Origin of the sequence: Candidatus Sysuiplasma jiujiangense (assembly GCA_019721075.1) — an archaeon.
Classification (GTDB): Archaea; Thermoplasmatota; Thermoplasmata; order Sysuiplasmatales; family Sysuiplasmataceae; genus Sysuiplasma; species Sysuiplasma jiujiangense.
The window spans coordinates 230,686-288,356 of record JAHEAD010000001.1 but is presented as its reverse complement, the minus strand read 5'-3'; the positions used below and the strand labels follow the sequence as shown (position 1 = coordinate 288,356).

62 protein-coding genes (2 of these 62 only partly in view) are annotated in these 57,671 nt (G+C 47.0%); 31 read left to right on the top strand and 31 right to left on the bottom strand.

What is annotated here, in order from left to right:
• The 4 genes from KIS29_01430 to KIS29_01415 form a co-directional block, all read right to left on the bottom strand.
• Window positions 1-227 carry the start of a hypothetical protein gene (locus KIS29_01430; GenBank protein MBX8638986.1) on the bottom strand. The gene continues 1,060 nt to the left of window position 1, outside the view, so only the first 227 of its 1,287 coding nucleotides appear in the window; its start codon is at window positions 225-227; the stop codon falls past the left edge of the window.
• 284 nt (window positions 228-511) lie between these two features.
• Window positions 512-2,188 (bottom strand): AAA family ATPase, encoded by a 1,677-nt coding sequence (locus KIS29_01425; GenBank protein MBX8638985.1) that lies wholly within the window; start codon window positions 2,186-2,188, stop codon window positions 512-514.
• Between the two features lie 488 nt (window positions 2,189-2,676).
• On the bottom strand, window positions 2,677-3,825 hold the full coding sequence (locus tag KIS29_01420) for an MFS transporter (GenBank protein MBX8638984.1): 1,149 nt from the start codon (window positions 3,823-3,825) through the stop codon (window positions 2,677-2,679).
• Window positions 3,826-5,179: 1,354 nt separating this feature from the next.
• Window positions 5,180-5,383, bottom strand: coding sequence for a CDGSH iron-sulfur domain-containing protein (locus KIS29_01415; protein ID MBX8638983.1), 204 nt, complete (start codon window positions 5,381-5,383; stop codon window positions 5,180-5,182).
• Between the two features lie 74 nt (window positions 5,384-5,457).
• On the opposite strand from KIS29_01415, the gene KIS29_01410 reads away from it, so the two are divergent.
• On the top strand, window positions 5,458-5,841 hold the full coding sequence (locus KIS29_01410; GenBank protein MBX8638982.1) for a helix-turn-helix transcriptional regulator: 384 nt from the start codon (window positions 5,458-5,460) through the stop codon (window positions 5,839-5,841).
• A gap of 627 nt (window positions 5,842-6,468) precedes the next feature.
• On the opposite strand, the gene KIS29_01405 is transcribed toward KIS29_01410, so the two are convergent.
• The gene (locus KIS29_01405; protein MBX8638981.1) at window positions 6,469-6,930 is read right to left on the bottom strand and encodes a DUF2203 family protein; all 462 of its coding nucleotides are present in this window, start codon (window positions 6,928-6,930) and stop codon (window positions 6,469-6,471) included.
• A gap of 249 nt (window positions 6,931-7,179) precedes the next feature.
• Here KIS29_01405 and KIS29_01400 point away from each other — a divergent pair, with 249 nt between their 5' ends.
• Window positions 7,180-7,701 (top strand): rhodanese-like domain-containing protein, encoded by a 522-nt coding sequence (locus KIS29_01400; protein ID MBX8638980.1) that lies wholly within the window; start codon window positions 7,180-7,182, stop codon window positions 7,699-7,701.
• A gap of 2 nt (window positions 7,702-7,703) precedes the next feature.
• Here KIS29_01400 and serB read toward each other — a convergent pair whose 3' ends face one another.
• Entirely contained in the window at window positions 7,704-8,858 is a 1,155-nt protein-coding gene (gene serB / locus KIS29_01395) for a phosphoserine phosphatase SerB (protein MBX8638979.1), read from the bottom strand.
• A 182-nt stretch (window positions 8,859-9,040) separates the two neighbouring features.
• On the opposite strand from serB, the gene KIS29_01390 reads away from it, so the two are divergent.
• Window positions 9,041-10,522 carry a DNA-directed DNA polymerase II small subunit gene (locus KIS29_01390; GenBank protein MBX8638978.1) on the top strand — a complete coding sequence of 494 codons (1,482 nt, stop codon included), beginning with the start codon at window positions 9,041-9,043 and terminating at the stop codon, window positions 10,520-10,522.
• A 36-nt stretch (window positions 10,523-10,558) separates the two neighbouring features.
• On the opposite strand, the gene KIS29_01385 is transcribed toward KIS29_01390, so the two are convergent.
• Window positions 10,559-11,086: a GNAT family N-acetyltransferase gene (locus KIS29_01385; GenBank protein ID MBX8638977.1), complete on the bottom strand. Its 528-nt coding sequence runs from the start codon at window positions 11,084-11,086 to the stop codon at window positions 10,559-10,561.
• A gap of 137 nt (window positions 11,087-11,223) precedes the next feature.
• Between KIS29_01385 and KIS29_01380 the strand changes: the two genes are divergently transcribed.
• From KIS29_01380 to KIS29_01330, 11 genes are all read left to right on the top strand, one after another.
• Window positions 11,224-11,454 (top strand): ATPase, encoded by a 231-nt coding sequence (locus KIS29_01380; protein MBX8638976.1) that lies wholly within the window; start codon window positions 11,224-11,226, stop codon window positions 11,452-11,454.
• Between the two features lie 9 nt (window positions 11,455-11,463).
• The gene (locus tag KIS29_01375) at window positions 11,464-12,024 is read left to right on the top strand and encodes a hypothetical protein (protein MBX8638975.1); all 561 of its coding nucleotides are present in this window, start codon (window positions 11,464-11,466) and stop codon (window positions 12,022-12,024) included.
• 1 nt (window position 12,025) lies between these two features.
• Window positions 12,026-13,087, top strand: a complete 1,062-nt coding sequence (locus KIS29_01370) for a V-type ATPase subunit (protein ID MBX8638974.1) — start codon at window positions 12,026-12,028, stop codon at window positions 13,085-13,087.
• 28 nt (window positions 13,088-13,115) lie between these two features.
• Window positions 13,116-13,415, top strand: coding sequence for a V-type ATP synthase subunit F (locus KIS29_01365; GenBank protein ID MBX8638973.1), 300 nt, complete (start codon window positions 13,116-13,118; stop codon window positions 13,413-13,415).
• 4 nt (window positions 13,416-13,419) lie between these two features.
• On the top strand, window positions 13,420-15,168 hold the full coding sequence (locus tag KIS29_01360) for a V-type ATP synthase subunit A (protein MBX8638972.1): 1,749 nt from the start codon (window positions 13,420-13,422) through the stop codon (window positions 15,166-15,168).
• Between the two features lie 2 nt (window positions 15,169-15,170).
• Entirely contained in the window at window positions 15,171-16,553 is a 1,383-nt protein-coding gene (locus tag KIS29_01355) for a V-type ATP synthase subunit B (protein MBX8638971.1), read from the top strand.
• Window positions 16,554-17,201, top strand: a complete 648-nt coding sequence (locus KIS29_01350; GenBank protein MBX8638970.1) for a V-type ATP synthase subunit D — start codon at window positions 16,554-16,556, stop codon at window positions 17,199-17,201. It abuts the gene before it with no gap.
• Window positions 17,202-17,375, top strand: a complete 174-nt coding sequence (locus KIS29_01345; GenBank protein MBX8638969.1) for a hypothetical protein — start codon at window positions 17,202-17,204, stop codon at window positions 17,373-17,375.
• A 129-nt stretch (window positions 17,376-17,504) separates the two neighbouring features.
• Entirely contained in the window at window positions 17,505-17,699 is a 195-nt protein-coding gene (locus tag KIS29_01340) for a hypothetical protein (GenBank protein MBX8638968.1), read from the top strand.
• A 19-nt stretch (window positions 17,700-17,718) separates the two neighbouring features.
• On the top strand, window positions 17,719-19,641 hold the full coding sequence (locus KIS29_01335) for a V-type ATP synthase subunit I (GenBank protein ID MBX8638967.1): 1,923 nt from the start codon (window positions 17,719-17,721) through the stop codon (window positions 19,639-19,641).
• Window positions 19,642-19,720: 79 nt separating this feature from the next.
• Complete coding sequence (locus KIS29_01330) at window positions 19,721-20,971, top strand: MFS transporter (GenBank protein ID MBX8638966.1); 1,251 nt, start codon at window positions 19,721-19,723, stop codon at window positions 20,969-20,971.
• Between the two features lie 25 nt (window positions 20,972-20,996).
• On the opposite strand, the gene KIS29_01325 is transcribed toward KIS29_01330, so the two are convergent.
• Complete coding sequence (locus tag KIS29_01325) at window positions 20,997-22,298, bottom strand: MFS transporter (GenBank protein MBX8638965.1); 1,302 nt, start codon at window positions 22,296-22,298, stop codon at window positions 20,997-20,999.
• 90 nt (window positions 22,299-22,388) lie between these two features.
• On the opposite strand from KIS29_01325, the gene KIS29_01320 reads away from it, so the two are divergent.
• Window positions 22,389-22,952 (top strand): HPP family protein, encoded by a 564-nt coding sequence (locus KIS29_01320; GenBank protein ID MBX8638964.1) that lies wholly within the window; start codon window positions 22,389-22,391, stop codon window positions 22,950-22,952.
• Window positions 22,953-22,992: 40 nt separating this feature from the next.
• Here KIS29_01320 and coaA read toward each other — a convergent pair whose 3' ends face one another.
• A complete protein-coding gene (coaA, locus tag KIS29_01315) occupies window positions 22,993-23,955 on the bottom strand; it encodes a type I pantothenate kinase (protein MBX8638963.1) in 963 nt (320 codons plus the stop codon).
• Between the two features lie 159 nt (window positions 23,956-24,114).
• On the opposite strand from coaA, the gene KIS29_01310 reads away from it, so the two are divergent.
• Entirely contained in the window at window positions 24,115-24,744 is a 630-nt protein-coding gene (locus tag KIS29_01310; GenBank protein ID MBX8638962.1) for a hypothetical protein, read from the top strand.
• 1 nt (window position 24,745) lies between these two features.
• Window positions 24,746-26,233: a glycosyltransferase gene (locus KIS29_01305; GenBank protein MBX8638961.1), complete on the top strand. Its 1,488-nt coding sequence runs from the start codon at window positions 24,746-24,748 to the stop codon at window positions 26,231-26,233.
• A gap of 87 nt (window positions 26,234-26,320) precedes the next feature.
• On the opposite strand, the gene KIS29_01300 is transcribed toward KIS29_01305, so the two are convergent.
• The 3 genes from KIS29_01300 to KIS29_01290 are packed head-to-tail and all read right to left on the bottom strand — an operon-like array spanning window position 26,321 to window position 29,816.
• Entirely contained in the window at window positions 26,321-27,130 is an 810-nt protein-coding gene (locus KIS29_01300) for a 3-hydroxybutyryl-CoA dehydrogenase (GenBank protein MBX8638960.1), read from the bottom strand.
• 34 nt (window positions 27,131-27,164) lie between these two features.
• Window positions 27,165-28,364, bottom strand: coding sequence for a thiolase family protein (locus KIS29_01295; GenBank protein MBX8638959.1), 1,200 nt, complete (start codon window positions 28,362-28,364; stop codon window positions 27,165-27,167).
• Window positions 28,365-28,421: 57 nt separating this feature from the next.
• Window positions 28,422-29,816, bottom strand: coding sequence for a tRNA(Ile)(2)-agmatinylcytidine synthase (locus KIS29_01290; GenBank protein MBX8638958.1), 1,395 nt, complete (start codon window positions 29,814-29,816; stop codon window positions 28,422-28,424).
• A 132-nt stretch (window positions 29,817-29,948) separates the two neighbouring features.
• Between KIS29_01290 and KIS29_01285 the strand changes: the two genes are divergently transcribed.
• Window positions 29,949-30,329, top strand: a complete 381-nt coding sequence (locus KIS29_01285) for a DUF3198 domain-containing protein (protein ID MBX8638957.1) — start codon at window positions 29,949-29,951, stop codon at window positions 30,327-30,329.
• Between the two features lie 398 nt (window positions 30,330-30,727).
• Complete coding sequence (locus KIS29_01280; GenBank protein MBX8638956.1) at window positions 30,728-31,990, top strand: ORC1-type DNA replication protein; 1,263 nt, start codon at window positions 30,728-30,730, stop codon at window positions 31,988-31,990.
• Here the strand turns inward: KIS29_01280 and KIS29_01275 are convergent, their stop codons facing one another.
• Window positions 31,991-32,860, bottom strand: coding sequence for a S26 family signal peptidase (locus tag KIS29_01275; protein ID MBX8638955.1), 870 nt, complete (start codon window positions 32,858-32,860; stop codon window positions 31,991-31,993). It abuts the gene before it with no gap.
• Window positions 32,861-33,016: 156 nt separating this feature from the next.
• Between KIS29_01275 and KIS29_01270 the strand changes: the two genes are divergently transcribed.
• The 6 genes from KIS29_01270 to KIS29_01245 all read left to right on the top strand — a co-directional run bounded on the left by KIS29_01270 (window position 33,017) and on the right by KIS29_01245 (window position 38,861).
• The gene (locus tag KIS29_01270; protein MBX8638954.1) at window positions 33,017-34,489 is read left to right on the top strand and encodes an AMP-binding protein; all 1,473 of its coding nucleotides are present in this window, start codon (window positions 33,017-33,019) and stop codon (window positions 34,487-34,489) included.
• Between the two features lie 11 nt (window positions 34,490-34,500).
• Window positions 34,501-34,935, top strand: coding sequence for a MaoC family dehydratase N-terminal domain-containing protein (locus KIS29_01265; GenBank protein MBX8638953.1), 435 nt, complete (start codon window positions 34,501-34,503; stop codon window positions 34,933-34,935).
• A complete protein-coding gene (locus KIS29_01260) occupies window positions 34,932-36,185 on the top strand; it encodes a thiolase family protein (GenBank protein MBX8638952.1) in 1,254 nt (417 codons plus the stop codon). Before KIS29_01265 ends, KIS29_01260 begins: the two co-directional genes overlap by 4 nt.
• Before the next feature lies 1 nt (window position 36,186).
• Window positions 36,187-36,753 carry a Zn-ribbon domain-containing OB-fold protein gene (locus KIS29_01255; protein MBX8638951.1) on the top strand — a complete coding sequence of 189 codons (567 nt, stop codon included), beginning with the start codon at window positions 36,187-36,189 and terminating at the stop codon, window positions 36,751-36,753.
• A gap of 274 nt (window positions 36,754-37,027) precedes the next feature.
• Window positions 37,028-37,519, top strand: coding sequence for a dCMP deaminase family protein (locus KIS29_01250; GenBank protein MBX8638950.1), 492 nt, complete (start codon window positions 37,028-37,030; stop codon window positions 37,517-37,519).
• A 163-nt stretch (window positions 37,520-37,682) separates the two neighbouring features.
• Entirely contained in the window at window positions 37,683-38,861 is a 1,179-nt protein-coding gene (locus KIS29_01245) for a M20 family metallo-hydrolase (protein MBX8638949.1), read from the top strand.
• A gap of 6 nt (window positions 38,862-38,867) precedes the next feature.
• Here the strand turns inward: KIS29_01245 and KIS29_01240 are convergent, their stop codons facing one another.
• From KIS29_01240 to KIS29_01190, 11 genes are all read right to left on the bottom strand, one after another.
• Window positions 38,868-40,136: an FAD-binding oxidoreductase gene (locus tag KIS29_01240; GenBank protein MBX8638948.1), complete on the bottom strand. Its 1,269-nt coding sequence runs from the start codon at window positions 40,134-40,136 to the stop codon at window positions 38,868-38,870.
• Between the two features lie 27 nt (window positions 40,137-40,163).
• Window positions 40,164-41,090, bottom strand: coding sequence for a signal recognition particle-docking protein FtsY (gene ftsY, locus KIS29_01235; GenBank protein ID MBX8638947.1), 927 nt, complete (start codon window positions 41,088-41,090; stop codon window positions 40,164-40,166).
• Between the two features lie 4 nt (window positions 41,091-41,094).
• Complete coding sequence (pfdA, locus tag KIS29_01230; protein MBX8638946.1) at window positions 41,095-41,523, bottom strand: prefoldin subunit alpha; 429 nt, start codon at window positions 41,521-41,523, stop codon at window positions 41,095-41,097.
• Window positions 41,520-41,753, bottom strand: a complete 234-nt coding sequence (locus tag KIS29_01225; protein ID MBX8638945.1) for a 50S ribosomal protein L18a — start codon at window positions 41,751-41,753, stop codon at window positions 41,520-41,522. The genes pfdA and KIS29_01225 overlap by 4 nt, the downstream gene beginning before the upstream one ends.
• 87 nt (window positions 41,754-41,840) lie before the next feature.
• The gene (locus KIS29_01220; protein ID MBX8638944.1) at window positions 41,841-42,668 is read right to left on the bottom strand and encodes a hypothetical protein; all 828 of its coding nucleotides are present in this window, start codon (window positions 42,666-42,668) and stop codon (window positions 41,841-41,843) included.
• A 78-nt stretch (window positions 42,669-42,746) separates the two neighbouring features.
• The gene (gene priS, locus KIS29_01215) at window positions 42,747-43,961 is read right to left on the bottom strand and encodes a DNA primase catalytic subunit PriS (GenBank protein ID MBX8638943.1); all 1,215 of its coding nucleotides are present in this window, start codon (window positions 43,959-43,961) and stop codon (window positions 42,747-42,749) included.
• A gap of 55 nt (window positions 43,962-44,016) precedes the next feature.
• Complete coding sequence (locus tag KIS29_01210; protein MBX8638942.1) at window positions 44,017-44,985, bottom strand: SDR family oxidoreductase; 969 nt, start codon at window positions 44,983-44,985, stop codon at window positions 44,017-44,019.
• Window positions 44,973-45,827, bottom strand: coding sequence for a UTP--glucose-1-phosphate uridylyltransferase GalU (galU, locus tag KIS29_01205; GenBank protein MBX8638941.1), 855 nt, complete (start codon window positions 45,825-45,827; stop codon window positions 44,973-44,975). Before galU ends, KIS29_01210 begins: the two co-directional genes overlap by 13 nt.
• A gap of 4 nt (window positions 45,828-45,831) precedes the next feature.
• Window positions 45,832-47,097 (bottom strand): UDP-glucose/GDP-mannose dehydrogenase family protein, encoded by a 1,266-nt coding sequence (locus tag KIS29_01200; protein ID MBX8638940.1) that lies wholly within the window; start codon window positions 47,095-47,097, stop codon window positions 45,832-45,834.
• A gap of 57 nt (window positions 47,098-47,154) precedes the next feature.
• Window positions 47,155-48,315, bottom strand: coding sequence for a methyltransferase domain-containing protein (locus KIS29_01195; GenBank protein MBX8638939.1), 1,161 nt, complete (start codon window positions 48,313-48,315; stop codon window positions 47,155-47,157).
• A gap of 50 nt (window positions 48,316-48,365) precedes the next feature.
• Window positions 48,366-49,181 (bottom strand): glycosyltransferase family 2 protein, encoded by an 816-nt coding sequence (locus tag KIS29_01190; GenBank protein MBX8638938.1) that lies wholly within the window; start codon window positions 49,179-49,181, stop codon window positions 48,366-48,368.
• A gap of 77 nt (window positions 49,182-49,258) precedes the next feature.
• Between KIS29_01190 and KIS29_01185 the strand changes: the two genes are divergently transcribed.
• The 3 genes from KIS29_01185 (at window position 49,259) to dph2 (ending at window position 51,715) form a co-directional block, all read left to right on the top strand.
• Complete coding sequence (locus KIS29_01185; protein ID MBX8638937.1) at window positions 49,259-49,480, top strand: hypothetical protein; 222 nt, start codon at window positions 49,259-49,261, stop codon at window positions 49,478-49,480.
• A 50-nt stretch (window positions 49,481-49,530) separates the two neighbouring features.
• Complete coding sequence (locus tag KIS29_01180; GenBank protein ID MBX8638936.1) at window positions 49,531-50,526, top strand: methyltransferase domain-containing protein; 996 nt, start codon at window positions 49,531-49,533, stop codon at window positions 50,524-50,526.
• A gap of 166 nt (window positions 50,527-50,692) precedes the next feature.
• A complete protein-coding gene (gene dph2, locus KIS29_01175; protein MBX8638935.1) occupies window positions 50,693-51,715 on the top strand; it encodes a diphthamide biosynthesis enzyme Dph2 in 1,023 nt (340 codons plus the stop codon).
• Window positions 51,716-51,744: 29 nt separating this feature from the next.
• Here dph2 and KIS29_01170 read toward each other — a convergent pair whose 3' ends face one another.
• The 7 genes from KIS29_01170 to KIS29_01140 all read right to left on the bottom strand — a co-directional run bounded on the left by KIS29_01170 (window position 51,745) and on the right by KIS29_01140 (window position 56,155).
• On the bottom strand, window positions 51,745-52,383 hold the full coding sequence (locus tag KIS29_01170) for a radical SAM protein (protein MBX8638934.1): 639 nt from the start codon (window positions 52,381-52,383) through the stop codon (window positions 51,745-51,747).
• Window positions 52,370-53,038: a 7-cyano-7-deazaguanine synthase QueC gene (gene queC / locus KIS29_01165; protein ID MBX8638933.1), complete on the bottom strand. Its 669-nt coding sequence runs from the start codon at window positions 53,036-53,038 to the stop codon at window positions 52,370-52,372. The genes KIS29_01170 and queC overlap by 14 nt, the downstream gene beginning before the upstream one ends.
• The gene (locus tag KIS29_01160; GenBank protein ID MBX8638932.1) at window positions 53,035-53,511 is read right to left on the bottom strand and encodes a 6-carboxytetrahydropterin synthase; all 477 of its coding nucleotides are present in this window, start codon (window positions 53,509-53,511) and stop codon (window positions 53,035-53,037) included. The genes queC and KIS29_01160 overlap by 4 nt, the downstream gene beginning before the upstream one ends.
• Before the next feature lie 68 nt (window positions 53,512-53,579).
• Window positions 53,580-54,131, bottom strand: coding sequence for an ArsR family transcriptional regulator (locus KIS29_01155; GenBank protein MBX8638931.1), 552 nt, complete (start codon window positions 54,129-54,131; stop codon window positions 53,580-53,582).
• A 12-nt stretch (window positions 54,132-54,143) separates the two neighbouring features.
• Window positions 54,144-54,425 carry a hypothetical protein gene (locus KIS29_01150; protein MBX8638930.1) on the bottom strand — a complete coding sequence of 94 codons (282 nt, stop codon included), beginning with the start codon at window positions 54,423-54,425 and terminating at the stop codon, window positions 54,144-54,146.
• Window positions 54,426-54,445: 20 nt separating this feature from the next.
• Window positions 54,446-55,450: a hypothetical protein gene (locus KIS29_01145; GenBank protein ID MBX8638929.1), complete on the bottom strand. Its 1,005-nt coding sequence runs from the start codon at window positions 55,448-55,450 to the stop codon at window positions 54,446-54,448.
• A gap of 72 nt (window positions 55,451-55,522) precedes the next feature.
• The gene (locus tag KIS29_01140) at window positions 55,523-56,155 is read right to left on the bottom strand and encodes an HTH domain-containing protein (GenBank protein ID MBX8638928.1); all 633 of its coding nucleotides are present in this window, start codon (window positions 56,153-56,155) and stop codon (window positions 55,523-55,525) included.
• A 133-nt stretch (window positions 56,156-56,288) separates the two neighbouring features.
• Here KIS29_01140 and sufC point away from each other — a divergent pair, with 133 nt between their 5' ends.
• The 3 genes in view from sufC to KIS29_01125 are tightly spaced (at most 13 nt apart) and all read left to right on the top strand, a layout consistent with a single transcriptional unit that may run on beyond the window.
• Window positions 56,289-57,044: a Fe-S cluster assembly ATPase SufC gene (gene sufC / locus KIS29_01135; GenBank protein ID MBX8638927.1), complete on the top strand. Its 756-nt coding sequence runs from the start codon at window positions 56,289-56,291 to the stop codon at window positions 57,042-57,044.
• Window positions 57,045-57,057: 13 nt separating this feature from the next.
• Window positions 57,058-57,441: an SUF system NifU family Fe-S cluster assembly protein gene (locus KIS29_01130; protein MBX8638926.1), complete on the top strand. Its 384-nt coding sequence runs from the start codon at window positions 57,058-57,060 to the stop codon at window positions 57,439-57,441.
• A protein-coding gene (locus tag KIS29_01125) for a cysteine synthase family protein (protein ID MBX8638925.1) crosses the window boundary here: on the top strand, window positions 57,438-57,671 show its beginning. 699 nt of this gene lie beyond the right edge of the window; the window shows 234 of its 933 coding nt (coding positions 1-234); it begins with the start codon at window positions 57,438-57,440; the stop codon falls past the right edge of the window. The genes KIS29_01130 and KIS29_01125 overlap by 4 nt, the downstream gene beginning before the upstream one ends.

Genomic DNA, 57,671 nt, shown 5'->3' with positions numbered 1-57,671 from the left:
ACAAGATGGAATGGAAAGCCCTCTTCAGTCTCTTCGGTTTCCTGGAGAATGCTCTGTCTGTCCCCGAAAAGGACGAATGCTTTGCCGGTGTAGAGCACCACATCCCTGGGATCCTCCACGCCATAGGTTCTGGTCGTGAACTTTCTTTCAGTAAGCCGTATGAGCGTCTCAGTTGATTTATCGTAATACTGAAAGTTATGCTCTTCGGGCTTGTCTTTTTTTATCACACTATCCCTCCTTTTTGCCCATACATGGGGGGTATTATTGTGTTCCAAGTGCTCCAAAAATTGCAAGCGAGTTGGAACACATACTTCAGTACCCCCCTATATAGGGAAACGGGCAAAAAACGGCGTCTTGTTCCAAAAGTTCCAAGTGTTCCAACTTTCAAAAATAATTTCTCGTTACGCTTCGCTAAAAACATTGGAACATTTGGAACATTGGAACATTTACGATGGAAATGCACACTTCTGTTCAATGGAACATCTCCTGATTTCTGGAACATTTGGAACACTCAAAATGACCACACCCCCTCACCAATGCCGAGTGAAATTTCGACGTGATAGCTTTTCGCCCTGCTCCTGGCAACATACAGCAGCCTGCGGACGCCGTCGGGATTGGAGGTCTGCTGCTCCATCCATTTCCTGCCAATATCGAGCACAAGGCCCACAGTGTCAGCCTCCAGCCCTTTGGCAGCATGGTAGGTCCCGATGTAAACAAAACAATCATCGGTGATCTCCCTGCCTATCCACCTGAGCATTACTTCCTTCTTCTTTCCCCTGTAGTCCAGTTCCCTCACCAGCTGCTCCTTCGTAGGGGTGCCCTCAAATGCGCTCAGTATCTCGGCCTCATCAGCACTTCCCGAATCAAGCCTCTGCTGCACCGCAGCATCTGCTGAGAAGAATCTGTTCTCCCTGACCCTGGTCTTGACGCCCCTCTTCAGCAACCCGGACGCAGGAAGACATGATGCAAGGAATCTGAACTCCTCTCTGCTCAGGTTGGGAAACCTGGATATTATACGCACGAGTTCTATCATTTTCTGCGACCAGAGCAGCCTTCCCTGGTGCTTCGGATTCGAGGCCAGCAGTATCACGTCGGGATACCGTGCATCCACGATGGATGATATTTCCTGCATCAGCCATCCGGAGGAGCACAGCACCATCCTCTTCCCTTTTGACTTCACCACATTATCGAGCGAGCGCGCATACTCGACGATGCCGCCGGCAACAGCCGGTTCTATGTCCTTGCTGATCCTGTTCGAGACGCCGTCGATTGTCTTTCCGGCATGGATCAGTATCTCACTCGATAGCCTGTAGCTCCTTTTCAGGATGAAAAGCCGGCCTGAGTTGAGAGCTGTAATTCTTCCGAGGTAGTCATGCACGTCCACACCTCGAAAAGAGTATATGCTCTGGTCATCGTCCCCCGCAATCACTACGGTTTCCGCCTTCCTGGACCACAAGTCACAGAGTTTCCACATAAGGGGGGTAAGGTCTTGCGCCTCGTCTATGAGCAGCAAATCGCAACGCGGCAACGGGCCGTCGACACCATACTGTTCCTCCAGCCTGACAGTCTCCTCCAGGACATCATCATAGTCCTTTTTGTCGCCGAGTTCGTGCTTGTACTGCCTGTAGTGATGCAGGAGGAGTTCCAGATCCCTGTTTTCGTCACCCCTCCAGTTATTCGGCGAGTCCTCAGGAACCTGATTCCTCGCCACGCTCCACGCCATCATAATCTGGCTGAGCTCATCATGATGCTCTATGTCCGAATCTTCCTCCCACGGGCGCGTGACGCCTTTCTTTTCGATATTATATCTAGCGGCAAAATCGGAAATCTGCGCGTCCGTGAGGAAATCACCATCGATTCCCGATTTGCCCTTTCCGACTTTCCATCCCAGCAATCTCGTGCAAATTGAATGAAACGTCCCGATTGTCCTTTTGTCTCCGCCCAGGCGCTCCCTCGCTTCTTTTCCCATGGACCTGTTGTAGGTCACATAGTATCTGACTGAGTGCTCATCAAACTGTTTCCATATTGCGCCCAACGCTGTTGTCTTTCCAGTGCCAGGTGCACCCATGATGAAATTCATGTGGGCGAGCATATCCTTTTCAATGCCGAGCGAATCCACATACATGCCGGCCGAGGAGCCCCTGTCAAACAGACTGCCAGTGACGCCGGTTCCTTCTGCAGAGGTCATCAGCAGAACACCCCGTGTATCAGCTCGCCGAAGCTGGTCGGCGGCTCAAAATGCTCGAGGAACCACGTGTCGAGGAGTTCCGCGAGCTCAGTTTCTCCAATTCCGTGCCTGGTGGCCTGTTCTCTTAGATCTTTTGCTTCATTCGGAAACTCTGAACGGGTAGCTACATGAGCAGAGAGTGAACTCATGAAAATACCCCCGGTCCTGCCAGTGCATATACATTGAGGATGTCAGAATGGGATACACGGTAAAAATCCCCAATCCCGACACCTGCATCCTTACGGAGATGTTCGTTTCGTTCATACCCCTTCCTTCTCTTCTGTTCCCTCTATGAAATGCCCTTCTCCTCCATGATTTGCCGACAACATACCTTATCGTTGGATGTATGAAAAATTATATTCAACCAGACGAATCCGATAATATAAAAGCACCACAGATAATGCCGCAGATTCCTTACCGCCTGAAGAACGATAAGAGGGTACGATCAATCAAATCATGATGTGCCTGAATCGAAGATAAAGGACAATGTCATAAACCGCCTTGATTGATCCGGCAATAGAGGGCAGCGGTTCAGGACTGCTCCCGATTATTAATCCGCCCAGGGCGGGCGATGGAACGGAAGACAGGTTTCTTATCGCAAGGAACTGGGAATTTGTCTTCAGTCTACTTTCTGATTCAAACACGGTGTTTATGAGACTGTCCCTTGGTGTCAAATCCATCTGGCTTGTGGCCTGCCTCAAAAAGAGGAATAATTCACCAAGCAGCAAAATACGCGAGAAAGACATGAGAATGAGGAAAAAATTGCTTATCAGATGAGTGAATACCATAGTCCTTATGATACCATATTTTACTGACATTCTTCCTGATATTACAACAGACAATGCAGTGAGTATGTTTACAACTACAAAAATAAAACCAGTCTGAGTGAGGGAAGCAGAAAATACAACGAGAAACCACAGGGATAGAAGTGACGTACTAACCAGCCCTCCCCCAAACGCATCGACGGCAAAGAGGGTTCCAAGCTGATTTCTCAGCGTCCTGTCCTTCCTGTCAAGAACGATTTTGTTCTTTGCAGGCATATTTTGATGCGGGAATTTAACCAGGAAATAAGGAATCCCGGACGCAAATGACAAAATCGCACAAATGTAAAAGATTGAAGCGAAGGAAATGCGAGGATAAACGAGGACTGACAGGGCTCCGAAGGTATTCCCAGCATATGATAGAAGATTATAGGAGGAGAATTGATGGTACTTTTCCTTCTGATTCGAAGAAAAAGTGCTTATTGCGTATTGCTCTATGGGCTGGTTCGGTGACATGTCCTTTCCAGAAAGTGAAATACCACAGACAATAGCTGCCACCAGATAACCTGCGAGATTATCTGTCAGAGCAATGACCGCAGTTCCCGTGAAAAATATGGCCCATGACAGGAAGACCTTAAACGAAATACCGACGCGAATCACGGGAAGCGTGTAGATTAATACGGCGGATGATATCGAACTCAAAAGGATTACAATGCCCACCTGAAAGTATCCAATTCCTTCCGAAAGAAGGAAAAATGGAGAAGAAAATGAGAGTAAGGTGAATACGAAGGATCTCATTGATCTCGAAAGGGACAACAGCAGCGCATCCGTCTTCACTAAACTGATGATGATTACAGAATTAATGTAGTTTTCCGCTGTGCAAATATGGTAGGTTACCAACGTCCAAGGGAATCAGAGTAAATTATCAAAGCGATAATTTGAAGGCGCATATCCCGAGCTCGAAAGGTGGTGATCCCAGGCAGGTCAGCTGACTTTCCAGGTGCAATACTTTGACATGCCGCCAAGAACATTGCGCATCTTCCAAGGAGCCTGTGAGATTGAACACCCACCGGGATATGACTTACCCCACTGCTGTCTTACACTCACGAGCCGCACCCTTGCTCTCATATTCTACTGCTACAACCGCAGCATATCCACCAGTTTTGACAACAGATGCTGTTCGAGCTGATTGTTGCAAGTAACAACAACTCTGCGCTCTATTCCATATTCCTGCGTTCTGCCGGAAAGTGAATGCTGCAATCTCACTTCCACCGTAAAAGTGCCTGCATGAAGAGATGGAAACTGTGAGAAGTTCACGAACATATGAGAAGGGTGAATCTGCGTAATGCCGCCTGCTGTTTTCGAACATGTTCGGATTGCTGATGCAGCTATTCCCACGTAGAATGTAAGCGTCGCATCTGCAGCGGTCCTGTCCAGTACATACAGCCGCCAGCGTATGCGCCCGATCTCCTACCTGAACGGCAGATTGCCGCTCCCGTTGCCTAGATGTGTCACGCACAGTAGTGGAACGCCATGTTCGGGCTGCGCAGAAGTGCTTGCCTTAACTGATGCAAGGGCATTCTGTAATCTTTTGCTTTCACCTCTGCCTGTTGCATTTTGCAGTGTCGCAGAGGAGAAAAAAAGGCGACAAGCCGAATCGTTCAACAGCACTGTGTGAGATTTCAGTCCTTGCTGAACAGTTTCTCAATCTTTCAGGGAACCTATGATGAACGTGACAATCAGTATGTGCTTGCCGACAGAGTGGTCCTGCTTCCTCTCGGGCACAAACGGCTCGACCAATTTGGGCTATCTTCAGTTCCTGTGCGAGTACGGGGAGCTGGAATGCGTCGAAGTTGACAACATCCACCGTCTTCGGACCTCATGCCCCTTCATTCGGATGATGAGTTACAGTACCCTGTCTTCTGCGCTTCGATCCTTCTGCCGGATGATACTCTGCATCCCGTTTTTACGTTTGAATTAGAGTGCAGATACCGGTACGTCCGGGCGCACCACCTTTTTCTTCATCAGGGAGGGCATGCATATGTGGCATAGTACGTTGGTTTGAATACGGGCCTTCACTTGAAACGAGTTTGAATGTGGCCGAGAATCTTTATGGCTGAGATGGCAGCTTGAGAACTCCAGTACTCAAATTAGTTAAGAGGTTTGATGGCGAAAGTTCGGCATCATGCTGTCAGTAGAGATTTTCTATCTTTATGCGCTTGCTTCCGTCATATACGTAGAGCTGGTTAGGCTCTTCGTCCGCAGTCGCCTTGTGGCTTCCGTCACAGAATGGCTTGTTCTTTGAGAGGCCACATGCGCACATGTATAGCGTTTCTCCGTCTTTTGTGGTTACCGGGAATGGTTTGTTTCTTTCATGCTTTACTAATCTTGCCATTACATCACTTCCATTATGATATCTGGTAGAATAAGTAAAGTATAAAAACAAGTAACTTTACAACTGGAAACCAGATGAACAGTACTTCATATGAAGCACCAGATACCGATCTTTGCCCGATAGCCGCCACAATCAGGAAGATCGGAAGCGAGCCAAAATTGGTTGTCGTGCGTTATCTGTCCGAAGGAGAGCATGGATTTAACAGCCTTATGAAAGTTTCAAGGCTTAGCCCGAAGACGCTTTCTTCAACCCTTAAAGCTCTGGAAAAAGAGGATGTCGTGACTAGGGCAGTTCTGAGCACGCGCCCCTTTAAGGTAAAATATTCCCTCACGGAAAAGGGAAGGGATCTGGGTCCGGTACTGGAAAAAATGGGGGAATGGGGGAAAAGATGGTTGAATCAGAACAACTCTGCAGATACTGAAGCATTCTCAAATGTTAGTGCCGGAGACGCAAGATGAATGAGAAGACCGGGCTCCACGTCCAACAGGGAACTAAATTATACTACATATAGAACAAAAACCAACAGCACCCATTTTAATCACAAACTTGCTTGTATCTAAAAAATAACTTGTTAATCAAGATCGGTCAGAAAGCCATAACCCGAAGGCAAATGATGCCAATTTGTTTTGCGTGAATTTTGCGTGAAGAGCGAGAGGATGATTTGAAATCACCGTCAAAGTTTCGGGGAAAGAAAAACATATCCCACACACTATGTATTCCGTATTCCGATTTCGAGAAAACAGGCGTAGCAATCGGAATAGGAAACGCACAGATGATATCTATGAGTAAACTGTAAGTTGATGCTCTTCGGCCGTCGAACTTCAAGAAGAAGGAATGGACCGTCTGGAATTTTCGTGAAGGAGGAAACTGAACCATCCACAATGAAAACCGCCAGGAATCCGGAACCATTACATTCCAAGGAACCTTAGGGAAATAAATAAAGCCGGTCCATATTGCCCCTGAACGAATGATTGAAATCGTTACGACAAATGTATAGCGCAGGCTTGCTTGAAGGAATAGCATCGCCCTATACATCAATCTGTATTCGGCACAAAAATGTGGAAGCTTCAAAATAAGCCAGGCGATCATTCAAGGGGTCGTCTTCCATTGTAACCACCCTCGAGCGTGTGCCAGTACCTGACTTCAGGTTCCCCCCTCTGCCAGCATAGAAAAACGACTTGATTGTCTCTCACACTGTAGAAATCTATGAGACCCATGTCCGGATTTTTAATCTCCACACCCAGTTTACCAATCTCCCTGATAGCCTCATTCCATCTGTCAATCCTGGAACTCTTCTCCTTTTCGAGTTTCAGATATTCCTGTCTGTCGGGATTGGCATCATCCCTGATTGATTCACCCCAGTACCACTCAAGATCCTCGGTGAGTTCGGCAACTGCTCTTATATCCAGCAATATCCTGTCACATTCTTTGAGACGGCCCTCGAGTACAGGAATGAGATCGTTCGCTTCATCGACCGTGAAAAATTTGGAGGGGCGCCCCTCACTGCCGCTGAATCCCTCACTTTCATCTTTCATTTTCTTTTCCATCCGGCCCCTGTCGTCAGTATATAATTTTTCTGTAACTATATATGGATTAGTTTGAAAAGACTGCAAATTACGAGAATTGCATAGGAATTAATCCCTGACATTGTGCTGTGTTAAATAATGTATGCCGGCAAATTTTCAGCGCGAAAATTTCATATCGAAGGAATCAGCTGGCTCAGAATCGGAAAAGTTCAAAACCTGATTTATTCAATACGGCACTGAAACTCACAAATTACAAATATCGCCGACAGAATGACAAAAATACCTGAAATGCGAACTCTTCCTCTAATTTTGACGATACTGGCCCTTTCCGCAATGTTCATGGTTGCGGTTTATTCGGCCTATGCCTTTTCACTACCTTCAGCAATATTTCTTGTTGCACTAATAATAGGCCTCATGGTATCGCTTCTGTCTTTCAGGTATTTTGGATGGCCATACGCAGACAGAGGAAAATACATCGATATCACTCCAGCGAGACTTTACTCGCTTATTGAAGAGAAAAAGAACATCAGCATCATGGATGTCAGAACAAAACGGGAATATGCCAAATCACACATTCCTGGCGCCATTAACCGCCCGCTTCTTTCACTAAAAAAGGGAGAGAAATTCAACCAGCCCACCGTGTTCATCTGCGCTACCGGCCACAGATCTAGAATGGCTCTGAGGAAGGTTGAAGGAAGAGATCTCTACAACCTGGAGTCAGGATTTAAAAAGTGGCAAGAGGCCAATCTGCCTGTGAGTGGCATAGGCGGAGCAGGAAAGGAGACCGGATAAGTTCAATCTGAGTAGTGTCCGAGGCAAAATAGAACGGTCGTCAGATCGCTATCAGAAATGGTACCATCAGCCACTTTACGAAGCACTTCCTTGCCACGGAAGGCTATCCCCAGTCCTGCGTTCTTTACCATAACAGTGTCGTTTGCCCCATCCCCTATCACAACGACTTCTCTTGAAGAGATGCCTTCATTCATCATTATTTCTTCAATCACCCTCTGCTTGCCATTGGCATCGAGAATGGGTTCTTCGAGATTTCCTGTCAGAACACCGTTGCGAACTTCGAGTCTGTTGCCAAATGCATAATCAAGACCAAGCTCCTCTTTCATTTTCTCTGTGAATACTGTAAATCCTCCACTCACAAGCGCTATCCTGTACTTCATTGAACGCAGCGATGAAATGAGTTCACGCGCACCAGGGTTCAGTACAAGGGATTTACTCAGCTCTGTCAATGTTGAAAGAGGCATTCCGCTGAGGAGGCGCACTCTTTCTTTTATAGCCTGGGAATAGTCTATTTCACCCCTCATGGCCTTTTCGGTTATTGCTGCAATCTTTTCCTTGAGTCCGGCCTGAGCAGCTATTTCATCAATTGTCTCATTACTCACAAGCGTTGAGTCCATGTCAAAGACGATGAGCTTCTTTCCCATACGAAAAGTGGATTCCGGCTCAAAAATTATATCCGCCTTTCGTCCTGAAAGTGCATCCTGAATATGTTTCATGGCACTTCCCGGGTCGACTTTGTTCATGTCTACAATAAACTGCATGGCTGAGATGTCACCCCTGCTCAGCATGTTGATGCGTATATTATTCAGCCCGAGGTGTGCAGTTGCTCTTGAAAATGAACATATCATTTCAGTGGAATCTTCACCGACGATTGTCACCACGTAACGCTCTCCAGCCCTATCTCTCGTATAATCCTGGACCTCTTCGATATGAAGGGAAAGGCTGAGACCGGAAATTGCTTCCGAGAGCTTTTCAGGCAGAATCGTCGCGTATTCGCTGCTGTTCCTGTCAACGAGTATGAAAAGACTCAGTATTCCATGAATAACACTCTGTTGTATATCAAGTATCTTTGCACCCGATTCGGCTATACTGCCGACAACTCTGGAAAGTATACCCTCGCTGTCTTTACCGAGGATAGTTATTGCAACATAGTTCATTTGCGTCACCGAACCATCAAACATGTTTATTTTAATTATTACAGCGCATTGAATTATGCAACATCAGAATCGTGCAAAATGGTCTTATTTTCGCACTCATCTACCAATATGCACAGTTAGTCATTGTTGCTTGATGCAGTACTGTAACTATTTTTAGTAGGTCACATGCTATTAAGGTCGGGATGAATTCTTTACGAGAGCAGTTGCTAAAACTTGCTGCGGATAAGGGAGTTTTGCTGGATCCCGAGGCGCTGAGCAGACTCAGTATGCGGAACGACGGCGTTCTTAAACTCGGCAGACTTCTTGACGCCAGTGAGACGCCTCCTCTTGTCATCACAGCAGAAATGCTCCTGGATAGTCATCCAGCTGTGCAGCAGAAGAAGTCGCCGGAAACAGTCGGAAGGATAAACTCGAAGCAGCCGTCTCCCAATGTGCTAAGGGACATTACCGGAAACAGCACAACGACCGGCAATGTAAAGGATTTTGGCAAATATTTTACGGATCGTTTTCGGTCGCTGAGAAAGCTTCTCCTTAGGCGAACAGATATGGCAGGAGCAATTCCAATCTCCAGAATTCTGCATGTAAACAGGGACGCGAGGACCATAGGAATTGTAAACTCCGTAAAAACGACAAGGAACGGACACAGACTTCTTGAAATTGAAGACGAAGAAGAGAGATGCACAGTCCTACTGATGAAAGAGAAGGGTTTCGACACAGTCCTTAAGGATGAGGTTATCGGCATACACGGCAGGTTGAGCAGAGACAGAAAAATGATCATTGCAACTGCGGTGATACGACCGGACGTTCCATTCAACAGGGAAAGAGATGATTTAGACACGACATCCAGGGTAGCGGTGCTTTCAGATACGCATGTGGGCAGTAAGACATTTTTACGCACAGAGTGGACAGATCTGCTGAAGTGGCTGAAGCATTCTCCAGAGGCGAGAGAAATAAACTATCTGATTGTTTCAGGCGATCTGGCCGATGGGATTGGTGTATATCCCGACCAGGAAGATGATCTTGAAATAAGCGATGTCTACGAACAATATCAGCGTGTTTCAGAATACTTTATGGAGTTGCCTGACTGGATTAGGATAATACTCATGCCTGGCAATCATGACGCCGTAAGACCGGCTGAACCTCAGCCGACGTTTCATTCCGATATCAGAAAACTTTTCGGAAATGATGTTACCTTTGTAGGAAATCCATCGACCATAGATATCGAAGGAAGGAAAGTCCTTTCCTATCACGGACGGAGTTTCGATGACATAATAAGCAGCATTCCCGGCCTCACATGGGAAAAACCGATCGAAACCATGGTTGAGCTTTTAAAAAGGAGGCACCTGGCACCCGTATATGGCGAAAAGACGCCGCTTGCACCTGAGCACAAGGACTACCTTGTGATTGACGAGGTGCCAGACATTTTCGTGACAGGGCACATACACTCCTATGGTCTCTCGGATTACAGGGGGGTCAAGCTTATAAGCGGAAGCACCTGGCAGTCACAGACATCATACCAGAAGATGAAAAACATAACGCCAATACCTGCAAAAATGCCTGTGATTGAACTTTCAAGCCTTAACATGGGTGTTGTCAATTTCAGCGATTTCCACAGAGCTGAAAGAAGGATGGAAAGCGGGCAGGAAATCCGCTCTTCAGGTTAAAACCCTGCGATCTTTATATGTTGGTTTTTAACGTTTTTAACTCAGTCTCTTCATCATAATCAGCTCATATTCCTTGTATCCGAGATGGGAATACAGGCTGTGGGCCCTGCCGTTTCCCGACAGAACGTTGAGAAATGACAGTTGGCAATAATTCGATTTAAGCCAACGTTCCGCCTCCTCGATAAGCCGGATTGCCACTCCTTTTCCCCTGTAATCCGCTTCAACAAATAGCTCAGTTATGACTCCCCGCTTTATGCTGGCCATTTCAATAACTTCCAATGCTGACGGATTATGCACAGATGCTGATATCATTCCCACATTTTTTCCTTGAATTTCGGCAATAAGGATGCAGCCGCCTTCCCGCAGGCCTGATATCAGCATCTCCATCATGTTCTCGCCGTACCGTTTCCTGAGAATGCACAGGGAAAAATTGTCAATTGAGGAAATGTATTGCTGCGATTCTACAAGACAGTGGACGACAAAAGGTCGATCTTCAATACGATAATGTCTTATCCTGATGCCGGAGACAGCCCTTTTAGGGGCATACTGTCTTCTTTCATTCATGACAGGACTAATGGAGTGCCTGCTTCAAAATTTTTGCATCCAACCGAATTCCAGCGCATTGCATACGATTGGCAATGGAACGACGACATAGGCAAGTTTTTTATAAGACGCGCAAATTGGCAAATGGTGAATAATAGATGGTTCTAACCACCCAGGACGCTTTGCTTGCAATCGCAGCTTCAATTTCCATTGCCGGAGGGCTGATCGGTACTGGCATGGCACAACAGGGCATCGGTGCCGCCGGCATGGGAATTATTGCTGAAAAGCCGGAGAAGTTTGGGCAGGTTCTGTTTTTCTTTGTGATACCTGAAACTCTTTGGATACTGGGATTTGTACTTGGTTTGATCCTGCTGCTGCATATTCTGTGAAGTGGTACCATGCCACTAGACAACATACTGCAGTCGATTGAGCGGCGCAAGTCTGACGAAGCAGCTTCCATCATTGCAAAGTATCAGTCCCAGAAAGAAGCCATCGAGAAAGAAACTGAAAGGAAAATAAAGGAAATAGAGCAAAGCGCTAAAAAGAAGGAAGACGAAGATTCACGAGCGCTTGAAAACAGGGAGCTTTCCAACGCGGAAATAGAGGCCAGGAAACTCATATGGGAGAAGAGATCGACGCTGATTGAGGAATACCTTACGACTGCGTTTGAGTCAATGAAGGATGTGCGTTCGTCTTCATCATACAAGAAAATACTAGCGGCCATGGTCGATGCAGCTCAACGGAAACTTGGCAAAGACTGTAGAATTATGATAAGCCCAAAGGATTCAAAACTGATGAAAGGTCTAAAGACAATAGAGAAAGATATAGATCCTTACGGCGGAATAATTGCAGAGTCTGCGGATGGAAGCATGGAAATGGATCTGACCGTGACAACGCTGATAAAAGATCTCAGGGAAAGACTGTCTCTGGTACTTTATGAAAGAATCGGTGCAAATTGACATGGACTCGACATATTCAGGGAGCTACGGGAGAATCAAAGCCTCGCAAACGGAATTTCTGAATGAAAGTTTTATCAAATCACTGTACGACATGGATATCGAAGGTATAACAAGGTCGTTATCGTCAAGGTCATACAAGGAGGACATAGACCAGCTTTACTCCGGCTACAGGAATCCGGAGCTGCTCGAAATGGCGATAAACCGACGTCTTGCGATAAGGAACAGGATTGCACAGTTTGCCCCTCCTCCCAACGCAACTGACATACTCAGAGCATATCTTTCAAAGTGGGACATACAGAATATTAAATCTGTACTGACGGCAAAATTCCTGGGGTATTCGCTGAAGGAGACAGAGGCTTTTCTGGTAACCTTCAGGGATGTTGCTCTCGGTGTCTTTGCCGGCAATATGAAAAAAGAGGATTTCAATCTGCTTCTCTCCCTGCCGGATATCGAATCTATCGTTGAAACGCTTTCCAGATACGGCTATGGCTCAACCCTGCTACAGGAAATAGACAGTTACAGGAAGGGAGGAGATGTCTCTCCAATGCTCAGAGCGCTCGATCGTTTTTACTACAGGAGGCTCTTTGCTAGCCTCAGGTTCTACCTCGGGAGTGAGGGACCGCTTATCAGGTATTTCAGGGAGGAGGTAGACATTCGAAACATAATGATGCTTGTTACTGCAAAAGACTTGGCAGTATCTTTTGAAAGCATGAAAGAGGATGTCATACCGTACGGAACACTACAGTCAGACACACTGAGACAGGTTTATGATGAGAACAGCGTAGGCTCTGTCATGAGCAGGTTTGCCGAACGGACGGGGCTTTCAAAATCTTCCATACAGGAAAAGGAGGTAGCCGATCTGAAGAGATTCGAGGCGTCTATGAGACTCTCCCTCTATCAGAAATATTCTACGATTCTTTCATCCCAGTCAATTTCAATAGGTTCTGTTTTCGCATTCATACTCAAGGCAGAAAGAGAAAGGGAAGTGCTGCATGCGATTGTCACGGGCAAGGTATACGGGGTAAACGAGGCTGAAATCAGGGAACTCACAGGAGGCTACTGAATTGCCGGGAAGCGGTTTCACAGGCAGCATAGCTGCGGTAGGCGAAAGGGAGCTTGTCTTGGGATTCAGACTGCTCGGGGTAGCGGATGCCTATGTTGCCGAAGGACCTGAGGCGGTTGATAAGTTCAGGGAATTGCTTGCGGCGGGGAAACATTCATTTATCATGCTTTCCGAAAATATAAGGAAGTCGATGGATGCACGGACAATCGGCATTGTGAACACGTCCACTTCTCCACTTATTGTTTTCATTCCACTTCCAGGCGGAAGGGAAGAGGAGTCAATAGAAAAATTTGCCAAGAGGGTTCTTGGCGTTGAGATTGGCAGGTGATTAAATGGGAAAAGTTACTAGAGTATCAGGACCGGTTGTTATCGCTGAAGACCTTTCAGACGCCAGAATGTACGACGTTGTAAGGGTAGGCGATCTGGGCCTGGTAGGCGAAGTTATCAGAATTACCGGAAACAAAGTGACTATCCAGGTGTATGAAGACACCAGCGGCATGCGACCCGGAGAGAAGGTCGAGAATGTGGGAAAACCCCTTTCAGTTGAGCTTGGACCCGGTCTTCTCAAATCCATATATGACGGTATCCAGAGACCGCTTGATATAATCAGGGAGAAGAGCGGTGATTTTATCAGAAGAGGATTCTCCGCCAGTCCCCTTGATGAGACAAAAAAGTGGGCATTCAAACCACTTGTAAAGAGGGGAGACAGAGTAAGCGAAGGGCAGGTTATCGGGGAAGTCCAGGAGACAAGCCTGATAAATCACAAAATAATGGTACCATTTGGGATTAGCGGTGTCATAGACGAGCTGAAAGAAGGAGACTACGCAGTATCAGACGAACTTACATCAGTCAGGACCGAAAAGGGCCCGGTAGCGGTCAGACTGAAGCAGGACTGGCCTGTAAGAGTTGCAAGGAAGGTGGTGAATAAACTTCCCCCCTCTGTTCCGCTTGTTACCGGACAGAGAGTAATAGATGCCCTTTTCCCTGTAGCAAAAGGAGGGACTGTTGCCGTGCCAGGACCGTTCGGATCTGGAAAGACGGTCGTACAACACCAGCTTTCGAAGTGGTCAGACAGTGATGTTGTCGTTTATGTCGGATGCGGGGAACGCGGCAATGAGATGACGGAAATACTAACAACCTTTCCTGAGCTGCTTGACCCAAAGAGCGGGAAACCGCTTATGGAGAGGACTGTGCTGATAGCCAATACGTCCAACATGCCCGTCGCAGCCCGGGAGGCGAGTATCTACACAGGCATTACAATCGCCGAGTATTACAGGGACATGGGCTATGACGTTGCACTCATGGCCGACAGCACATCCAGATGGGCCGAAGCGCTGAGGGAGATCTCAGGGAGACTTGAAGAGATGCCGGGTGAAGAGGGTTATCCGGCATACTTGGGCAGAAGAGTTTCGGAATTTTATGAACGCTCAGGGAGTTCCAGAGTTGTTTCACCTGACGAGAGATACGGCTCAGTGACGATAGTCGGAGCGGTTTCTCCACCCGGAGGCGACGTATCTGAGCCTGTATCACAAAACACTTTACGCGTCACAAGGGTCTTCTGGGCGCTTGATTCCTCTCTGGCCTCACGGAGACACTTTCCTTCGATCAACTGGCTGAACAGCTACTCTCTTTACCAGCTGGAGCTGTCCAGATGGTATGAAGAAAATGTGTCCAGGGACTGGCAATCAGTATACTCTGACACGATGGGGATACTTCAGAAAGAGGCGGAATTGCAGGAAGTCGTACAGCTCGTGGGATATGATGCACTGCCGGAGAAGGAAAAAGCAATACTTGATGTTGCGAGAATGATTCGTGAGGATTTCCTTCAGCAGAGTGCTTTCGATGAAGTCGACTCCTTCTGTTCAACAAGCAAGCAGTACGGTATGCTGAAGACTATTATTGAGATGTCAAAAAGACAGAACGAGGCTATTGACAGAGGCGTGACAATGGAGAAACTTTCATCTCTTCCAGTGAGGGAAAAGATATCGAGGATGAAGGAAATCAGGGACAGCGAATTCAAGCAGTACTACGAGGGTTTGATAGAGGAAATCAGGAATTCTGTTGCTGGACTGGAGGTTTGAATATGCCCGGAGTTAGCTACAAGTCAATATCACAGATATCGGGACCTCTCCTTTTTGTCGAAAATGTACAGAATGCCGCATACAATGAACTTGTCGAGATCACCACGGCAGACGGTACAACGAGGACCGGACAGGTCCTGGATACAGGCAAAGGACTTGCCGTAGTCCAGGTGTTCGGTGCCACTTCGGGTCTTGATATAGGCAGAACCAAGGTGAAATTCTCCGGCAGCACGGCACGGATTAATGTCTCCGATGAAATGCTAGGACGGATATTCAACGGTCTTGGGGCACCAGTAGACGGTGGGCCGCAGATAGTCAGCAAAGAAAATATCGAGATCGTTGGTAACGCGATCAACCCCTACTCGCGTGAAGAACCGTCAGAGTTCATTGAGACCGGCGTTTCCACAATAGACGGAATGAACACGCTTGTAAGAGGACAGAAACTCCCAATCTTCTCGGGATCAGGGCTTTCACACAACATGGTTGCCGCACAAATTGCCAGACAGGCAAAGGTAATAGGAAAGGGGGAGAGCTTTGCCGTGATATTCGGCGCAATGGGAATAACAAGTGAGGAGGCAAATTACTTCATAAATGAGTTCAGGAACACAGGGGCGCTTTCCAGAGCTGTACTGTTCCTCAATCTCTCATCGGATCCTTCAATGGAGCGGATAATCCTTCCCAAGGTCGCTCTGACTACAGCCGAGTACCTTGCTTATGAGAGAGAAATGCACATACTCGTCATCCTTACGGACATGACAAACTATTGTGAAGCTCTGAGAGAAATTTCGGCTGCCCGGGAAGAAGTGCCCGGGAGGAGAGGCTACCCCGGCTACATGTACACTGATCTGAGCACCATATATGAACGCGCCGGCAAGATAAGAGGGAAAAATGGCTCAATAACACAGTTACCGATACTGACGATGCCCGGAGACGACATTACGCACCCGATACCGGACCTGACAGGATACATAACCGAAGGTCAGACCGTTCTAAGCAGAGACCTGCAGAGGAAGGGGATATATCCCGCTATCGACGTCCTGCCCTCGCTGTCCAGACTGATGAACCAGGGAATAGGCTCCAGGAGAACGAGAGAAGATCACAGGGGAGTGGCAGATCAGCTTTATTCAGCCTATGCAAACGGAAAGGACCTGCGTTCTCTGAGTGCGATAGTCGGTGAAGAGGCACTGGGGGCCAACGACAGGCTATACCTGAAATTCGCCGATGAATTCGAAGACAGATTCGTCCGGCAGGGTGTTTATGAAGACAGATCCATTGAGACAACACTGGATCTGGGTTGGGAACTGCTCAGCGTGCTTCCAGAAACGGAAATGAAGAGAGTAAAGAAGGAATTCATAGGCAAATACGGAAAATGGAGGGGGTCATGATTGCCTGCACAGCAGATCAAGCCCACAAGGATTGAGCTCATTCGAACAAACAGGAGAATCAGGCTTGCAAAGAGAGGTCTGGATCTGCTCAAAATGAAGAGGAACGCACTCGTAATGGAGTTTTTCAATATCAGCAGGACGATCAGAGGACTGAGAGAAAACCTTAGAGACGATGTCGGAAGAGCCATCGCTTCGGTCAGGGAGGCTGAACTGATCAACGGTGCGATGGAAATTGAAAGAGTTGCGCAGATGTCCGCAAATTTCAACGTCGGAGTGGGAGCAAAGAATGTCATGGGTGTAAGGGTGCCGCAAGTTTCCTTCAAAGCTGGAACAACTGTGCTTACCCCACTCTACAGAGCGACATCTGTTCCTTCGGCAGTCAACGATGCGATCAAACAGTTCGAAAAGGTTTTTTCATCCATGATCGAAATTGCGGAAAAGGAGAATGCAATGAGAAGACTTCTTCAGGAGATAGACAAGACAAAAAGACGGTCGAACGCAATTGAGAACATGCTCATTCCACAGCTGAGCGCAGCGGCAAAGATGATTAGAATGAGACTCGATGAGATCGAGAGAGACACATTCACGACACTCAAAGTAATTAAGAAGAAACTGGTAATGAGGGAAGAGACTGCGGAGGCTGCTTGAATGCAACTGAAATACAAAGCAAGACATTTCTATCCAGAAGTCAGAATCACGACTGAAATGCTCAGGAAGAACAGAAGACTCAGGACATTCGTCCGGATAAGGACTGCGACCTTCGTGCTCAATCCGGTAATTGCGATTGCAATAACTTTGTTTATCATGGCAAGGGTGTTTTAAATTACGGGCGACATAGAGATACTGAAAACCATCAGGGAAAGGGAAACAGCAGTTGAAAAGGAACTGCAGGAACTGCAGCGACAGAAAGAGGAGGAGTTAGAGATTCTAAAGAAGTCGCTCCAGTCAAAAGTGGACGAAGTCATACTGAAGACAAGAAACGAATACAAAGATGCAATCGAGAAGAAGAGACGCGAGGTGCTGGAGAAATGCAATTCCATTATTGAAGAGGCGAAGAGAAGGGCTGAAGGCATAAAACTTAAAATTACGGCAAGGGAAATAGAGAAGATGGTCGGCAACCTCATACTTGAGTACCTGGGTGAATGATGTGCTGAGATCTGAAAAGATCATAAGAATCAGGGTTATAGGCTCAAACAGCGCAAGGAAGACAGTGATTACTGCGCTGCATGATATCGGTATTATGCAACTCGAAGAGGTTGGAGATGATGCCTCCCCGTACCTAAGCAGAAACGAGGCTACCGAGAGTTATGAGATGCTCAGCAGAGAACTCCTGAGATTCAGGGGGCTCGAAAATGCGCTTCCACGGAAAAGAGTGAATGACAGGAAGTTCTTTCAGTCCATACAGGAACTGTTAGGCGCAGCCTCCTCAATAGACATTGATGAAGAAATAAAGCATCTAAGGGAGAGGGAGAACGGCATCAATGCCGAACTTCGTGATCTGGAAAACAGGCGGGATATCGCTCAAATGCTGTCCGGCATTGATTATGACCTTTCGGTTTTCAGCGGCAGCAGTTTTACGAGCTTCATAGCAAGCACGAAGGAAGAAGTGGACGTAGGAGGGATGGTGAGAGCCACGATTTCAGACGCCGTCATAAAGGCGCTGCCCGATGGTTCCAGCCTGATTGCTGTCCCTGCTGGAAAGGTAGGAGATCTCGGTAAGATTGCGAATGAGAACAGTTTTGAACTTATTTCCATCCCCGCAATGGAAGGAATGCCGGAAGCATTCATTGAAAACACGAAAAGACTGACTGCGGATAAGAAATCGGAGCTGCAAAAGATTTCAAATCGGCTCAACGAGATTTCGGAGAAATACTATTCGCCAATAGCCCAGATAAGGGAACAGCTGGAGATAGAAGTCAAGAAATATGAAGTCTCCGAAAAGCTTTCCGGAACAAAGTCTGTATTTGTTCTGGAAGGATGGATACCGGCAAGGCACTACAGTTTGCTCTCTGAAGTGCTCGAGGAGGCGTCAGGAGGCAATGTCATACTGTCACAAATAAACACAGATGAAGAGCCTCCGACGCTCTTCAGGAACTCCAGGCACATCAGACTGTTCGAGTTTTTCATAAGGTTCTACTCACTCCCAAAGGAGTACGAGATCGACCCTACTCTGGTCTTTGCAATTGTCTTTCCTCTGTTTTTCGGGCTCATGGTTGGAGACTGGGGATACGGGCTTGCAATACTCCTGATATCACTCTTTATCATACACAGGCTTGACCATCCGGTAGCTAAGAGCCATATTCCGAGGTTTCTGAGTCGCTTCGTCCTTATGATAATGGGTCCAAACGCGCTCAGGACACTCGCAAAAGCGCTGATTCCATCTTCGATAGTTGCCATAGCCGTCGGTCTCCTCTTCAATGAATTTTTTGGCTTTGCAGTTCTTCCGTTCACGGTATTTGGCGTTGAACCCGGTCTCGCCAAACTGCTTCTTGTTTCCGGGTACATTGGCCTGGGCATTGTTTCTTTCGGGCTCATTCTTGGAGCAATAAACGAACACACGCTGGGACACAGGAAGGGAATAATAGCAAAATTCGGCTGGCTTGCGTTTGCGTGGGGGATAGCTGTTTTCGGTTTAAATCTGCTACACAGGATCCCAATCAGTTTCTCGAACGTTTCCACATCGGTTCCGGTGGCACTCATAATCGCGGGAGGAATAACGATCATTGCTTCGGAGGGGACAATGGGAGCAATGGAAATACCCTCAATAATAAGTCACATTCTGTCGTACACAAGGATAGTCGGAATACTCCTTGCGTCCGTTATACTGGCTAGCGTCATCAACATATCACTGAGCGTTATAAAGACCAATCCGCTGCTTATACCGGTGGGCATAATAATCGTCGTCGTCGGCCAGATGTTCAACCTGATCATAGCTGTATTTGAATCGGGTATACAGGGAGCGCGTCTGCTTTATGTGGAATTCTTCTCCAAATTTTACAAGGGAAACGGCAGATATTTCAGACCATTCTCCAGCCCCAGGAATTATACGATAAAACAGTTTGACCTCGACACAATCAGGCAGAAATAGAGGCTGGGAATTCGGCGGCCGGCACGCGCACCCTGTCTGAAACTGACCTCAACCGGTTCCGGAAATGGCGGAGAATTTAATGAGAGGGGAAGGAAGTTTCAGCTGGAATCTCACAATCCTGGCCACAACATCGGCGGCGCACTTCATAAATGACGGAGAGAGCGCGATATTTCCAGTACTGCTCCCGCCGCTTGCTTACTACGTATCAGGGAGTTTCGAACTTGCAGCCGTTGTAACATGCTTTTATCTCTTTTCCTCGTTCGCCAGCCCTGTTGCTGTCTCAGCAACAAAAAACAGGGGACAGATTGAAAAGGGCATGGGCGAGGGGCTTACCATACTCGGAGCAGGTATCGCGGCAATGGGCATTTCGATATCCATGATACAGAGATTTGGCATGGCGGCATATGTGGGTGTTGTGCTCTCCGCATGTCTCGCCGGATTCGGGTCAAGCTACTACCATCCAATCGGAAGCAGCGTTGTGCAGAATAATTTCCCTGAGAATAAACTGGGTCTCGCACTGGGTCTCAACGGTTCCGCCGGGAGCCTGGGCAGATCACTGTTCCTTACACTGTCCGTGGCTGCATTTGTGCTTGAGAAGCTATATGGCGGATTGATAATACTCGGAGCCGCATGCATAGTTGCCGCACTTCCAATGGAAATATACTTCTCTCGAAAATCCCATCTGATGCCTTCAGCAGATAAAACCGCGGCGGTAAAGAGGACAGGAATCCGCGATTCCGCCAGACTTACAAAAGAGATCTGGCCCCTGCTTGCGATGAGCATAATAAGAAATCTGGAGTCCACCGGCGTCGTGTTATACCTTCCGACTTTCTTCATTGAGGAGGGGATAATACATTACGGCATCAATCTGGGTCTCACAATGACGGCAATAATGGCTCTGCCAATTGCAGGACAGATCATTGTTGGACTTGTCTCTGACAGGATCGGAAGGGTGAAGACACTTTTTCTTACAACACTGATTTCCGGCATCTTCGTATTGCTCTTCCTTCTGTATCCGTACAACATATATCTCGATGTCGTTACCCTGGGATTTTTCAGCCTGGCTGCGTTCAGCGGCTTTCCGATTCTCTTTCCCATTGCAACACATATGGTTTCCGGAGACGACAGATACCTAGGGAGCAGCCTGGCATGGATGTCTGTGGGCCTGGGTTCAGCAATGAGTCCTCTGATAATTGTTTTGTTGAGTGAACGGTGGGTGCTGGGCAGCCTTTACGCTTCATTTGCTGCACTTGCGGCAGCCACAACAGCTGCATCATTGCTCTGTTTCACGGGAAAAATCAGGAATGCCGGAAGAGCGGAGGAGCATTGAGTTCTCCGGCAGAAAAGGGGCATCTTTACTCTAAAATCATATCCACGTTCTCCTTCCCGGCCCTGGAGCTCATTGCGTAGACAGACGCAAAAGCAGCACCAAAAAGGACAATGCCTGCTATCAGAAGGTTGGATATCCATGCGACTGGCCACCCGAGTGCGATTGCACTCAGGGGTGCAATGACAATCGCAAACGCGCCGAATGTCGAGCCAAGATTATATGCAAGACCAACCGCAGTTGTTCTGTACTTTTTACTAAATGCCTCCGACATGAATGCAGGGAGTGTAGAAAATATCATTGCTTCAACAAATGCCTGTATGGAAAAAGCAATGCCTGTGGTGATAACATTTCTGCCGAAAGCTACAATATCAACCGGTACGGAAACCGCCAGGAATATAAGCGTGTAGAGAAGAATGAATCGGATTCTGTTCCTGTTCCTTCCGGCGTAAAGGCCGCCAAGAATTACACCTACGACAGATATCAGGTTGACGACCAGCAGAAGCAATCCAATAGTGGTGCCACCAAATCCATTGACTGTTCCCAGTATGTAAGGGTACAGCGAAAATGTGGAGGTATTGATGTAAAGTAGGCCTGCGGTGATTGCGACAACTATTGCGAGTTTGCCCCACATATCTTGAAAAAGCTTAACTACAGGTGTCTTCTCCAGCCCTTCATTAGCTTCCGTTTCCTCAAAGACCTGCGATTCAGGCGTAAATGCCCTGATCAGGAATGTAAGCGCGCCAGGTATCAAGGTGGACAGAAAGAGAACACGCCATCCTATGATGCTATATGAAGGGCCGTAGACAGCGCTGAGGAAGGCAAAAACACCTGACAGAATGAGATAACCGAAGCCGAAGCCGCTCTGAACGAACGCACCGTACAGATTCCTCTTCTCAGGCGGGACGCTCTCCATTGACAATGCAGTACCGCCGCCATATTCCGCTCCGGCGAAGATACCCATCAGGAAGAGAAGGATAAAGACGGTGATTGAGACGGCAATTCCGCCTTCCCTGTAGGTCGGCAGAATGCCCAGAGAGGCAGTGGATATTGAGAAAAGACCAACCGAGACGACGAGCATTTTCTTCCTGCCTATTCTGTCACCTATGAAATTTCCAAGGAGTATCGAGCCTATTGCCCTGGCTATGCCGTTGACTCCAAACGCAAGAAAATATCCAATGCTGAAACTGCCGGGGAAGAAGAGAACACTCACAACGGATGCCTGAATAAGATAGCTTATGCTTACATAGCCGTCCATAAGCCATCCAAGCCATGCGGCAAAAATCACCCTATGTGATTCACTGTATACCAAAGGTTTGTGGGAATTCAACCGGACAGACCGGCTGTACAATTGACTGAATAACTTATACTTTATGCCCCTGTTATCCTGTCTGTGTTTCCATAAGTTCATATGTGGAACATGCAACAGCACATTCACAGGATTCAGGAAGCGGTCAAAACGGATTACACGAGTGGTTCACGGATTCCAGCGCCGATACGTGGCAGCATCATACCTTCGATCATGATCGGCATCACTGTTGCGGTTCTTGCATTTATAATAAACATCGTCAAAACACATCTATTGATAGGCGAGGGATCCAGACTTGTCATATTCGCTTCCTTTGGCTCAAGTGCTTTCATATTATACATGTTTCCCCGGAGCAGGCATGCGAAAATATACAAATTTGCAGGCAGCTACTTTGTCGCGGCAGTAGCTGGCTTAGGCGGAACACTGCTGATCCCGGCCGCAGGTGTTTATTACACAGTTGCGGTAGTTGAAATGCTCATTTCTTTCATTATTGTGATAGCAGGGTTAGAGCACCCGCCAGCAGTTGCAATAGGCATAGTCTTTGTTATCGGCAGAGTTGGCCTGTACGGACTGCTGGTCATAGTCGTTGGGGTTGCTGCGGTATCCCTCATGAGGACAATTCTTGAAAAAACAGTGTACAAAATTGAGGAGGACTTCGGTATGGCACGAGAATGATAATTTACACCAACCCATTATTGTCCTGACTGCTGATCTTTCAAATCTTCCTCATCTTGACGCCAAGGATCTCATGATTTTCGCCCTTTTCCAGTATAAGGTGCGCATGGTACCTTGTGGGCGCAATATTTTCCCTTAAATTAACTGCGTTTATCTCGTTCCATATTCTGGAAGCGGTGATCTCCGTTTCCTCCTGCGAGAGCCTGGCGAATGAGTGAAAATAGGAATCCTTCCTCCTGAATGCTGTGTCCCTCAATACGCCGAATCTCTCTGTGAACCACCTTTTGATGTAGGTCTCGTCGGCATCAATGTAAATTGAAAAATCAAAAAAATCAGAAACCATAAGCTCCGGTTCCTTCGAATGGCGAATGCTTCTGGTCTGGAGAACGTTGAGGCCCTCGAGTATGACAATGTCCGGTGAATCTACAACCGTAAATTCACCCGGAACAATGTCGTAACGTATGTGACTGTAAACGGGAACCTTCAGATTTGCGTTGCCGGACTTGAGTTCATAGAGAAAATGAATAAGTTCCTTAAGATTGTAGCTCTCAGGGAAACCCTTCCTGTTCATAACGCCCCTTTTTTTCAGTTCGCTGTTTGGATAAAGGAAACCATCCGTCGGCAAAAGCTCCACTCTGGGAGATTCCGGCCACTTCGACAGAAGTGTTTTCAGCAGCCTTGAAATGGTGCTCTTTCCCACCGCAACACTCCCTGCAATCCCTATAATGAAGGGGACCCGGTCGTCGACTCTACCGAGAAATGTTCTCCTTGCCTCATAAAGCCGCTGAGAAGCCAGATAATAAAGGTTGAGCAATCTCGACAAGGGAAGGTAAACATCAACAACCTCCTCCAGAGAAATCATTTCGTTTATTCCCCGTATATTCTCAAGATCCGCAAGAGTAAGTGTGAGAGGCGTCGAATCCCTGAGCTTCTTCCACTCCTGGCGGGAGAAGGAAATGTATGTTGTGTGTTCATCAGACGACTGGGGCTTTGCTGTTTCCATGTGTACGTGCTTCTATTGGCATTTAATATTTAATATCTTGACTGATTGAGCAAATGTTGCCGGACGCTGATTTCGCCCGGAAAATGGCGGCGGTACCTTTTTTCATTGTTGATAAAGGAGGGATAAAGCTAAAATACAGTATTGCCGAAGAACTGCCGGATGAGTTCTATTTACAAGGTTTCGAAAAACTTTTCCAATGAAGACATTGCATTCACGGTGCTTCAGCCGGCGGTTACTACCGTATTCTGGGATCCCGGCAGCAATTTGTGGTCCTTTGTCGACTGGATCGCGTTTCCTGCTGTCCCGATTTACAGAAGAACGCTCATACTGCTGACCGACATCACAGAAATGGAGAGGGCGAAGAGAACAATAGATCCGAGGAATATGAAAAATATTGAGTTTGAAATTTTCTCGGAATCGCTCAGTTCCAGAAGGTACAGAACAAACGACATTGAAGGTATAAGAAAATATGAAAAAGAGCTCTTCAATGAAATATACCTGGCTATGAAGAAGCATAATGCCGGCACACTCATACTCTTCAACCTTCTTGACCTTATACCGATCTCCATTACCGCAATGACAGAAAGCAACCTGATTATCAGGAGTTTTGTAAGAGCACTCTATACAGATATGAAAAAAATAAACATGACCGAGGGATCCAGGTTCTCATTCCTAATAATTACAGAGGATATCACTGATGCGCTGAGCAAGATAATTCTTGCATCTTCAGACAAAGGAATAAAACTTTTCAAGAAGGAAGAAGAAAGTTTTTGTGAACAGTTGAGATGAGATGCGGGCAGTAAACATCTCTTTTTTTGTTTCAATATTCATTGCGCCTGTTCCATTTTCATGGTTTGTCAGCCCGGAAGCATACTACGTACCGCTGACATACCTTGTCCTGCTGGGAAGCGAAATCAGCATCCTTTCTTTCCTTTACTTCCTATGGCAGTACGGGAGGAAACGGAAAACAGTTAATTCTCAGACCTACACGCCAAAAATTTACAGGGTGTGTTCAGTCATCGCCAGTTACAATGAAGAGCCTTCATTGGTCAGGGATACCATTATTTCGGTCAAGCTGGCTACAGGCGGAGGAAGAGTCATTGTGGCCGATGACTCCACCAACGGAGCTAAATCGGAGGAACTGCGGAAATACTGCAAACTGCTAAACGTGGAGTATGTGCACAGAGATAACAGGAGAGGTTACAAGGCTGGTGCAATTAACGATATCCTGAGGACACTCAACAATATCGACATATTCGCATTATTCGATGCAGACCAGCGTCCCACTTCCTCGTTCTTCGACGAAATACTTCAAATTTTCAATGATGAAACTGTGGGCTTCGTGCAGCTTCCTCAAAAATATTCGGAAAACAATACGTTGATCGCCCGTGCGGCCAATTACATGCAGCTGCCTTTCCTTCATATAGTAATGAACGGCAGATCGACAGCGGATTCCACATTCAGCCTTGGAAGCGGGACCGCTTTCAGACTGAAAGCGGTTGCAGAAGCCGGCTATTTCCGGGAGGACACAGTTACAGAGGACATCGCCACTTCGCTGAGAATAATAGAGAGAGGATATCATGGTGTATACCTGGACAAAGATCTTGTTTATTACGGTGTCCCGCCGATGGATGCTAAGTCATTTTTCTCCCAGCAGGCCAGATGGAGTCTTGGAGGCTTTCAGCTTCTTGCCCCCATGCTTAAAAGCAACATTTCGTTCCGGCAGTTTGCTGATTTCCTCTTCGGAGATCTTTACTGGCTGAAGGAAGGCCCCATGACTCTCATTGAAATAATTGCGCCGATTGTTTTTCTTGCATTGGGGCTGGCTTACATGTCCGTGAGTTTTCTGTTCTATGCTGCCGTATTCATACCTTTCTTCTTTGCGGCCATGGCAATCACAATAATCGTGGGGGGGAAAGATTACGGCTTTAAAGGGGCAATGCTGCATCAGGGTGTTGAAATGCTCGATTTTTGGGTAATCACCACCTCGTTCCTAAACTGGATGATGCGTAAGAAAAAGCCATTCAACGTAACATCAAAGAAACCAGGAGCAGTGGGGATCAGAGCCCTTTCACTGAACATCCTTACCTTTGCAATAATTTCAGCAAGCATAGTCATCGGTTTAGTGAGGCTAATGCACTCGGCCGATCCCCTCCCTTACTATGTTAACATATTCTGGGCTGTCTGGATTGCTATTTCGATGGCCATAGGTCTTTATTCTGCGCTTGCAAAAACCAAAACAGGGGAGAACGGGGATGTTTCTGCATCAGCAACCTGAGAGTGAGGGGGCATTTGCACACTAGTGGCGCTCAACTAGTTTGAGATGAGTTGCTGCCTGTGTTGTTAGCTTGCAGAAAGCATACTATCAGTATTTATAAAAACCCTCGCCGCTCTTTTTCCCGAGTTTACCTGCGTTTACCATGTTCACCAGCAAAGGGGCAGGACGATATTTCGAATCCCCAAATCCGGCATGTAGAACATTCATTATATCCAGGCAAATGTCAAGACCGATGAAATCCGCCAGTTCAAGGGGACCCATGGGATGATTCATACCGAGTTTCATTATCCTGTCAATACCCTCCCGGCTTGAAACACCCTCCATCAGTGCAAAGACCGCTTCATTGATCATTGGCATGAGTATCCTGTTTGAAACAAAACCCGGATAGTCCTTTGCCCCGACTGTTTCTTTTCCCATCCTTTTTGCAACTGTTTTTGCGATCGAAAGCGAGTGTTCTGAAGTTTCCAGTCCGCTTACTATTTCAACAATCGGCATCAGCGCAACAGGATTGAAAAAGTGCATGCCGAGAAAATTACCGGGGATCCTGGCATTTCTGGAAAGCAGTGTAATTGAAATGGACGATGTATTCGTCCCGATCACAGCCTCGTCGCTGACTGAGTCGGCTATCCTCGAAATGGCCCTGCTCTTCACATCCAGTTTCTCAAAAACAGCTTCGATGACCATGAAACAGGATGAAATATCGCTAAATGAGACGGTCCCGGTTAACCTATTCAGCGCTTTGCCTGCGGCAGCAGCGTCCATCAGTCCCTTTTCAACCCTTTTGTCAATGCCTTTCCTTATCTTCGCAATTGCACCGTCAACAATAGACTGATTTACGTCAAGTGCGACAACATCATAACCTGCCTCTATGCAGACCTGTGCAATACCTGTTCCCATCGTGCCAAGCCCGACTACTCCTATCGCAGGCAAATCAACACCTCTCGAACAACATCGAGACCGCGTTCCCGCCGCCAAGGCAAAGTGTTGAGAGCCCGCTGTCCCTTTTCAGTCTTTTCATGTTGTGCAGGAGGGTTGTAGTGATCCTCGCACCACTTGCACCAAGCGGATGGCCGAGGGCAACCGCACCGCCAGTAATGTTGAATTTCCTTTTATCTATCCCCAGTGCCTTCCTTACAGCCACACTTGCGGAGGCATAAGCTTCATTGTGTTCGACAAGGTCTATAGAGTCTATGTCCATATCATTCCTTTTGAGGAGCTTCCTTGTCGTTTCTATAGGCGCCTCCATAACCCATTCGGGTCTCGTTCCGCCGGTGATGTAGTCAACTATCCTGGCAATAGGCTTTATCCCCATTTCCTCAACCCTACTTTCTGACATTATAACAACTGCTGAAGCACCGTCGCTGAGCTGTGATGAATTTCCAGCCGTGCAAATACCATTCTCCTTGAATTTGGGTTTCAGTGCCGCCAGTTTTTCAAGTGTTGTATCTGGTCTTATGCCTTCATCCCTTACAATCTCCATCTGTTTTCCATCCTTCGTTATATCCATTGGAACGGTTTCCTCTCTGAAATAGCCCTCCTCTGTAGCCTTAAGGGCTTTTTTCTGGCTGCCGTATGCAAATGTGTCTGCTTCCTCACGTGATACGTTGAAGCGCTCCGCAACAATTTCTCCCGTTATCATCATGTGAAAATTATTGTAGGCGTCCCAGAGACCGTCCACTATCATAGAGTCCTGGAGTTCGCTATTGCCGTACCTGCTTCCCCAGCGGGCGGATTTGGAAATATAGGGAGACATACTCATGTTCTCGATGCCGCCGGCGACTATAATGCCGTTTTCTCCAGCCCTCACAGAATTGGCTGCAAGCATAATCGCCTTCAATCCAGAGCCACAGACCTTGTTGACAGAAAAGGATCCCGAGGAAAGGGGAACTCCAGAATGTATCGCACACTGCCTCGCAGGTGACTGACCAAGACCCGCAGGCAATACATTTCCCAGGATGACTTCCTCAACATCCTCAGCTGAAATGCCTGCCTCGGAAATAGCGTGGCGGACAACCGCTGTTCCTAACTTAATAGCGGTTGTTTCCCTGTAGATGCCACCAAATTTACCTACGGGGGTCCTTACGGCTGAGACGACAAACGCTTCCTCAAACCTGCGCCCATTCTTAGCCATTGTAATCACCTTCATATTCATGCAAATATAGTTATTGTTTTGCAGAGTGCAGCTAATTTACTTTTGCTGCCAGTGTGTAGCCTCTTTCCCTACCGCAGTGAGATATTCCTTTTCCATCAGTTCAACCGGCATAGAAAGGTGTCTCCTCGAGGATGCTGTCGCAGAATAAACACCCTCCTTCAAATCAGATTCAGCCAAAGCCGTCTGCGGAAACCTCGCTTTTGTTCCGCATTTCCTGCATCTGTACCCTTTCCCCTTACCCGCAGATTCCATTTTCCTGCAGCAACTTTCACAGACCGGGTTGCCTTTCTTTATGAAACGTGGCGCAACGGCGATCAGTGCAAACTTTTCGAGGTTCAGCATCCCGGTTCCCACATCGCGCGCGTTTGGCTTGAAAGCTCCCCAGACTGATACTCTATCACCCGGATACAATTTCCTGACGCATGTTCTGAGATTTTTGGTCTCTTCAAATACAGCACAATCTATGGTTATTCCATTCCCTGTGGTAATCCCGAAAAAGACATGACCGCCCTCCACAACAGCCGGCCTTGTGGTTACCTGGCCTGTAATTAGATATGAGTGAAAGAGGGACGGCGCCCCGCTGAGTGTTTCGATGTGATCATCAGTCCCCTGGTTTGTTTCAAAAATGATCCATCTGTCACGAGTTTCGCTCCTCACCGCGTTCATCGCAGAAGGAAGAACGGACGGATCTGTCCCCCTGATACCAAAGAGCACGGGACATGGGGAGGCGGGGTAAATGCAGGAATGCCTGGTTTCCTCATCATAATTGTTGAATGTTGTCGGAAATAAGTTACTCAGTTTGGCAACGTCGCCGTCGTTTACTTCCCTTTTTGTGCCAATAAGCTCCTCCTTCCTGTAACTTAGGATTTCATACGTCGCCCTGTGTGCTTTCCACGCCAGAGCGGAAGCAGCCCCAATAATTCCCCTCCCATTTTTCCACTCAAAGGTCGCTGCGTTTACCGATTTCGCATACCCGAGGGCTTCGTCTTTTTCAACTAATCCCCTTACCGCCTTCCAGTAGAGAGTGGAATCAATCTCTTTCTGGCTGATTACCAAGCCCGGATTGGTGTTTTCATCATCCAGTTGTGAGAGGGTGTTTACGACCGAATAAACACGCCTTTTTATGGGTTCGATGTCGGTGTTTTCCTTTGATTTGTTCAAGGACATGTAAACAGGCGAGCCGGAGAGTTCGCCTATTCTGAAAGAAGTAGAAGGATCACCACCAATACCCAGTGCGAGAGCCCCGTTGCCGCGTGTCTTCCACGGAATATTCGGATTAAGTCTGACGAGTTTTGGATAACCAAAGAGGACAGGAAAACCCAGTTCCCTGATTATTTCAGTAATGAGGAATGTTGTACACATCCCATGCACTGAATCAGTATCATCAACTCCGATGAAAAACACCATATTCTCCCGTTCCGTCTTCAGCATCTCACTGATGGAGGGTTGGATGTTTTAAGTTTATTATCCAATGTTTACTGACAAGTGCATGATTTAAATAGCCTTGGAACCTGTTACGTACGAAAGTTAAAGAAACGTGCCTGTTAACGATGGTAGTGTACCATGGCAAAATCATTCAGCAGAGAGTACAGGTTCGAACTGTCGACGTTATTGTTCGCGATTGGCCTACTGGCAACGTTCATTGCATCGATCGGGATATTCGTCGGCACACTCCCGGCCTACCTTTTACCGTTTCAGCCGGCCATAAAGGCGTTTGGTAATTGGATATACTGGCTAATGGTCATAGGGCCCATTGTAATGGTCGGCGGAGCCTGGTGGCTCGCGGATTCAGTCAAGAAGACGCATGATCTAATCAAATATCTCAGGGTTGACAGCAAAGCAAAATTCGTCAAGAACTTGGACGATATAGAGTATCTGGCATGGGTTTTACCACGCAAATATGAAGACATGGTAATAGATAAAAAAAGACAGTTTAAAATGTAGCCATTCATAGAGTCCATGGTTTCCACTGGAATGTTGATACTATCATGCTGTGGCTGGCTTTATAGCTGGCAATGGTACCAGATATTTTTTGATCTGTACGTCGATCCTGTTCAATAATACACCTTAACAGCTTTTTGGATATGATTTCGATAACACAGTTAATTGATACAGGCAGATTACAGCCTTTTCCAGTGGAAACCATGGACTCTATAGTTGTTGTTTTAAAAATGTTTAATGTATAATTATGTTATAATTTAACGTGAACGTTTTGCTATTGGAACAGCACTAGAAAATGTTTTTTATTTACTCGAAGAGGAGGATAAAAAGAAGCTTTTAGTATAGGTGAATTTTTACCGTTCTCTTACCTTGGTGAAACGGTGGGAGATATGGATTTTTAGATGACTGAACATGCTGTCGTTCATGAGTCATTGATAAAGGCAAATGTCTTCGATCGCTACTCTTCGGCACTGCAACTGTTCAGGGATGACAGAGAGAAACTGAGACCGTCATATGTACCGGACAACCTCCCTCACAGGGAAAGGGAAATAGATCAGCTTGCCGCCATCATATCTATAGGGCTGAAGGGAGAACGCCCTTCGAACGTTCTGGTATTCGGCAAGACAGGAACCGGAAAAACTGCATCAGTGAAATTTATTGCAAAAGAAGCTTCCAAAGCTATGAGAACAAACGATGTAATCTTTGTCTATGTTAACTGCTGCGAAGCCGATACAAATTACGGTGTGATACAGCATATTGTCAATGGGTTTATAGATAAACCCGATGAGCGAGCGCCATACAATGGATGGAGCATGGAAAGAATTTACTCGCTCTTCAAGGAGAAGATAGACCAGCTCGGGAGCCTTGTTGTGGTGGTTCTCGATGAACTTGACAGGCTTGTTTATAAAGCGGGTGATGACCTGCTTTACAATCTTTCCAGAATAAACGACGATCTTCACAAATCCAAACTCTCGATAATAGGGATAGCAAACGATTTGAAATTTACAGACTATCTTGATGCACGAGTAAGGAGCAGACTAGGTGAAGAAAGAATTGTTTTTTCACCATATGATGCCGGCGAACTTTCGGACATTCTTCGGGAGAGGGCGGGAATGGTTTTTATCGAAGGTACACTGGATCCGGACGTAATACCACTCTGCTCTGCATTTGCCGCTCAGGAACATGGAGATGCCAGGAGGGCGCTTGAACTCCTCAGGGTTTCCGCGGAATCGGCAGAGCGGGAAGGTCGGCCCAGGATAACTTCGGCGGATGTGTACAGGGCTAAAGAGAAGATAGAACTGGACACCGTGTCTGAGACCCTCAGGACTCTTCCATATCAGTCTAAAATACTATTGCTTTCGATAGTCATACACTCGGAAAAGAGGAAAGTGATGACAACGGGTGACGTTTATGAGGTTTATCACAGTCTCTGCAATTCTGTTGGTGTTACTCCGCTTTCTCAGAGGAGGATAGGCGATCTGCTGTCTGAGCTGGATATGCTGGGGATATTAAGGGCAAGGGTAAGATCTTTCGGCAGGGGTGGCCGTACGAAGGAAGTTGAACTCGCAGTATCGCTCAATGAGACAAGGGACATACTCGTCGACGACGAACTTCTTAAAGCTTACAAAACATCCGGAGCAAAGGTACAGACGACGCTAATCTGATCATTTCTTCGTCTCTGGTTCGTTATTCTTCTCTCTCCTGTTTTTGATAAATCCTATAAGTTCAAGGGTGCCGATGCCCAGAAAGACAACCCCTGCAATTATCAGGACGAGAGCATAAATGCTGTTTTGGGGAGTGCCCGCGGGAATCCCTCCGTCAAAAAATAGCTTGATAAGGCCGAAATATGGTAGCAGACCGGTAGCAACACCTACCACCCATTGAAGTTTAACCGGATCTGGAAATATTCCAAGACTCTGGTCGGTTGCATTTTCGCCCCAGTGCGCGTGATTGTAGTCTCCCATCGTTATGAAGCCGCTGAATCGGGCGTTTATTCTGAGTATCTCCTTGACAGGTATTATGACGGGAGTATGGGGGTACCCAACGTTTTTTATTTCGACATTGTAAATTACGTTGCTTACATAATTTTTGTCGCCTGTCGGGGTAATGACAAACCAGTCGGAATAATTCAGGCGGGCCAGCGAAGGTATGTTGAATCCGCCTCCGGTGGAATTGTACTGAAGATAGACTATAGCTCTATGGATTATGAGTATTGAACTGTTCCCATATGGTCTGTAAATTATAACATTTCCAAATTCGCCATAGGAAGAGAAACCGTTTTGTTCACCCTGAACGTATGTTGTTATCTGGGAAACCGAGGTAACCTTTTTGACAAGCACCATGTCGCCTATATTCAGGTCGCCCAGATAGGCGAAATCTGAACTGTGCTGCATACTTCCCGATTCCACCACAACCATTGGTGGCCAGTTAGAAGTATAAAGATAGAGGGTTCCAAGAATTATTACCACAACGAGCATGGCAGCCGCAACACTCAATATGGTGTCGCTAAATTGATTGTAGCTTTCTTTTCCCATGAATTTTTCAGGACCCTGAGCGGTTCATTGGCTATATATGTGAATGCATGATGCCACACATCTCTTGCACTGCCGCCTCCGGCAAGTAACGTTTTCATGAGGGTACGGGCCAACAATATTTTATGGTAACAATGCATAGCACACTACCAGAAACCAATGTTGAACATCTCCGAAGTTCTCGACCGCTCTGCCGAGAAGTGGCCGGCAAAACCGTTCATCATATTTGGTGATAGCCAGATTAATTATTCGGATTTCAGAGAAAGGGTGCTGGGCTGGACGTCGTACCTGAAGGGTAAAGGAATAGAACAGGGTGACATTATTGCTGTGCTTTCCAAAAACCGCCTGGAAATGCTTGAACTCTGGATGGCAGCATGCCGGATGGGAGCCATATTCTCACCATATAATTTCAACCTGAAAATCAATGAGGTCAGGGACCTCGTTTCACATTCAAACCCGGCGCTCCTTTTTTCCGATCAGACCCTCCACGAAATGGGTACAGAAGCAATCGAATTCGATAAAATCAGGATTGAAGGCAGGGATGACTTTATCTGCGAAACTGCACCGGACGATATTGCAACACTCCTGTATACTTCTGGAACTGAGGCCAGACCCAAAGGTGTGATGAACACACATCTCAACTGGTACGCCGCTCTTCTGAGCGCTGTACACGATCTGAATTGGGAACATCATGACACATTTCTGCTGAGCATACCTGCTTACCACGTGGCTGGCATGTACACTTTTCTCGGCTTCATGAACGTTGGAGCGACAATAGTGCTCGAGAGAACGCCCAAGCCTGCGGAAATAGTTGAACTGATAAGAAGGCATAACGTCAGTTATCTTATCTTCCCGCCGACACTCTATATCGGGCTTTCACAAGTCCTGAAGGACCCCCTTTTGTCAGTCAGGAAGTGTATAAGTTTCGGTGCGTTCATTAGTGAGTCGCAGTTCGAAGCTGTGTCAAAAGTATTTCCGGGCGTGCAGTGGAGAAACTATTATGGAATGACGGAAACGACGCCGATGGGAACTACGCTTCAACCCGCCGATTTCAGTCCGAGGAAGGAGTCCATTGGAAAGCCACATGTCAATATTTCAATCAGGATTGTCAGGGAGGACGGAAGCGAAGCCGGGCCAGGCGAAACAGGTGAGATACTGATGAAAGGGCCAACAGTAGCAAAAGGTTATTTCAATGACCCGGAAAACACGAAAAATACCTTCCGTGAAGGCTGGGTACACACGGGCGATCTTGCTATAAGGGACAGGGACGGATTCCTTTATTTTGTCGACAGAAAAAAGGATATCATAAGGACCGGCGGAGAAAACGTTTCCTCTGTTGAAGTTGAGAGAGAAATTCTGCGTGACAGTCGCATAGCAGAGGCTGCTGTTGTAGGTCTGCCTCATCCGTACTGGCTGGAAGCGGTAACAGCGTTTGTCACATTGAAGAAGGACCGTACGCTTGTGATCTCTGAAACGCTGGAAAAACTCGGGCAAGGGATGGCCGGATACAAGGTGCCGAAGAGGATTATCGTACTTGATGCTCTTCCGCACAACGCCAGCGGGAAGATCCTGAAGAAGGAGCTTCGTGAGGGATACAAGGATCTCTACACGGGGCCGGAGACACAAACTTAAGCTGATGAGGTCTGATTGCCACGGAAGTCAGAACTGAAGGGAGGACAATTACCGAAACGGATATTGTTGTGTTTTCCTATTTTACCGGAGACTGGACTTATCTCCACACAGACAAAGAGGCCGCGGAAAGAAGTATCTTCAGGGAGAGGGTGGCACATGGATATCTGACACTGTCGGTCTCGCTTGGGCTGATGATCAGATCTGGGGTTATTAATGTCGATGTTTTCATGGCACTGAAGTCGATAGAGTATGTCAGGTTCGTCAAACCGGTGAGAATTGGGGACACTCTGACTGTTGTTTACAGCAGCGTCAGAAAGGAGTCGCTGCCCGGGACGGTTTCTGTCACTACCGAGGCCAGAACTTTAAATCAGAGGAATGAAACTGTGATGGAATTCGGGACGCTCCACCTTGAGCGATCTACGAATGGTAACGGGGGAATAAAGTGAGCATTTACAAGGAGCTGAAGGCTGAAAAAAGGAGGGTTGCGGTAGTCGGCGCAGGTCAGACAAAATTCGAAGCTAGATCTCCCGGAATGACGTACTATGAACTCGCATTCGAGGCTGCTACCAACGCTATGAAGGACTCGGATACGGGTATCGAAGATATAGATTCTGTCGTCTATGGAATATACAACGACCTTTTCGAAAGGCAGATAATGCCAGACACCTACGTGCACGACTATATTGGAATGTACGGGAAACCGGGCCTGAGGGTAACAACCGGAGGGGCAACCGGAGGTTATGCCTTCAGATCGGCATACGCGGAAATAGCGTCCGGACTTGCCGACACCACGCTTCTGATCGGTGTTGAGAAGGCACAGGATTGTTATGACTGGGCGCAGGGCAAGGCGACACCGGAAGTGATAAAATCGATCGCTTACAGTGCAGATATGACATGGGAATTTCCCCTGGGAACGTCTGCTGCATCCTCATATGCGATACTTGCTGCTGCGCATATGAGGAAATACGGAACAACAGAGGAGCAGGCTGCGCTTGTGAGCGTGAAGAATCACGGCAACGCTATGAACAACCCGTTTGCGCAGAGCCCAATGAAGATAACTGTCTCCGACGTGATGTCTTCCAGGATGATATCCTATCCCTTCAAGATGCTGGACTGTTCCCTCTACACTGAAGGTGCGTATGCGCTTGTACTGATGAGCGAGCGGAAGGTCGTTGAGACGAATGCAAGAGATCCTGTTTGGGTCATGGGAATAGGATCATCCAATGACAAGGCATTTACAGGCTCAAGATCTATAAGGGACAGAATGGGAAGATATGGGGATATTGCCGATCTGCGGAACCATTACGAGGCCGCCCGCCAGGCTTATAAAATGGCCGGCATCGTGAATCCGAAGAAGGAAATAGATGTAGCTGAGTTGCATGATGCCTTCAGTTTCACAGAAATACAGGGATACGAGGCAATGGGCTTTGCGGAAAGGGGAAAGGGTGGAAAATTCATAGAGGATGGCGTGCCTCTTTCAGACGGTGCAATCCCGGTATCGCCTTCCGGCGGTCTTTTAGGCGCTGGTCATGCTGTTGGGGCGACGGGAGTAATGCAGATTGGCGAAATAGTCTGCCAGATCAGGCACCGCGCGCAGAAGAGGCAGGTGGAGACCAGGAATGGCATCGGTCTTGCCCACTCCATTGGAGGACCCGGGTCGTCCTACTGTTCCGTCGCGATTCTCGGAGGAGGGTGAAATGAAAACATCAACCGAGAAGGCGAAGGAGACCGCCAGGAAGGAGCTAAAATCGGAACCGCTTGAAAGCGTCATTGACAGCATCATTGCCGGAAAGCTGGAAAGAAACAGTTCAGTTCTTGAGCGTGAAGAATACTTCGAAATTCCGGATAAGATGGTGATGTTTTACAAGTACAGCTACGGCATGCAGTCTAAATTTTTCAGGGAACTCATGGACAATGCAATGCTGTACGGCACAAAATGCCGCGGATGTGGTATTGTCCATTTTCCTCCGAGGATCAAATGTTCAGAATGCTATTCCGATACCGAGTGGATAAGAGTTAGTGACAGAGGCACGGTGCTTTCCGGTACGACCTCGTGGTACGCAACATCCGAATTCTTTGACAAAGTACCGTATGCAGTGGCATACGTAAAGCCAGTGGATGCAGACACGGCCATTCTGCAGCGGATTGATCTCAAGGGTCGGGAACATGTGGAATCAGGCACAGCAGTGAAAGCGAGATATAAGGATAAAGAAGCGAGGAGAGGGACGGTTTCTGATTTCTGGTATGAAATCGAGGAGCGGTAACTGTCTGATAAAAATTAACAGTGCCAGGTGCAATGGGTAACTACGGTCATTCAGGACAACACTTCCCTGAAAAGAGAATTGTTTCTTTGAACAGCATGCCGGTAACAGGGCATCAAATACAACTCAGACATGCGCGTCCCGCCGCCCGAATCCCGATGTCCCACGCTGCCCAGACGGCAACCTTACAGGTTTCCGGGCAATTTGTATGGAGGCGTCCGGCTTACCGGGACGCATCTTTTTAATCTGACGGATTATCTGTCAGACTGGTATCGGCATGTCAGGTACACGAAACCCGAAAAGCGGAAGAACACCCAGGGACGTCTATTACATGAAACTTGCATACGTCATTTCTGAGAGGAGTACCTGCATCAGAAACGGGCGGCAGATTGGAGCGATAATTGTTGACGACCTCAATCATATAGTGAGCAGTGGATACAACGGTAATCCAAGGCATATGAAGCATTGCGATGAGATTGGATGCATCAGAGATATTCTTCAGATACCGTCAGGCACCAAAATGGAGATATGCACAGCCGTTCATGCGGAGCAGAATGCAATAATTCAGGCAGGCCCCGGTGCAGTCGGCGCGACAATATATTCCACAATATTGCCCTGCAATACCTGCGCGAAGATGATTGTCAATGCCGGGATGCGACGCGTCGTCTACAGCGAAGACTATCCCGAACACATGGGCCTAGAACTCATGCGTGAACTTGGAGTCCGTGTGGACAACGTTCCTGTTGAAAAGCCGCCACGTATAACCTGATGCTGTAAGATCAGGAATCAGGAAAAATCAGTTCCTTCCTTTCCCTGCGGTAAATTTTGATCTGCACGGCAAAAGACTTTATTAAATCGACATCCATTCATTGCCGATCAGGATGATTGGCGACGGCAAATTAATGCATTTTGTGTCTTCACTGGAGAATGAAATGATCCAGTCCCTCAAGCAGATGATCAGCATACCGGCAATAAGCCCTGAATCAGGCGGAGAAGGGGAATATGACAGAGGCGAATTTCTTGTGTCTTTGTTGAAGGAGAATGGAATGAACAATATCACAAGATTCGATGCCAGCGATCGGACTGCAAAGCATGGAGTTAGGCCGAATATTGTTGCAAGTCTGGGGGAAGGCGGTAAAAACTGCCTCTGGGTCATTTCGCACATGGATACCGTTCCGGCAGGCGACATAAAACTCTGGAAGCACGACCCGTTTGACGCGGCTGTCCGGAACGGAAAACTGTACGGCAGGGGATCGGAGGACAATGGGCAGTCTCTCATAGCTTCGCTGTACGCGGCAAAGGCGGTTGTTGAATCCGGTATTTCGCCTTCAGTAAAAATTGCATTTGTGAGTGATGAAGAACTCGGAAGCAGGAAGGGCATAGAGTACATGGCAAGAAAAAATGCTTTCCGCAAGGGCGATGAATTTCTCGTGCCTGACGCCGGGAGCGAGAAGGGCGACGAAATCGAGATAGCGGAAAAGAGTTCTCTTTGGGCCAGGGTCAGGACAACCGGAAGGCAAACCCACGCCAGTGTACCGACTGCGGGTATCAATGCAAACCTTGTCGCCTCCCGATTTCTTGCCTTCACCACGGACTACATGTATTCTAAATACGGTGCCAAAGATGAACTATTCAAACCGTTGCCTTACTCCACTTTCGAACCAACAAAACGTCTGTCAAATGTTGAGAACGTCAATACAATACCTGGCACCGACGAATTTTATTTTGACTGCAGGATTCTTCCGTCGTACAGTGTTTCCGCAGTCCTGGCCGATATGAAGAAGATTGCGTCGATCTTCAGCGAACAAACAGGTGCACAGATAACCATTGATGTTTTCAAGAAGAGCACAGCGGCTAAGCCCTCATCCACTGAGGAGGGAGTATTCAGAAAAATATATCAGGCTGTCAAGGAGTTGAGAAAGGTCGACCCAAGATTCGTGGGTATTGGCGGAGGGACATGCGCAAACATAGTCAGAATCAGAGGCTTCAATGCAGCGGTCTGGAGCACCGAATGCGGCATGGCGCACCAGCCAAACGAGTATTCGCTGATAAGGAATATGGTGGAGGATGCAAAAGTTATGGCATCGCTCTTCACCCTCTGGCATCAGTAGCATTGTTCAAAAAACAAGCTCTTCAGCCTGTACAGTTCTGTTTCTGAAATCCAGAATGCTGGTTTTCGCCTTCAATCCATTCCCGAGATCTGCCTCCTCCTGGCCAAGGAAAAGGGAAGCTGCAATTCTTCCGATTGCAAAACTCTTCAGTATGCCGCTGCCGCTCATTCCGGTAACAGTCAACATATTGTATTCATTGAATATGACCGGGTTGCTGTCGAATGTGTTGATTATGTACTGACCGGCCCAACTTCCCGCCGGTCGCAGGTTTTCGAATACCGGGAGATATTCCTTAAGCACAGGTCTGATATGCATTTCGTAAAAATTGTCATCAGGCGTAGGATATTCCTCAAATCTATAAGGGCGGCCGAAGTCGTCCGCAAATCCAATATCAAAGGAGACATCGTTCAGCTCAGGTCTCAGATAGGCCCCCCCTGGAAGGAATGTGAATGGGAGGATGCCGGCCCCGGTGAACCCGGGATTCCTGTAGAGGGAGGACAACTGTTGCCCTCTCAAAACAAATATCTGTCTTGTTTTCGGTCTTGCCCTTGCATCCACTCCTATCTCATTGACGAGATCAGGCGTCCAGGTGCCGGCAGCCACAATAACTCTGCCGGTCAGATCGCCGCCCTCCGTCGATACGCCGGTGACCTCTGCATTTTGCCATCCGAACGGTTCACCAGATATGCCGAGTTTTGGTCTGGCATCGGCAATGAAACCCTTGACCCTGGTGTTGAATTTGAACTCGACCCCGTTCTTAACACACCCGGCATAGTAATGTTCGCATACTTTCACAGGATCGATGATTCCCGCAACAGGATCGAATATTCCGCCGCTTATTCTCTTCAAATTCATAACGGAGGCGTCCTCCCCCTTCGGCTCAACAACTATTTCCGGTATTCTCTTTGAAATCTCTCTCCCGTCCATCACGACCAGCGAAGAGCCGTTTCTGTTCAGGTCGTCCGCTATATTGAAAAAGTGATCTGCTCTATCCTCTCCGAGGAGATAGAGGTAGCCAACCTGCCTGAGACCAATGTCATCTCCTTTTGCAGCTATGTCAAGGAAGTACCTGGCTGTAGATTTTGCAAGAATTCTGTTGATTTCTGATGTAAATGAAGTCCTGAATCCTGAGGCGCTCCTTGAAGTATTGCCCATCGCTATGCCGCTGCTTGCCTCCACTACACATATTTTCATTCCCCTGGATAGGGCGGAAAGGCTGAATGCCGTAGAAAGGCCTGTTACGCCGGCTCCCACCACAATTGCATCGTACCTCATTTCAGAATCACCGGTGCTTCAAAAATTTCAGGAAACCAGCCTCTCTGCCATCCACTCTGGCCTGAATGGCATTAGATCCTCGTATTTCTGACCGGTTCCAAGAAAGACTATCGGTTTCCTGATTGCTCTGGTGACAGACAAGGCACTTCCTCCCTTCGCATCCGCGTCTATCTTGGTGAGAATCACCATATCCACACCAACAGCTTCATCGAATTTCTTTGCCTGCTCAATCATGTCGTTTCCGGCCAGAGCATCTCCCACAAAAATTGTTATGTGCGGTTCGGCTACACGTTTTATCTTTTTCATTTCGTCCATCAGATTGTTGTTGGTCTGCATTCTTCCTGCGGTGTCTATGAGAACAAAATCACGATGTCTGGCTCCAGCATGCTCTATGGCGTCATATGCAACAGCCGCAGCATCTCCGCCATGTTCATGCGAAACAATCCTGACATCAAGCGCTTCTCCATGAACCTTAAGCTGCTCAATTGCTCCCGCTCGAAACGTATCACCCGCTGCGATAATCACTGTGTAACCCTTCTTCTTCAACATGTTTGCCAACTTGGCAACGGCGGTGGTTTTGCCTGTGCCGTTTATTCCTACGAACATGATTTTTGTCGGTCGTTCGGTTCCTGCGACTACACTGTCAAAGTCCACACTGTATTCAGAAAGTATCTTTTTGACGTTTTCCTTAAGCGATGCTTCAATTGCTTTAGCAAGATCGTGTCCTCTTGCAATTCTTTTTCCACGGAGTTCTTTTTTCATTCCGGCGATTATTTCCGACGCAACGCCCTGTGCGACATCGGATTCAAGCAATCCCAGTTCCAGCTCCCAGCATATTTCATCCAGTTTTTCATCACTGATTTTTTTACCTTCCTCGCCAATGGCTGTTTCGGATACGGGCTTAGCCGAATCATCTTTCAGCAGCCCGAGCCTCTTCTTCAGGGCGGAAAACATCAGATCATCCTGTTCGAGGCTGTTGCTCTCTGGCGGCCTCCTCCTCGATCATTGATTGAAGTTCGTTGATCTGCTTTTGAAGTTCGGCCATGCGATCGTATATCTTTTGCGACGCCTCAACGAGTTCCTTGATTCTGATATCCATTGATTCTACTATCCTGGAAAGCGGTTCCTCGAACGAATAGCCTACCGCTGTTGAAAGGACTCCTCTTCCGCTTTTGACAGCTTTTACAGGAAGGTAGACTCCCCCTCCTACAGGCACCATGAGGTCCGCCCCGTCATCAGCCTGGCCATAATTGCTCGCCGTTTCCCTGGCTCTCGAGAATTCATTGACCGAGTCCTGTATAAGCTGGAGCTGCCCGGAAAGATTTTCGGCCTGCCCCCTCAATGTTTCCAGAGCAGTCAGGGCCTGCCGCAATTCATTCTCGTTCAAGATCCTGCGCCCGCCTGATGTTTCACCACGTTGTCGGTAATCTTGTCTGAGGCCAGCTCCTGCACTTTTTGAATGTCTATCAGCCTCCTGGGCACTTTGTGTCTGCTCCCCAGAATCGTCATTATTTTCTCCCTCGCGGCGCTCTCATCCCCTGATGCAACCTCTATGTTGAAATTCTGCCAATTTCTTTCCGAAATTTTGAATTTTCCCGAGACCAGAAATGCTTTCATAACATTCACCTGCTGCAATCCTAATCAGTGGTTAAATAAACGCTTTTCCCAAAGGACGGCTCAAAGATACCGGATTTTGCCACAACACTATTTAAATATCGTTTCCACCCTGAGCACGGACATTTCTCTTCTTGCGATCATCCCCATATAACCCGAGAAAGGAATGATTGCTGCCGCGAAAACAAAAGAATAGAATATCGACGGCGACGCCCTCATTCCAAGAGTATACTGCGCCTGTACGTTCCCGGAACTGGAGAACGCGACAATATAATATCCTGTACTTGGAATGGTCGTCACTTGCACTGTTGTGTAGCCTCCTGCGGGCACAAAATCGTTCCCGCCCGCAAGATTTGACGATATCAGCACCGACTCATTTGCCGCCTGCGGTGTTGCACCGGACGCAATGTAATCGCCCTGTGTGACTATTACAAAAGTCAGATTGTTACCGCTAGGATTGTAGATGGTAACATATCCTACGGTATAAAGGCCAAGGTCGTTTCCGGACTCGAAATTCGTTGTTCCAACAGGACCAGAGAGAGTGCCGTGAACATTGAACACCGGCATGTAGTTTATTGCAAATAGCAGTACAACAGCCAGCAGCGACACGCCAAGTATTGCCATTGAAGATCTGAAGGCGCGTTTCGCAATGAGAAACATCACACCCTTCCTCTTCCCGTATCTCATTGACAGCCTGAAAAAGAATATTCGCTCTGCAGACATTACCAGAAATATGAATATCGCAATGAGTATTACATTCGATATAGGAAAATAGGGAGGCCGGAGCGAAAAACCGTTCAAGAACATGACCAGCGCTGCCATTACAGCCGCAACGGCCCCCTCCAGTCCAAATAGAAGACCCCTTGTTCTCAGTATCCTTGCAAGTCTGGGGTCATTCTCAAGATCCTTTGTCTTCATCCCTACAGCTATTTTCAATGTCTTTTTATATAAGTTTCTGACCGGTTATCAGCAAAACTTCCATTGCGGCAGACACTCCTACGGGAGTCTGGCCTGTCTCCTCAGCATCAGGAATAACGCAATATTGACAGGTATTTCGTTTATTCCCTCCTTTATGTTTATAGGCTGCCCCATAAAAGGAGGGGTTGCGAAAGAATTCACTGTGGTTATCTTCACTCTCTCATCTCCAAAGTCAGGAACGGCATCGGTCAGCGGATCGAAATTGTCAAGTTCATCTCTCTTCAACGAAACAACCTTCAGTGCGGTTTTTCCATGAAGTGTTCCCGGAAGTCTTATAAGTCTATGGATGTCACTGGTCACAGGTTCGTCTGTCTGGCCCCCCTTTTTGTCGACCGTTCTTCTGGTCAGCATTTCTGTGAAAATTCTGTTGTCGTCTTGTCTGGATGAGTTGCCGAATATGTCTATGAGGCCCGTTTCCCTGATCCTCTCCCTGCCCCCTTTATCCGCCAGATTGGCGGCCATTCTCCTGGCCTGTTTTTCGGGAATGCCGTATTCCGTTAGAAGCCTGACAGCACTATCCTCGTTTTCCATCTGCGAAAGCACTTCGTTCATTACGCCAAATGCCTTTGCATACCAGCCACCGTCATCTTCAGAAGGGATTTTCATTGTTGTTATTCTCTTCCCCCCTCGATCTTCATCCACTCCTACAACCTGTGTCCGGAATAGTGCGCCTGCATCCAGGCCTGTTGCTGTAATGTAATCCACAATTTCACGTCTCTCATGATTGCCCAGCGATATGACGGACTCACTGTAAACATGTATGTGATAACCGCGACCTCCTGAAAAAACAATTTCAGTTTCCTTCTCGTCGAAGCCCAGATCGGAAATTATGAAGTCATCGTAGAGATGAATCATCACACTCTTTACAACTTTCAGCATTTCCTCGTATGGCAGTTTCTCCGACCCTCTGACGTGATCTGCATCAAGATCGAAAATGAGATCTGCGCCTCCCCACCCCTTCTCCGCCATTGTCTGCGCGTCTGGTTTCTCGTAATATGCGGCAGAATAATAGGAATGGGAAGGACCGCGAATTTTGAGAAAATTGTTGAGTTCTGTCTCGTTCCTGAGACTTACATGTCTCTGAACGTAATTCCTGTCAAAGAACATGAAACCGAACTCTCTGGAGGACGTCTTCAGGGGAGGCTCAACCGGATGTGATGTGTAATACCGGATGAATGCCTCCTTAGAAAATGACAGTTCCCTCGGGACGACATCTGCTTTCTGCTGGCGCACAGGTTTAATGCTCACTGTTGAAATAAAAACATTCCTGTATGGTTGCCGTTTAATCTCATCTCATATTCTGGTCAGCTGTTTTGGCGGCATGGTATTTTTCGATTACTTTCTTTAAACCGGCGCCAAGTGTGGTTTTAGGTTTCCATCCAAGTATCTGGGCCGCCTTCCTTATGTCCGGCCTCCTCCTCACCGGGTCATCCGAAGGCATGTCATTGAAAACCAACCTGCTGTCAGATGAGGTCATATCCCTGATCATGTTTGCAAGCTGCAAAACAGTGATCTCCTTGTCGCTTCCCAGATTTACCGGGCCGGCATTCCTGATATCGTCGGTTTCCATGAGTTTGATAAGGCCATCAACCATGTCGTCGATATAGCAGAAGCATCGTGTCTGCTGGCCATCTCCGTTAATCGTCATCGGCCTGTTTGAAAGCGCCTGGGTTACAAAATTTGGTATCACCCTCCCATCCCCGGGTCTCATTCCGGGTCCGTATGTGTTGAAAATTCTGGCTATCCTGGCATCAAGGTCGTGAGTCCTCCCGAAGACTGTAGTCATCATTTCAGAAAAGCGCTTTGACTCATCGTAGCAAGCCCTGACACCCACGGGATTTACATTTCCCCAGTAGTCTTCGGATTGCGGATGTCTTGCCGGCTGACCATAGACTTCCGATGTCGAAGACAGAAGAAACCTTGCTTTCTTCTCTCTTGCGAGCTGCAGCACATTTATTGTTCCCAGCGAACCTGTCAATGCAATTTCAAGTGCATGCGTCTCAAAATCTATCGGGGAGGCCATAGATGCCAGATGATATATTCTGTCTATTTTCCCATCTATGCCCAGCGGTTCTGTGATATCTCTCTTCAGAAATGTCATTCGGTCGTCCGATTCAAGATGTGAAATATTTACCCTCCTGCCGCTGGAAAGATTGTCTACGCAGATAACCGAATCTCCGTTTCTGAGCAGTCTTTCACACAGTGCGGAACCGATGAATCCTGCACCGCCAGTTACGAGGATTTTCACTGTTTGTATTCCCCCATTTCTCTTCTCAGCCTGCTTCCGTACTTTGAGCTTTTGAGCGTGAGCTCAATATTGACCTTCATCCAGAGATACATGTCTCCTATGTCGTATCTCTTCCCCTCAAAGACATATCCATATATCTTTTCGCTCTGTTTCAGAACTGAGAGCGCGTCCGTAAGTTGTATTTCACCCTTACCATCAGCTTCGGTCTTTTCAATAGCATCGAAAATACCGGGTGTCAGAATGTATGTTCCCGTAATTCCCAGGTTTGACGGAGCTTCTGCCACAGACGGCTTCTCTACCATTTTTTCAATGTCGAACAATCCCTTTGCAATCTGTTTTCCCTTTATTATACCATAGTCTTTTATCTTCTCCTTCCTTACTTTTTCTATAGCTATTACTGAAGAAGCCGTCTCTTTGTGTATGTCCATCAGCTGTTTCACAACAGGAACACTTGATATGTTTATCGTATCCCCGAGCATAACAGCAAAACTTTCGTTTCCTACATGGTGACGTGCACAGTATACGGCATCTCCAAGACCTTTCGGGTGTTTCTGTCTGATATAATGTATTTCGGCCAGTGACGAAATTTCTCTGACCTTCTGAAGATATTCCCCCTTTCCGCGTTCAGTTAGCAGCCTTTCAAGTTCGGGGGATGAATCAAAGTGGTCCTCTATTGCCCTTTTCTCCTTTCCGGTGACTATTATTATGTCCTTTATTCCGGCTCTAACCGCTTCCTCAACCACATATTGTATAACCGGCTTATCCACGACAGGGAGCATCTCCTTGGGTTGAACTTTTGTCAGCGGAAGGAAACGTGTTCCCATTCCTGCCGCCGGTATGACTGCTTTCAGTAAATCACCAGCATATCCCTTCATAGTTACTCGTTTTCGTTACTCCTCTGCCGTCCACAACAAGCTTTCCACCATATATGAGCGGGTCTGAGAATTCTTTCCACTCAGTGACAATGATTATGGCATCAGAACCACCGGCGGCTTCTGCGGGGGAGGCGGCATAAGTGATTCCAGGAAAGAGCTTTCTGAAATTTTCCATTGCTTTGGGATCGAAAGCAATAACCTCGGCCCCCTTTTTGAGCAGTTCGCCGACAACCCTGATTGAAGGCGCATCCCTGACGTCATCTGAATCTGGCTTGAATGAGAGACCAAGGACGGCAACCCTCTTTCCTGCTATTTTCATTCTTTTCTCAAGCATCTCTACAAGTTTCAGAGGCTGCCTCTCGTTTTGTGTGAGTACCGCATCTACTATCGGCGTGTCCACACCCAGTTCATCGGCAAGCGAAGAAAAGGCAGAAGCATCCTTCCTGAAGCAGCTGCCGCCAAAGCCAGCTCCTGCGTTAAGGAACAGCGGGCCTATCCGCCTGTCCATCCCGATCGTTCTCGCAACAACACGCGTATCTATGCCAAGAACCTTGGAAACATTGCCTATTTCGTTAATAAGCGCAACCCTTGCAGACAGAAATATGTTGGACGCGTACTTTATCATCTCGGCCGTCGTGCAGTCTGTGAATATCTTTGGTGCAGTGAAAGGCGCGTAGATATCCTCAAGCACCTTTTTTGTCGTTTCATCAAAACTTCCGATCACCACTCTGTCCGGTTTCATAAAATCATTAACCGCGCCGCCCTCTTTCAGGAATTCGGGATTCATTCCGAGGCCGAAATCAATTCCAGCTTTTTTCCCGCTGATGTTTTCGATGATTTTCTTCACCACCCCTTCAGTTGTGCCGGGGACAACCGTGCTCTTTACGACGACTGTGTGGTATCCTGCCTTCCTCCTTATTGACATTCCTATCTCTTCTGACACTTTCTTTATATAATCCAGATTTTGTTTGCCGTCGCTCGTTGACGGAGTCCCGACGCATATGAAAGAAAGATCGCTTGAATTTATGGCTTTGTCAATACTATTGACTGCCTTCAACCTGCCTTCTCTAACTGTGCCGGCAACAATTTCTTCGAGATCCTTCTCATAAACAGTGGGGATCCCTGCGTTAACCAGTTTGACCTTACTTTCAACGCTGTCCACCATTATTACATCGTTGCCGATCCTCGAAAAGCATGCGCCGGTAACCATGCCTACATATCCGGAGCCCACAATTGACAGCTTCATATTGACCACATCTTTAATGACAAATATAATGGTTGCAACATGAAGAGAGCATTCAGGTCAGTTTTTCTTTGACAGCGTCATGAGGAAGTGATCGCCCAGAGCGTAGAATGGCCAAATTCTACCGAGCAGCATGTCAATTTTATACAGTTTTTCCCTATGGCTGGAGAATTTTCTGGCATACCGGTCCAGGTCTGACGGAGGAAGTATTACAGGAACGCCAATAACACTTTCCTTTTTAAAAAACGGACTGAATATGGTCTCGAAATCAAGGACGCTGTACGGATAGACGTCTATGCAGAATCTCGAGTTCCCTTCGAGGACTCTGCTCTCTACCCTGCCGGTAATTCTGCCCAGCCTGAGTGTCAAGCCGTAACCAAGGATTTCGGTCAGGCAAAATTTATTATAAATACCGGCAACGAAGCGGCTTTCTTTTTTCAACAGCAGGCCGAGCGCCCGGGGTATTTCAATAAGCGAAGGCTCACAATTCAGTGCACCATATGTGGAATATGCCCCGTCGAAAAACTCTTCTCCGAATTCAGCCGCCAGCTCTTCTATTTGCGATGCCTTCATCTTTCTTGTAATGAGTTGACCACTGAGGCCAGCAGACTTAGATTTGTTTTCAACCACCCTGAGCATTTCAGATGAAATGTCCAGTGCAACAACGTCATGCCCCTCTCTGAGCATCGGCAGCGTTTCCATTCCTGATCCGCACCCTATTTCGAGTAGCGTGTGTGAGTTAGAAAAAATATGCCTCATAAGTTTAAGCGAACGATCTCTCAAAAGCATGTTTATGCTGTTACCGGTAATGTGCCTGTCATAATCATAAGCGACTGAATCGAACTCAGATTCCAGCCATCTGTAGTATAGTTCGTTTTCCGGTATCCTGTTCTGCGCATTGGTGATTTTAATCACCCTTGCTGTTGTCTGAAACCATCTACTGTATTTTTCATCGCCGTATTTAATTCGAAAGCTGTCCATGATTCTCTTTCTCTCAAGGGAATTACCTATGAGCTCTGCTGTTCCTGAACGGATCTCGCCTTTCAGCCTGAAAACAGCACTGCCCTTTCTGAGTACTTCCGATGGCCATCTTGAATTCTGACCTGTTGACATCAAATAGAGATTTTTTCCGTCTTCAAAATATGAAAGCGTGATCCAGCTGTTTCCCGACGACAGCTGAATAGTTTCATTTTCGTCGAATATAATCCCTGGTTTTTTCATACTATCCCTGACTAAGCGTAGATCTAGTGATAAAATGGTTGACTTGTTTATTAAAAGAGCTTAATCTTTCTTCTGTCCAGATAACCCCACTTGAATGGAAAGAGAAAACCTCTCAGCAACTTGAGATAGAACAGGGGAGTGTACAGGATATTCTTCGGTTTTTTGCTGTTCATGTGCATAAGAAGGACAACAAAAAATGAATCTACAAGCTGCCAGGGATTCAGGCCGGCACAGAATCTGATCTGGGCACCCTGCCATTCAGGCCACCGGTTCCAGCTTCGATATATTGAATCGTGTACCATTGCATCGCTTAAATATTTAATTTTCAGCTTTCTTCTTGAAATTGCCTTCTGTATGAAGTAAGTTTCCCTTCCCATAGTATACTCTGGTATATCGACACTTTTGATGAATTCTGATTTAAATAGTGTAAGCCCCAGAGGGAGTCCATAGTGAAACGGATGATTTCTTTCGACTCCTACAACTGCCCCTGTTCTGTAATCACTGAAAAATTTGACCGCGTCTCTGTAAAAGTCGGCATTTGTAACTATTACATCGCTATCAATAAACAGTGTGTATTCAGTGTTTGCCAGAGATGCTCCCAGGGAAGTTGCATATCCAAGTCCCCTGTCCTCAAAATATATTTCCGCACCGTAAGATCTGGCAACAGGGACAGTTCTGTCTGTGCTGTAGTGGTCCACTACTATCAATCTGTTTACGGGCAGAAGCGATCTGATGGATGAAATGCACTTTTGGAGCAATCGATCTGAATTGAATGTTCGTATCACCACGTCAACGGCTGAAATTTTATCGATATCCTTTTCCGTCATAGCCAGAATCTTCTTAACCTGGGAATGCTGCTTTCTCATGCTTATGACTGCTTCAAATACGTAATGATTGATTCATGTATCATGGACTGAAGACTGTCAGTGGGAGGCTGTCATAAATGAAGGTATATTCCGAATATTTTCCGTTGAAATATTTATTTTCTGGAAAGGGTGTTTGCCTCGGCCTGGATACTAAACGATGTTCGTACCTTTTTATTCTTTCAAAACATGGCTTCATTTTCAGGGTCAGACCTGTGGGGGATAAGGTAGTAGAAAACCTGGGATATGAAATAGATATGATTGAAGCTGCAATCCGGCATGATGACAGATATTCACCCTGAACATCAATAATTGAAATACCGACTTAGTGCTTGATTAATGCTGTTGGAGGATGATATTTTTAACCTTCAAGGAAACGGGAAATGAATCTGCCGGAAGGAATGACCTTCCGGAGTTTACTTGTGGGTTCACAAACTTAGATTTTCAAAAACTCTGGACGGGGCGCGAAAAAGTCACCGCTGTTGAACGTGCCATACTGTCTGCTCTTCTCCGAAAAACAGGTAATAGACGTGGACTGGAAGTAGGTACAGGTAACGGGAGACTCTCAGATATTATCTATTCGACTTCCGTTGAATACGTAGGAACAGACATTAATCCGGCATTTTTGAGGAACCTCAGGAAACTGTCTGACTTCCGTAAAGCAAGACTGTTGTCTTCCAACCTCTACTCTCTGCCTTTCAGAGATAACTCTTTTGACACTGTAATAATGATACGCGTGTTCAATTTCCTTTCTAACCCGGTTAAGGCGCTGCGCGAGATGGCACGCGTACTCATCCCTGGCGGATCCTTGATATTCTCATACAGTCCCAGACCATCGATTGCTACACTGACCGATGACATTAAGTTTGTAATCAGGTTTCAGGAAAAGAAGGCGGCGCTGAAAAATTCCTGGAAGCCGATTACATTTTCAAGAAGGGATATTGCGCGACTCGAGCCGGCGGAGATTCCGACTTTCTCTTTCAGTGGTAACTATGTTAATGCGCTTCTGGCGGAAACAAATCTCTCGGAGGTGACATGCTTGTCCTCAGGTCTGGAAGATTACAGACTGACGGAACTCCTTCCTTTGGAATTTTTCTTAAATCTTGCACTCAGTTTCCGAAGAGCGCCTTTGATGCCTACAAGATTTATTCTCGCCTCGAAAGCGCAGGGTAAGGGTAATTTGATACGGAATTTCGATGATATATTCTGCTGCCCCCGATGTAATAATCCGCTTGAACTATGGGATGACACAGTGAATATACAATGCAATACCTGCAGATTTCACACCGAGGGTCGCGAAGGATTTTCTGATCTGAGATACTTTCCGGATACAGATGTCATTACCTGAAAGCAAAAATTCTGTCTTGTCGGTGAGATATTGTTTTCGCATCGTCTTTTTATGCGCCACTTTCCCAGGTTCGTTTACTGCCTGAACGGCGGACTTTAAAAATTTAGAGAGGGATCACTGCAAATGTTTAATTACAGTCAGCGTTGATTGAAATCCTGAAAACAATATGTCGCTTGTTCCTGTTGTCGACGGATCGAAGCTCCTCGCCGATTATGATGGCATTTGCGCTGCCGTACGGAAGAGGAATGCAAAGACTGTCGCGCTCCAGCTCCCCGAAGGATTGAGGGTTTTCGCATCAGAGATTGCCGCGACAATCGAATCGGCGGCAAACGTCCGTGTGATAATCGACTCGGAACCCTGCTTCGGTGCATGCGACATACCTGTTCATCTGTTTGGAATTTCTGATCTTGTTATTCAAATGGGCCACACTGAAATGCCGAGTATAGGTGCAATACCAAAGATGTACTTTGCAAACATTTTTGTCAGCATTGATCCGATTCCTGTGGTGGAGAAGGCTCTCTCTTACCTGAAGGGTATTGTCGGTGTAGTGACCACAGCCCAGCACATGCATTACCTTGATGCTATAATTGCTTACATTAACCGTTCCGGCATACGTGCAGTATATTCGCGCGGTGACAGCAGACTGGGCGGATACGCACAACTGCTTGGATGCGATTACACCTCAGCCCTTGGCATCGAAGACAGCGTGGATTCCTTTCTGTATGTCGGTGACGGTGATTTTCATCCAATTGGACTTGTTATGCTTACTGACAAATCACTTATCTGCGCTAATCCCATGGATGGAACTGTCAGGACAATAGAATCGATTCGCGACTCGATAATGAAACAGCGCCTCCTTGCCGTTGAACGTTCAATGAACGCAAGGTCTTTTGGAATACTGGTAAGCTCGAAGTTAGGTCAGAGGAGGAAACAGCTTGCTGAAAGACTTCTAAAGGAAATTGAGAATTCCGGAAGAAGAGCATCACTGATTCAGACAAACGTCGTGACACCCGAATTGATTGGATCATATGATTTTGATGCCTTCGCCTCTACAGTGTGCCCCAGGGTCGCGATTGATGATTATTCACGATATGCCAAACCCATACTAACGCCTGTTGAAGCGGAAATTGCGATCGGTTTGAAGAAGTTCTCTGAATTCAGATTCGATCAGATACTGTCAGAGCAGTAATCAGGAATCTGCCTTCAGAGGGTTCGGGTTCATCTGCCTCTTTCATCACCCCATATATATTTGTGCAACTGTGGGAGTACCCTTAATTTTAAATCATCTTCAAGTACGCTCTCCACAAGCCACCTGAGATCCTTTCCGCCAACGGGTGTCGCTATGACCTCACAGCGGATGCTGTATTCCAAAAGCAGACGCTTTGCATAATCGTAATCTTTCCTGTCGGCAATTATAAATTTGAGCTGGTCCCACTTCCTTAGTAACGAAATGTTCTCATATCTGTTTCTGTCCACCATGCCCGAACCTGGCAGTTTCAGGTCCATGCTTATTATCAGTTTCTCTGTTAAAGGCATGTGCTCTATGGTGTAGGCACCGCTAGTTTCCAGCAAAACTCTGTAACCTTTTCCGATGAGTGCCGATATCACTTCCAATGAATCTTCCATCTGCATTAGCGGATCACCTCCCGTTAGGCAGACTTCGCTAGTGCCATGCCTATCAGCCTCGCTGATTATATCTTCAACAGACCACTCTGTTCCCTGGCTCTTCAGCAGTGCGTAAGGAGTATCACACCATACGCAGCGCAGGTCGCATCCGGCAGTCCTGATGAAGAGCGTTGGAATTCCTATAAGCAATCCCTCGCCCTGCACTGACTTGAATATTTCATTTATTTTCATATTCGACAGGGTCCTCTATTCCGGCGTCCCTGAATCCCTTCAGCCTCAAAACGCACGAATCGCAAACGCCGCAGGCTCTTTTCCCCCCTTTGTAACAGCTCCAAGTCAACTCGTATGGCGCTCCTTTCGCTTTGCCCAACCTGACAATATCGGATTTTTCCATTTTAATCAGTGGAGCAATCACTTTTATTGCTCTTTTTTCGACACCTACCTTTGTTGCCACAGCAGAGAGCCTGTTGAACTCATCAATGAACTCGGGGCGACAATCCGGATAACCGCTGTAGTCAACCGCATTTACTCCTGTATAGATCAATCTGCAACCTCTGGCTTCAGCCAGACCAAGCGCAATGGAAAGGAAAACAGTATTTCTTGCAGGAACATAGGTGGAGGGTATGCCGGCAGCACCTGCAGCAGGCAAAGGTGTTGAGCTGTCGGTGAGCGCACTTCCCCCTATAAGGGAAAGATCTAGATCAATAATGATGTGTTCTTCAACGCTGTAGTATCTGGCAACTCTCTTAGCCGATTCCAGCTCCTTTGAATGCCTCTGGCCGTAATTTAGAGTAAGGGCCCTGATTGAATATTTTTCCGAGGAGAGGAGTGCAGCCACCGTCGTCGAATCAAGCCCTCCTGAGAGGAGAAGAACAGCATCAGTCACCTTAACCTTTCCTCCCACAATGCCTCCTGTCCCCTTCCTTCCGAAACGATCACCGTGAACGAGTAAATATTTTTTCCGAAGACGCCGATCTTCTTGAGTTCAAATGCAAAGTATCTCGAGAGTTCTTCTGCGCTTACGTTTATCAATGGCAGGATTACCACATCCGATGCCGGAATGACGTATCTCTTGCCGTTAAATTTGACGGTATACTCTTCACCGAACTTCGTTATTTTCATCGACGTACCGTCTGATGGAAGAACCATTTTATGGTCGATACTGTCAACAATCCGGTGGGCAGCTTTCTTCAGCTCAATGAAATCGAGTATTATGCCGTTCCTGTCCGGTTCGCCCTCAATTATCAGGCCCATAGCATAGTTATGACCGTGAAGCCTGCTGCACTTCTCTATCGTGGGCAGAAAGTGGCCCGCCACAAATTTGATTCCTGTTTCCCAGCCATCTATTGAAATTTTCATTCAAAAGCCCTTCGTCCGCATCAAGGTACTAATCAGACTTCCAAAGATTATTTTAAGATATCCGAAGTTTACTGCTTCAGCTCTTCCCAGATCTCTATGAAACTGTCCACTATTGTTCCGGGAGGGGGTTGATAGCTCATAAGCAGTTTTACGATTTTGTTCTCGTCCCTGATCCTGTATCCTCTTTCCACCCCAGAGGCTATCTTTTCCACAACGCCTCTTCTGGCGAGTTTATTGAGGTGATGTGAAAGCGTTGACGCAGAAACATTCATCAAGGGAAGCATGTCTTTATGCTGTCCTTTCCCGTTTTTCAGCAGGTAAAGAACGATCTGTAGCGGTATTTTCTGTCTCATGAGTCCCATTATTCTCTTTTCGTCGGATGAAAGAGTGTCTGTCCTTTTCTCTGAGCCGATAGGATCCCGCGGATAATAACGCCTGTACTGGCCATCTGTTATTGCTGTCACAATTCCGTATCTTTCCATAAAGTTGAGGTGATATTCTATCAGCGGAACACTCTCATTCAGTTGCCGGGAAAGCTCTCTGAGATGGAGGCCTGGAAAACGACAGACTTCGTCGTAGATTTTTCTCCTTGTCTCCAGTTCCAGGACATCATCGTCCATCAGGCAACACTCCTACTTCTTCAGAGTTGCTGCAAAAATGAGCAACAGTATGCCTATATCCATCACACCGACGATGATGAAAAATGCAGAGAGAGCAAAATACTGGTCAAACAGCTGATATGTGAAAACGATGCCCTCAATGAAGAACAGGAAGAAGGCTGCAGAAACAATCCCGATTCTTGAATTGCGGCTGCGTCTGTATGCAATCACCGATATGAGAAAAAGGACGAGCGCTATTGCTGTAACCCATGCTGCGACGAAATTCTGCAAAGTGACGAGGCTCAGAATGGACATTCAGACACATTCTGCCGCTCTTAGCGTCTCCGTCTGTAAAGGGAGGATGAAGCCACAAGGACGACAGCGAGTGTCAACGCGATTCCGTATATTATTATGTTCCCGGCAGCTTTGACTGCTGTAGATATGGCACCTGAAAGGGACTGGGGGGAAATGGCAATCACCGGGTCATGAACTATTTTCAACGCGGCAGGATATGTAAGTGTAAGTTCCTCCCCGTTAAACTGGTAGCTTACTCTGCTTTTGTTCCAGTTATTGCCTAAGCTGTTGGTTGTGAACGCACTGTTGTTCCATGCAAAATAGCCAGTGCTGTTGCCCTGGCCAAAATTCAGCTGTATATCGGACTGCGATGTTGAAAGATAGGGTGTCGCGTATGGCGAACTCACACTCATCACTATGGAAATGTTGCCCTGTGGCTGGCTGATAGGTGTCTGCAGCGGTGATATCGACATTACCTTTGAGAGATTTGTAGTCAGTATTACAAAAGAGATCTTGACCTCATTCGGGAAAAGTTCAAACGGACTGTTTGTTACAGGAGAGATTACCTGCACCGGCTTTCCGTTCACCTGAACAACCATCATGAAAATTGCGCCATTTCCTGAAGCGAGTATGCCAAAAACTTTTTCGCTGGCATTAACCGGCGCATACTGGCCAAGCATTGAATTGCCCATCATCGAGAATCCTGAGTCCTCAAATGATATGAGTGTAGTGTTGCTGCCGGAGGAATCGGTGTATACCAGCTTATGAAGGCTTATAGAAAACTCAAGAGATATGTTCTGCTGGGAGGACTCGTTTGTGAATGTCATCAGAAGTGTATTTCCCGCAAACTGAAGCTCGAACTCATTTCCTGGCTGCCCCTGGACCTTCGACAGTATTTGAAAATATCCGTCATTTGATGTGTCAACCGACACCTCCCTGTCTTTCTGCCCATTGTCTCCAAGGGCAAGTGACGAGGCAAGGACTGGCATGAGTAGCAGTGCTGCAAGTGCTATGGTAGCTATCTTGAGGAAGCGATGACCTTCCATATGGCTAAAAAAGCCTATCATGGGTATAAAACTCTTCTTTTACATATTTCGAAATTATTCCCGGACTTCCAATTACGATTTGATAAGATTCTTGCAGGAAGTGTCCCCCTTTCCGATACAGGAAATCAGCTCAACCTCTGCCGGTCCTATCGGTTCCTTGACAAAGGAACTGTCACACTCGTTGCACAGCACACCGGAATAAAGTTTCGCTGTCTTATTGAAAATGCAGTTGTGCCTGACGACAAAGATCTTGTCACCGTCCTTCTCTACCGTAGCCATGAACCCAAGTTTGTTCAGAAATGAAACAACGCTCTTTATGCGCATTTCTGTCGTCAATAAATCAGTACTTTCAACACTGTCTTTGAACTCCCTGACAACGTCCGATATAAGCTGGCTCAAAAGGATGTCGCCTCCTTTCTCATGGATTTTCTTGATGAGAAGATTGAGGAGAATATCATAGTGCTTGGGCAGCAGTTCGATTCCGGAAGTTGTCAGGCTGTATATTTTTCTGGGCCTGCCGACACCAAGATTGACGAACTTTGAGGTAACCAGCCCCATTCTCTCAAGGACATCGATGTGCTCCCTCACAGCTGTCGTGTTGATATTAAGCTGCCTTGCCAGCTCCTGCCCTGACCGCTCACCTGCACCAAGTAGAGTGATAATCTTTGTTTTTGATTCGCCAAGAAGGGATATATCATTGTCCATACTGACCTGATATCATACCACTCTGTTCATATATTAAATTTATGCAGTTTAGACACTAAGATATGTTTAAATACGATGGGTCTTATCGAATAATGCGAATAATGTATCACCCGCTTTAACTGAGGTATGAAGAATGACATCGGAACTCGAAATCAGGGAACTGAAGGTAAACATAGAAGGAAAACAGATACTCAAGGGAATAAATCTTACTGTCAGGCAGGGAGAGATACATGCAATAATGGGCCCTAACGGCTCCGGCAAAAGTACGATGAGCTATGCCCTGATGGGTCACCCTAAGTATCAGATTGCCGGCGGTCAGATTTTGCTCGATGGGCAGGACATCCTGGCGATGACATCGGACAAGAGGGCAAGGGCTGGACTTTTTCTGGGTTTTCAGTACCCAGTAGAGGTCCCCGGCGTACGCCTGGGTAATTTTCTGAGGATAGCTTATAACAGTGCTCATCCTGCAAATCCGCTGAGTCCGACAAAATTCTTCAGACTTCTCAAAGAGAAGGTAAATCAGCTAGGCATTGACGAAAACTTCATCGGCAGGTCGCTAAATGAGGGTTTCTCCGGAGGAGAAAAAAAGAGGGCTGAGGTTCTGCAGATGGCAATCCTACAGCCAAAGTTTGGCATACTCGATGAGACGGACAGCGGGCTGGACATCGATTCACTCAGGATTGTTGCATCGGCAATCAATTCAATGGCAGGACCGGACATCGGTCTGATACTCGTTACCCATTACCAGCGCCTCCTTCAGTACATAACGCCGGATTTCGTGCATGTGGTTGTTGACGGTCGCGTCGTCAAGAGCGGCGGGAAAGAACTTGCAAAGGAACTTGAGGAAAAGGGTTATGACTGGCTCAAAGAACCGGAAATAACCAACTGAACGGAGTGTAAAGATGGCATTTGACATTTACCAGGAAGAGATAATTGAACATTACAAGAGCCCCCACAACAAGAAGCAGATAGAAAAGCCGGACTTGTTCAGCCATGGCAATAATCCGGTTTGCGGGGACGATATCACTATTTATGTCAAGGTGGAGAACGGTGCTATCAGTGATATTGCATTCGACGGCAGAGGGTGTGCGATAAGCCAGGCATCCGCATCAATGCTTACGGACCATGTTAAGGGGATGAGCCTTGAGGATGTCGGTAGGATGTCCCCTGAATTTGTCAGGGAGATGCTTCACATTCCGCTGAGCGCTGTCAGAATGAAGTGCGCGACACTGTCTCTCAAGACACTGCAGGAAGCCATAGCCACACGGGTAGGTGCGCAGCAATGATATGCAACGATCTCAGACTGGAATACGGCGAAAACATTCTTTCCAGAATCGGAAATACTCCCCTTATAAAGCTTGAACGAATGTTTTCAGGTTCAAGCGCTACAAGCGTTTTTGCAAAGGCAGAATGGTTCAATCCGGGAGGCAGCGTGAAGGACAGGGCAGCATGCGCTATCATTGAGGACGCTGTGAAGAGCGGCAGCCTGACGGAGGAAAAGATTCTCCTTGACGCT

Bases quoted from the DNA above. Each gene is read 5' to 3' on its own strand.
- KIS29_01305 (MBX8638961.1), top strand. From the start codon at position 24,746: ATGCGGGCAGTAAACATCTCTTTTTTTGTTTCAATATTCATTGCGCCT.
- KIS29_01380 (MBX8638976.1), top strand. From the start codon at position 11,224: ATGGTTCTAACCACCCAGGACGCTTTGCTTGCAATCGCAGCTTCAATT.
- KIS29_01375 (MBX8638975.1), top strand. From the start codon at position 11,464: ATGCCACTAGACAACATACTGCAGTCGATTGAGCGGCGCAAGTCTGAC.
- KIS29_01170 (MBX8638934.1), bottom strand. From the start codon at position 52,383: ATGAAAATAAATGAAATATTCAAGTCAGTGCAGGGCGAGGGATTGCTT.
- KIS29_01140 (MBX8638928.1), bottom strand. From the start codon at position 56,155: ATGGACAATGATATATCCCTTCTTGGCGAATCAAAAACAAAGATTATC.
- KIS29_01345 (MBX8638969.1), top strand. From the start codon at position 17,202: ATGCAACTGAAATACAAAGCAAGACATTTCTATCCAGAAGTCAGAATC.
- KIS29_01410 (MBX8638982.1), top strand. From the start codon at position 5,458: ATGAACAGTACTTCATATGAAGCACCAGATACCGATCTTTGCCCGATA.
- KIS29_01280 (MBX8638956.1), top strand. From the start codon at position 30,728: ATGACTGAACATGCTGTCGTTCATGAGTCATTGATAAAGGCAAATGTC.
- KIS29_01275 (MBX8638955.1), bottom strand. From the start codon at position 32,860: ATGGGAAAAGAAAGCTACAATCAATTTAGCGACACCATATTGAGTGTT.
- KIS29_01220 (MBX8638944.1), bottom strand. From the start codon at position 42,668: ATGAAGACAAAGGATCTTGAGAATGACCCCAGACTTGCAAGGATACTG.
- KIS29_01370 (MBX8638974.1), top strand. From the start codon at position 12,026: ATGGACTCGACATATTCAGGGAGCTACGGGAGAATCAAAGCCTCGCAA.
- KIS29_01400 (MBX8638980.1), top strand. From the start codon at position 7,180: ATGACAAAAATACCTGAAATGCGAACTCTTCCTCTAATTTTGACGATA.
- KIS29_01295 (MBX8638959.1), bottom strand. From the start codon at position 28,364: ATGGCTAAGAATGGGCGCAGGTTTGAGGAAGCGTTTGTCGTCTCAGCC.
- KIS29_01425 (MBX8638985.1), bottom strand. From the start codon at position 2,188: ATGACCTCTGCAGAAGGAACCGGCGTCACTGGCAGTCTGTTTGACAGG.
- KIS29_01155 (MBX8638931.1), bottom strand. From the start codon at position 54,131: ATGGACGATGATGTCCTGGAACTGGAGACAAGGAGAAAAATCTACGAC.
- KIS29_01250 (MBX8638950.1), top strand. From the start codon at position 37,028: ATGTCAGGTACACGAAACCCGAAAAGCGGAAGAACACCCAGGGACGTC.
- KIS29_01225 (MBX8638945.1), bottom strand. From the start codon at position 41,753: ATGAAAGCATTTCTGGTCTCGGGAAAATTCAAAATTTCGGAAAGAAAT.
- KIS29_01330 (MBX8638966.1), top strand. From the start codon at position 19,721: ATGAGAGGGGAAGGAAGTTTCAGCTGGAATCTCACAATCCTGGCCACA.
- dph2 (MBX8638935.1), top strand. From the start codon at position 50,693: ATGTCGCTTGTTCCTGTTGTCGACGGATCGAAGCTCCTCGCCGATTAT.
- KIS29_01390 (MBX8638978.1), top strand. From the start codon at position 9,041: ATGAATTCTTTACGAGAGCAGTTGCTAAAACTTGCTGCGGATAAGGGA.
- KIS29_01185 (MBX8638937.1), top strand. From the start codon at position 49,259: ATGAAGGTATATTCCGAATATTTTCCGTTGAAATATTTATTTTCTGGA.
- KIS29_01145 (MBX8638929.1), bottom strand. From the start codon at position 55,450: ATGGAAGGTCATCGCTTCCTCAAGATAGCTACCATAGCACTTGCAGCA.
- coaA (MBX8638963.1), bottom strand. From the start codon at position 23,955: ATGGAAACAGCAAAGCCCCAGTCGTCTGATGAACACACAACATACATT.
- KIS29_01270 (MBX8638954.1), top strand. From the start codon at position 33,017: ATGTTGAACATCTCCGAAGTTCTCGACCGCTCTGCCGAGAAGTGGCCG.
- KIS29_01300 (MBX8638960.1), bottom strand. From the start codon at position 27,130: ATGGGAACAGGTATTGCACAGGTCTGCATAGAGGCAGGTTATGATGTT.
- KIS29_01245 (MBX8638949.1), top strand. From the start codon at position 37,683: ATGATCCAGTCCCTCAAGCAGATGATCAGCATACCGGCAATAAGCCCT.
- KIS29_01195 (MBX8638939.1), bottom strand. From the start codon at position 48,315: ATGAAAAAACCAGGGATTATATTCGACGAAAATGAAACTATTCAGCTG.
- KIS29_01415 (MBX8638983.1), bottom strand. From the start codon at position 5,383: ATGGCAAGATTAGTAAAGCATGAAAGAAACAAACCATTCCCGGTAACC.
- KIS29_01360 (MBX8638972.1), top strand. From the start codon at position 13,420: ATGGGAAAAGTTACTAGAGTATCAGGACCGGTTGTTATCGCTGAAGAC.
- KIS29_01130 (MBX8638926.1), top strand. From the start codon at position 57,058: ATGGCATTTGACATTTACCAGGAAGAGATAATTGAACATTACAAGAGC.
- KIS29_01240 (MBX8638948.1), bottom strand. From the start codon at position 40,136: ATGAGGTACGATGCAATTGTGGTGGGAGCCGGCGTAACAGGCCTTTCT.
- KIS29_01290 (MBX8638958.1), bottom strand. From the start codon at position 29,816: ATGCTGAAGACGGAACGGGAGAATATGGTGTTTTTCATCGGAGTTGAT.
- KIS29_01320 (MBX8638964.1), top strand. From the start codon at position 22,389: ATGCAACAGCACATTCACAGGATTCAGGAAGCGGTCAAAACGGATTAC.
- KIS29_01200 (MBX8638940.1), bottom strand. From the start codon at position 47,097: ATGAAGCTGTCAATTGTGGGCTCCGGATATGTAGGCATGGTTACCGGC.
- KIS29_01385 (MBX8638977.1), bottom strand. From the start codon at position 11,086: ATGAATGAAAGAAGACAGTATGCCCCTAAAAGGGCTGTCTCCGGCATC.
- ftsY (MBX8638947.1), bottom strand. From the start codon at position 41,090: ATGTTTTCCGCCCTGAAGAAGAGGCTCGGGCTGCTGAAAGATGATTCG.
- KIS29_01355 (MBX8638971.1), top strand. From the start codon at position 15,171: ATGCCCGGAGTTAGCTACAAGTCAATATCACAGATATCGGGACCTCTC.
- sufC (MBX8638927.1), top strand. From the start codon at position 56,289: ATGACATCGGAACTCGAAATCAGGGAACTGAAGGTAAACATAGAAGGA.
- KIS29_01285 (MBX8638957.1), top strand. From the start codon at position 29,949: ATGGCAAAATCATTCAGCAGAGAGTACAGGTTCGAACTGTCGACGTTA.
- KIS29_01180 (MBX8638936.1), top strand. From the start codon at position 49,531: ATGATATTTTTAACCTTCAAGGAAACGGGAAATGAATCTGCCGGAAGG.
- KIS29_01255 (MBX8638951.1), top strand. From the start codon at position 36,187: ATGAAAACATCAACCGAGAAGGCGAAGGAGACCGCCAGGAAGGAGCTA.
- KIS29_01310 (MBX8638962.1), top strand. From the start codon at position 24,115: ATGAGTTCTATTTACAAGGTTTCGAAAAACTTTTCCAATGAAGACATT.
- serB (MBX8638979.1), bottom strand. From the start codon at position 8,858: ATGAACTATGTTGCAATAACTATCCTCGGTAAAGACAGCGAGGGTATA.
- KIS29_01160 (MBX8638932.1), bottom strand. From the start codon at position 53,511: ATGAAAATTTCAATAGATGGCTGGGAAACAGGAATCAAATTTGTGGCG.
- KIS29_01150 (MBX8638930.1), bottom strand. From the start codon at position 54,425: ATGTCCATTCTGAGCCTCGTCACTTTGCAGAATTTCGTCGCAGCATGG.
- KIS29_01405 (MBX8638981.1), bottom strand. From the start codon at position 6,930: ATGGAAAAGAAAATGAAAGATGAAAGTGAGGGATTCAGCGGCAGTGAG.
- KIS29_01190 (MBX8638938.1), bottom strand. From the start codon at position 49,181: ATGAGAAAGCAGCATTCCCAGGTTAAGAAGATTCTGGCTATGACGGAA.